Raw genomic sequence first — 57,671 nt, forward strand, 5'->3', positions numbered from 1 at the left:
CGTCGCACCGGCATCATGACACTGCGGTTAGCAGGTGGTGGGTCTGCCTGTGCCGCCCAAGGTAATTCACCAGTCGGCAGACACAGGCTGGGAAACAGCAGCCGACTGCCGGGATGGGTGGTGTAGGTCGCCCCGGTGGGTGATGTCCAGACCACTGTCCCGTCGGGCCATTGCTCGTCCCGCCAAGCAGTCCAAAACGTTTTGAGCAAGTGATGTTTTCGGCAAACGCACTTGAGATTCGACGGGTGAGTCGGCCCGAGCGGGTAGGGCACGGTGTGGTCGACATCGCAAAATTCGGCAGGGCGATCGCAGTTGGGAAATCGGCAGGTCAAATCCCGGCAGCGCACAAAGCGCTCCAGCGCAGCCGACGGGTGATACCCGGGTTCCGGTGCGGCGTCGCCGGGATGCCGCACCGGTTGCAGCTTCGCGCCACCCCGGACTAACTCGGCCAATAACGACGTCGGCACCACACCACCGCTAGTGATCAACGCGGCTGGCGCCTTGGCAGCCCAGCCGCCCGGCGGCTCTGGCTCGGGGTCGGGTGCCAGCGCCTCATGCAGCGGGGTCTCAGGCGTGACCGGTCGCTGCTTGGGCTCGCCTGACAGGTGCGGGTCAGGCAGGCTGCTCACCGCCGATGCGTCGGCAACGACGTTGATAACCACACCGGTCGTACGCTCAGTGCCGTCGACGCCCGCGGGGCAATCGGCATTCCCGCACGCACAGGCCAGCCGATCTGCATTGGCTGCTAGTGCGCCCAATGCGTCAGCGCGACGCTGAGCAACGGTGCGCGGATCGTCATCGCACACCTGGTGAGCCATCTGCATCAGCCGCCGATCCAGCACGGCGGCATCGGTGGCATACAGTCGGCCCCAGAACGGTGCGGTGCCCGACTTCTCGTCAGCAGAGTCGATCACTACGTCACGGCTGCGCGCGTGGGCCCGGGTACGCCGCAACGCGCCCGGATCGTATTGATCCACAATCGCCTCGATGGCCTGCGCCGTCTTGTTGACCGACATCGGCCCAAACCGCACCGCATCTTCGGCCAGCGTCTTGTCCACCAGTTGCAGCGCCTGGGAGTCCTTGATCAGGTCGGTGTGCCAGACGATCGTCGCCGCCAGTCGGGCACTGATCTTCCCGTCGAGAAACACCGCTCCTACCCGTGGCAACCGGTCGCGCAATGCCACAGCCAAATACATCCGGCTTGAGGCCATCCCGTGGCTAATGCCTTGCGCGGCAGCAACTTCAGCTGCCATGGAGTCCCAGTTGTCACACGACCAGTGTCCGCATTCGGGAGATCCGCCCTCGACTCGCCGGGCCACCAGCTCGGCAATGGCGGCGAGCCCGCGCGCCGATGCCGCGGCCTCCGCGCGTGCCCACTCGGCGATCGCGGCCACCACCAGCCCGTCGTCGGCGCCCTCGAGCGCCTCCGGGCCCCGCAGGGAAGTATCGAACATACGTGCGATTCTACTCCGTTCCACTGACCGACCGACACCCGAAGGGGCCACAGCACCGGGTCTGTGGACAAACACCGAACTGTGGGCAAAACCAAGGACGGGGCTGGTAACCCCAGCAGTATCAAAGGCGTGCGTGGCAGCCCGGCGTTCAGCCAGTCGCCGTGACGGACTCCGCGGCCACCAACTCCGATTCCGACTCGGGCATCTGGCCTGCGAGGTACTCCCCCAGGCCCTCGATCGTCGGATAGTCGAATACCGCGGTCGCGTTGATCGTGAATGCGCCACCGAACTGGCTGTGTAACCGGTTTCGGAGTTCGACGGCCATCAGCGAATCCGTGCCCAGGTCCAGGAACCGACTGGTGGCGGCGGGTGGTTGCGCGAGCCGCAGGAAACCTTGCACTTCCCGCTGCAGGAATTCGGTGAGGAAGCTGGCGCGCTGCGCCACCGGTATGTCCTGCAGTTGCCGGAGCAACTCACTGTCGCCGGTTGCCTCTGCGACAGCGCTCGGCAACACGAGGTCCAGCATCGGCGGACGAGAACTGCCCAGCATCTTCGCCGCGCGCTGCCAATTGGCCTTGATGACGGTTGCCTGCGCAGTTCCGTTGGCGACGGCCTCGGCGAGCGCGGCCAGCGCAGCCGAGGGCTCCAGCAGAGTCAGTCCTTGCGCACCGATATTGGCGCGTGCCGCCTCCGAAGACGCCATGCCCCCCTGTGCCCAGGGACCGAAGTTGACCCCGGTTGCCGGCAAGCCTCGCGCCTGTCGTTCCGCGACCAACCCGTCGAGCAGCGCGTTGGCAGCCGAGTAGTTGGCCTGGCCGGGTGAACCGAGCAAGCTGGATACCGAGGAGGACACGACGAAGAAGTCGAGATCGTCGCCTGTCGTCAAGCGGTCCAAGTAGTACGCACCGAACGCCTTGGGCGCCAACACTGTTCGGAAACGCTCCAGGCTCTGCTGTGACAGCAACGCGTCGTCGAGCACGCCTGCCAAATGCGCTACTCCGGCCAGCGGCGGCAACTCCGCGCGGACCCGCCCTAGCAACTCTGCGACGTCGGACTCGTCGCCGACATCGGCGGTGAACGTGTGGATGCGGCACTTGTAGCGCTCGGTGATCTCCTCGATTGCCCGTTGTGCGTCCGCATCGGGCGCGCGCCGGCTGGTCAACACGATGTCGCCGGCCCCCAGTTGAGCCAGATACGACGCCGTATGCAGACCGATGGCACCGAGTCCGCCGGTGATCAGGTAACTCCGATCGCGGCGTGGTTGTAGCGGGCTCGGCATCTGCAGCACGATCTTCCCGATGTGCCGCGCTTGCTGCATCCGGCGAAACGCCGTTCTGGCCTCCGTCAATGGGTAGATCTCGGCAGGTAGTGGCGTCCAGTCGCCACGACCCAGCCCATCCGACACCTCGCCCAGCAAGCCGCGAATACGCTCCGGGTCTTGGAAGGTAACCGTGTCCAACGCAACGATTTCGTAGGCGATATCAGGACGGGCAGCCGCCATCTGCTCCGGAGTCCAGATGTCTCGCTTGGCGATCTCGGCGAAACGCCCGTTCTTGGCGGTAGCCCGTACGGTCGCTTCGACGAACCCTTCGTTGGTCAGGCTGTTGAGCACCACGTCGACGCCGGCCCCGTCGGTGTCGGCGAGGATTTGGTCGGCGAAATCCGTAGTGCGCGAGTCATAGACATATTCCACGCCCAGCTTGTGCAGTGTCGCGCGTTTGTAGGTGCTGGCGGTGGCGAAGACGACCGCGCCGTGCTGCTGGGCCATCTGGATGGCGGCCAATCCGACACCACCGCTCGCGGCGTGAATGAGCACACGGTCACCGGGCTTCAACTGCGCCCAGTCGAACGCGAGTCGGACCGTGAGCGCCGCGGCGGGGATGGTGGCCGCCGCTACTGCGCTCAACCCGTCGGGAAGCGGCGCCAACAGCTGAGCCGGCACATTGAACCGGCTGGCAAACGCACCCTGCATGAAGCCATAGACGCGTTGACCGACCTCCAATCCGGTGACACCGCCACCCAGCTGGGTGACGATGCCGGCAAAGTCGCCGCCGATCGGGCCCGGGTCACCCGGGTAGAGGCCCAGCACATTGAGCACATCCCGGAAGTTCAAACCCGCAGCCTCCACCCGGACCTGCACATACCCATCGTCCGGCGAGGGCACTTCTGTCTCGGACAACCGGAGGTTGTCGATCGCGCCGCGTTCACTAGGCATTAGCGCGTAATCAGTGCCGCGCGGCACCGCGAGATGACCGCTGCGCGACCATGGCACTAACCGTGACGCCAGGAACTTTCCTTGCCGCAGCGCGAGTTCGGGTTCCTCGATCGGGGTGGCGAGAAGACCGGCTAGCGACTGTGCGGCCTCTTTGGATCCGTCGTAATCGACTAGCCGGCAACGCAGAGCCGGCTCCTCGTTGGCGATGGTACGTCCGAGTCCCCACAGCGCGGCCTGAACCGGGTCGACCGGTTCGCCCGATTCGGTCGCCACAGCTCGTTCGGTGACGATCCACAGCCCCTTGGGAAGGGGGGCAACCCCGTCGGCCTGCAGGGTGTGCACGGCGCTGAGCAGATGGGCAATTTCAGTCTCCAGCCGCGCGGCAACGTCAGCGCTCGACTCCTCTGCACTCGGCCCGGTGCTGCGCCAGACGATGCCGCCGATTGCCAGGCCGCGCTCTCGAGCCTGCGTCAGCAGCTGCCCCAAGGGCTGGGAATCCGCTGAAGTCGAGGCCCTGTCAAAGGAGACGCAGTCTGGCAGCTCGGCCGCCAGTTCGTCGAATCCGGAAACCAGCCAGGTGCCGGCCCCGTTTCGGGTGACCTCGATACCACTGCTCGATGCCGGCGGCGGCACCTCGTGCCAGCCAAGGGCATACAGCAACCTGGTGGGGTCGCCGCCGAGGCCTCGCAGCAACGCCTCCCGAGGAGCACGTTTGACCGTGAACTCGCGAATCCCGCCGAGGTGGCGCCCGTCTCGACCGACGAAGTCGAGATCGAAGACCTGGGTTTCGCTGTCGAGACCGCCGGTATGCCACCTCGCCCGGCAGTAAAACCTGCGAGGCATCTTCTCCCGCAGCATCACTTGCCCGTACCGCAACGGGAGGAAAAGTTCGCTCACTCCCTGTTCGGCCGCAAGAAGTGCCGGGAACGCCGGGAAGGCAACTCCGGTGCACAAATCGAGCAGCACCGGATGCATCGGCTCGGTTCCGAGCTGTTCGGTCAATTCTTCGCCGACCGTGATATCACCGATCGCCTCGCCCTCACCGAGCCACAGCGACTTCAGGGAACCGGACCAGGTGGGCCCCCACGCCAGCTCCATGTCGGCGAAAGTCTCGAACAGCTCCTGTGGGCGCATGCGATTCGACCGCTCGATTACCGCGTCGATGGGTTCTGCCGGGTCGCATGTCGGATCGTCGTCGGCACCGGAGGCAACCGTGCCATCGGCGTTCAACGACCAGTCGGCATCACGAACACCGTATGGGCGGCTGTGCACCTGGAAGGTCCAGCCAGCTCCGCCCTCGAGCGGATGCAATGTCAGCTGAACCTCACGAGAATGCTTCTCGGGCAGGATGATCGGCTCATAGAAGAAGACATCTTTCACCCGCGCCGGCGGACCAACGGCAGCCAGGGCCATCGCCGCATACGTCGCCCCGGGAACGACGACGGTTCCGTAGATGACGTGGTCCGCCAGCCACGGCTGCGATTTGACGGACAGCCGACTGGTGTATACGGAGTCGCCCGAAGCGAGATCCTTTGCACTGCCTAAGATTCCGGAGGCGGCCGCGCCGTCCACAGCGATACCGGACGTTTTGGGCCAGAACCGGCGGCGCTGGAACGGATAGGTGGGCAGTTCGACTCTGCGACGAGGTTGGTGATGCAGCGCAGCGAACTCAGGCCGATGGCCGCTGACGTAAGCCGTGGCCAGCGCTTCGGCGATCTGGCGCCGGTCAGCTACGCCCTTGCGCAGGGAAACAATCGCGCGCGGTGCGGCCAAATGCTCCGGCCAGACCTGTACCGCTGCCCCGGTCAGAACCGGTTGCGGGCCGATCTCCATCAACACCGAGCATCCCAGCGCGGCCACCGTGCGCACGCTTTCGGCGAACTGCACCGGCTGGCGGGAATGCCGCCGCCAATATTGAGCGTCTAGGGGGGTTTCGGCCGTGAGTATGGCGCCGGTGCGGTTGCAGACCAGCGGCAACGTCGGCACAGCGAACTGCAATCGCGCTGCATAAGATTCGAATTCACCGAGCACCGGCTCCAGCAGCTCCGAATGGAAGGCGTGGCTGGTTTCCAGCCAACTGCACCGGGTGCCGTCGTTCTCAAACCTGGCGACGATCTGTTCGAGATCGGCTCCCGGACCCGAGAGCACCGTATTGGGGCCGTTGTAGGCCGCGACCGACACCCGAGGGAATTCGGTGGCAACTTCCTCGACATGCTTGGGGTCGGCGAACACCGCGACCATTCGCCCGCCTTCGGGCAGACTGCCGAACAGCCGACCACGCTCGGCCATCAGCCGTACCCCATCCTCGAGGCTGAAGACTCCCGCCACGCATGCCGCCGCGTATTGGCCAACACTGTGGCCCAGCACCACATCGGGATTCACCCCCCACGACTGCCACAGCCGCGCCAGGCCCATCTCGACGGCGAAAAGCGCTGGCTGCGCAAATGATGTGTGCTTCAGCGTTTCTCCGGCCCTGCCGCCGGTTTCGCGGTCGGTGGCGAACAGCACCTCCAGCAACGGGCGCGGCAGTATCTCCTTCACCGCGTCCGCGCAACGTGTCACGGTTTCTGCGAAAACCGGTTCAGCGTCGAACAATTCGCGCGCCATTGCCGGATACTGACTGCCCTGACCGGTGAACAGCCACGCCGTGGTCGGCCGGTCGGTGCACGCACCACGTACCGAGCCGGGCCGTAGCCGGTTCTCGGCCAACTCGGCCAGGCCTTCGCCGGCGCTCCGGACCGAATCCACCACCAGCGCGGCCCGATGTTCGAAATGCGAACGCCCCACCCCGGCCGTTAGACACACGTCGGCGATATCGACCTCTGGATGGGTGGTCAACCAGGTTCCATAACGCCGGGCCAACGCCACCAGCGCCTCCGGTGACCGCCCCGACAGCGCCAGTACATTGACCGACTCGTTTCGAGCGTTCGCGACGTCATGGTCTGTTGACTGTTCATCGGGGGTCGCCGGTTGTGCCGGCGCCTCCTCGATCAGCACGTGTGCGTTCGTGCCGGTGAATCCGAAGGAACTCACCCCCGCGCGCCGCGGCCTGCCGTTGGCCTCCCAGGGAGTCGGCTTGTCCACGACCCGAACAGGCGACGAGTCCCATGGGATATGCGGCGACGGTTCGTCAAAGTGCAGGCTTTGCGGCAGTACTCCGTGCTGCAGCGACAACACTACTTTGATCAGACCGGCGGCCCCGGACGCCGACTCGAGGTGGCCGATGTTGGTCTTCACCGATCCGATCAGCAACGGCCGGTCCGCGTCACGAGCGGCTCCATAAGCGGCTCCGGCCGCCTGCACCTCGATCGGATCGCCCAACGGGGTCCCCGTCCCGTGTGCCTCAAGGTAGTCGACATCTCCGCCGGCCAGGCCGGCGCGAGCCAACGCCGCACCGATAAGTCGTTGCTGCGCACCACCGTTGGGCACCGTTAAACCACTGGAAGCACCGTCCTGGTTGACCGCGCTGCCCGGAATGACCGCGCAAACCCGATCGCCGTCCCGCACTGCGTCGCTCAGCCTCTTGAGCACCAGAATCCCGCAGCCTTCGCTGCGCACATAGCCATCGGCCGAGGCGTCGAAGGTCTTGCATCGCCCGGCAGGAGAAAGCATCCTGGCGCGGGAGGCGGCGATGATGGATACCGGACTCAGCAGGACGTTCACGCCACCGGCCAACGCCAAATCGCAGTCACCGGAGTGCAAGGCCTGGCAGGCCTGATGGACGGCCACCAGCGACGAGCTGCAGGCGGTATCGACGGCCACCGCCGGTCCCTCCAGTCCGAGTGCAAAGGCAACCCGACCGGAAATGGCGTTGAGCGCATTGCCAGTGATGAAGTGGGGCTCGATCTTGTCGACCGGCCCGGCGGACAGCAGATGTGCATACTCGTTGGCAGCCACCCCCACGTAGATGCCGGTTCGGCTGCCGCGCAGGGATGCCGGCGCGTACCCCGCCCGTTCTAAGCCTTCCCATGCGGTTTCGAGCATCAGCCGCTGCTGCGGCTCGATCCACACCGCCTCGCGCGGGGAGATACCGAAGAATTCCGGATCGAATCCGTCGATTCCGTCCAGGAATCCCCCGAAGCGGCTGTAGATCTTTCCGGGGGTCTCAGGATCCGGATCGTAAAACTCGTCGATGTCGAATCGGTCATCCGGGACTTCCCGGATCGCATCGACACCACCGGACAACACCTCCCAGAAGGCTTCTGGGTCAGGTGCGCCGGGGAAACGACACGACACCGCAATGATCGCGATCGGCTCATCCGTGCGCGTCGTTACTACTGAGGCCGGCTGGGACCGGGACTTGGCCGATGTCTGCTCGCTGAGTTCGAGCACGTCGCCGAGCAGATAATCCGCCACGTCTGACAGACGCGGATAATCCATCGCCAGGGTCGCCGATATCTCCTTGCCCACTCCTTGCTCGATGCGGCGCCGCAATTCGATGGCCATCAGCGAATCCATGCCGAGATCGAAGAACCCCGCGTCCTCGCGTATCTCCGTGGCATCGGTGCGGGTCACCTCTGCCACCGCGTCGCGCAGGTAATCGGTCACGAGTTTCTTGCGCTGCTGCACCGGAGCGCCTGTGAGCTGCGCGACCAGCTTGGTCTTCCCCGACTGCGTTGGTGCCGCGGCCAGACCGGGCACCTCGTCCTCCAACTCGGCCAGGAATGAGCGCCTGCCCGCTTGCTGGTAGAGCGGCAGGAATCGGGCCCAGTCGACCCGTGCCACGATTCCTTGTCCGCAGCCGGGTGCTTCGCCCTGCCCGCGGGAAGCAGCAATCACATCAGCCATACCCGCCAGCGCATCGGCTGGTGACAATGTCAAGATCCCGCGCTTGTCTAGTCGCGCACGAGCGTCCGCGTCGGCCATCCCCGCCGACCAGGGACCGAAATTGACGCTGACTGCGGGGACGCCCTGCTCGCGCAGTCGCCAGGCCAGCCCGTCGAGGAAGGCGTTAGCCGCGCCGTAGGCGGTCTGACCGAATCCGCCCCACACGGAGGCGATCGAGGATGTGCTAAGGAAGAAGTCGAGCTGCAGCTCTGCAGTCGCTTCGCTCAAATGCCATGCACCCCAAACTTTCCCGGCAAAAACACGATCCACTTCGGCATCGTCCAGGGCGTTCAGCGGGGTGGTACTGATTTCGCCCGCGGCATGGACGATACCGGCCACCGGCGGCAGTTCGGCCTGCACGGTGGCTAGCAGGCGCGCAACCTCGTGCGCATCGGCGACATCGGCAGCAACGACCCGGAATTCGCAACCGTGTTGTTCGCGCAGCGCGTCGAGGCGCCGTTGCGCGGCCTCGCTGGGCGAGCGTCGGCCGACTAGCGCCAGATGCCGGGCGCCGTGCGCAGCCAGGTATTCGGCTATTTCCAGCCCGACCGAGCCCAGACCTCCGGTCACCAAATACGTTGCGTCACTGCGCAGTGCCAGCGGTGTTGCGCTCGGCTGCTCAGCGCATCGAACCAGCCGGGGAACATAGACCGCTTGATCACGCAGCGCGACTTGGTCTTCGCGGCGCGGCTCGGCCACCACCTGGTCGATCAACCGCGACCATTCATCGGCACTGCCGTGCGCCAGATCCGCCATTCCGCCCCACACCTGGGGATACTCCAGCGAAGCGGCACGGCCGAAGCCCCACAGGCAACTCTGATCTGGTGCCATGGTGTCCGTCGCAACGATGTGTTGCGCGCCGCGGGTCACCAACCAGATGGGCCGGCGCACGCCAGCGGCAACTGCGGAACGGAAGAGTCGCCGTGTTCCGCCCAGAACTCGGTGTTGCATCCGCAACAGCGACCGCATCGACGGTGCGGTATTGGCGTCGAGTGCAGCGACATGCAGGATGCGTAACGTCGGTTCGTCTGCCACCGCCGCCCGCAGCGCGGCCTCGAGCTGTTCCTCGTCCGCGTCGGACGCCGGCAACTCGAGAGTCCGATGCTGGTGTCCCTGCGCGCTCAGCGCGTCTAGTAGAGGCTGAACTGCATCGGAAGCATGGCCGATGAGCAGGAAGGAACATCTCCCGTCGGCATTCGCACCCGAGCCGGTGGCGGCGATCTTCTCCCACCGAAACTCGTAGCGCGCATCCGTGATCGACCGGGTGTTGCGCTGCTGGTTGGTGGGCCGGACCCGCTTCTCACTGAACCAGTACTGGCGATGCTGGAACGGATAGGTGGGCAGGTCGAGCTTTCGCGCTGGTCCTACGACAGCGTCGAAGTTGGGTAGGTGGCCCAGGACGTACGCGTCGGCAAGGGCTTCGGTGATCTGGTGGTGGTCGGCGGTGTTTCGACGCAATGATGCGACCGCCCGCGGTGCAGTCGCAGGGTCAGGCCATGCCCGCAGGGCTGCGGCGGTGAGCACCGGCTGCGGACCGATCTCCAGCAACACTTTGCAGCCCAGATCGGCAAGGGTCTGCACGCTCTTGGCAAACTCCACCGGTTGACGCGCGTGGCGACGCCAGTAATTACCGTCGAGTTTCACGCTTCTGCCGAGCGCGGCGCCGGTGCGGTTGCACACCAGAATCCGTTGCGGCGGGCGGCTGAAATCGAACCGGTCCGCATACGACTCGAACTCGTCGAGGATCGGATCTAGCAGCGCCGAGTGGAACGCATGGCTGGTGTCCAGCCAATCACACCGAACACCCTCGGCTGTCAAACCGGCCACCGCCTGGTCCAGATCCTGCGCGGGTCCCGACAGCACGGTGTTAGCACCGTTGTAGGCGGCAACCGACAGAGTTGGAAACTCGTCGGTGAGGCGCTCGACGCGCTCGGCGGCGGTGAAGGCCGCCACCATCCGGCCACCGGCGGGCAGACTGCCGAACAGACGGCCACGCTCGGCCATCAGCAGCGCGCCATCCTCCAGCCTGAACACGCCCGCAACGCAGGCCGCCGAATACTGGCCGACGCTGTGGCCCAGCACCACGTCGGGTTCGAAGCCCCATGACTGCCAGAGCCGGGCCAGGCCCATCTCCACCGCGAACAAGGCGGGCTGGGCGTAGCTGGTTTGCCGCAGTGTCTCCTCGCCGTCTGGGCCATCCACCTCGAAAATGACGTCCAGCAGCGGTTTTTCGAGAACGTCAGCGACCGCTGCGGCACAGCGGGTCAGCGTCTCGGCGAACACCGGTTCGGTGTCGAACAGCTCGCGGGCCATGCCCACGTACTGGCTGCCCTGGCCGGTGAATAGCCACGCCGTCTTCGGCGTGTCATTGGATACTCCGCGCACCAGACCCGGTGCCGGGCGATCGTCCGCCAGCGCACCGAGCAACTCACTGGCGGATTCCTTCGAATTGACCACTAAAGCGGCCCGGTGCTCCAGGTGTGCTCGCCCCGCCCCGGCGGTCAAGCACACGTCGGCCAGGGTGGCCTCGGGATGTGTGCTCAACCAGGTGCGGTATTGATCAGCGAGCTGCACCAGTGCTGCGGGCGTGCGCGCCGAGAGCGGAAGCACCCTGAACCGTCGGTCACCGGGCGCCTCGGCCGAACTCGGTGCCACAGCGCCCTGACCCACTACCTCGGGCGCCTCCTCGAGGATGACGTGTGCATTGGTCCCGGAGAAGCCGAACGAGCTGACCCCTGCGATACGGGGCCGGCCGTTGCGTTCCCATGCGGTGGCCTCCTGCACGACCTGCACCGCAAGCCGGTCCCATGGAATATGCGGCGATGGGTTGCGAAAGTTGAGGTGCTGCGGCAGTAGCCCGTGCTCGAGCGACAGGATGACCTTGATCACTCCCGCGATTCCCGCGGCTGCCTCCAGGTGCCCGATGTTGGTCTTCACCGAGCCGATCAACAACGGCCGGTTCGGCTCGCGTCCAGCGCCGAGCACCGCACCTGCGGCCTGGGCCTCGATCGGGTCGCCCAGCGACGTCCCGGTCCCGTGCGCCTCCAGGTATCCGACGTCGCTGGCGGCAAGACCGGCGCGCTTCAGTGCATCCGAGATAACCCGTTGCTGGGCAACGCCGTTCGGCACGGTTAAGCCACCCGATGCACCGTCCTGGTTGATCGCGCTGCCCCGGATCACCGCCCGAATCCGGTCACCGTCGCGGATCGCGTCCTCAATCCGCTTCACGACAATGACGCCGCATCCCTCACCACGCACGTAGCCGTCTGCGGCCACATCGAAGGTCTTGCATCGGCCGTCGGGCGCGAGCATGTTCGCGCGGGAAAACGTAATCATCGTTGCGGGCGCAAGTAAGACGTTGGCGCCGCCGGCCAGCGCGAGGTCACATTCCCCTAAGCGCAGCGCCTGGCATGCCTGGTGGATTGCCACCAACGACGAACTGCACGCCGTATCGACGGTGACCGCCGGGCCCTGCAGCCCTAACCGATAACTGATCCGGCCCGCCGCTGCGGCACTAGACGTGCCGATTGCCATGTAGGCTTCGATGTCGCCGTGAGCCAGCTGCTCAGATACCATCGCCAGGTAGTCGTGGGTGGCCAACCCGACGAACACACCCGTGTTGGTGTTCGCCAACGCTGTTGGCGCGGTGCCCGAATGCTCCACCGCCTGCCACGCCGTCTCCAGCAAGAGCCGATGCTGCGGATCCACCAACCTGACCTCGCGCGTCGACATACCGAAGAACGGCGCGTCGAACCCCGTCACGTCATCGACAAAACCTGCACGACGGGTCACGATCTTCCCGGGTGCACCCGGTTCCGGGTCGAAGTACTCGCCGGTATCCCACCGGTCCTCGGGCACCTCCGATATGGCATCGCGGCCTTCGCGCAGTACCTCCCAGAACCCGTCCGCATCCGCGGCACCCGGGAAACGCGCCGCGTAGCCGACAATCGCAAAACTTGGTGCTGACTGCTGGTGGCCTCCGACGGATGCCATGCCGTTGTCCTCCCTGCTGAAGACGGTGAAGACTCGATCGCAACGGGCGGCCCAATTGGCTGCAGAGTCACTGGCCGGGCGCCAGTATTACACGTGCGCCAGTATGGGGCGCCACCATGGCCAGTGCGGTGCCGGCACCGGGCACCCCCTCGTCAGGCATGCCTACCGGTCTGCGTCCGACGCCGAAGTTGTTCCATCTTCCCGGCCGGCCCACTGGGTCCGCGGAGGAGTGTAGGCGTGTCCACGCGTGCTGACGACAGTGGGCGACAGTGATGCCAGAGCGGGCTATGTTGATCTCGCTGCCAGCGCGGCCCGGACCGGGGCCGTTCCAACCGAGGAGGATGAAGCTTGCGCGTCGGGAAAATTACGGTCGGCTCACTCGATGTGTGGACGTTGACCCCGGGCTCGGTCACCTCGTGGCACCCGACCGCCGCAGCTGCCGAAAGGGCCCGGCAAGCGCCGGTCAGCTCGGTACCGGTCAGCTACATGCAGGGCCAACATCTGCGTAATTATTGCGAACGTACGGCCGCCGGACAGAATTTTTCCCGGCAGATCATCGCTAGCTGTGAAGTACCCGGCCAGTGTGACATTTCGGCCATGAATCAGGCCATCAACGCGTACCTGCGTCGCCATGACACGTTCTGCAGTTGGTTCGAACGCGCCGATGATGGAGGGTTCATTAGGCACGCGATTAGCGATCCGGCTGATATTGAATTCGTACCGATCGATCAGGGCAGTATGACGCTTGAGGAAATCCACGCGCATGTCGTGGCCATACCGAACCCGTTGGAGTGGGGCTGCTTCACCTTCGGGATAATCCAAAGCGACAGCTACTTCACGTTCTTTGCCGCTATGGATCATGTTCACGGGGACGCGACGTTGATCGGCACGACGATGCTGGAAGCCAACGGAATGTATTCGGCGTTGAGCGCAGGTGGTGAGCCTCTCGAGCTTCCCAATGCCGGCAACTATGGCGATTTCTGTGTGCGCGAACGCGAGTACACCTCAACCTTGACCCTAGATTCGCCCCAGGTGCGCACGTGGATTGATTTCGCCGAAAATAATAGTGGTGGCCTTCCCGAATTCCCTCTTCCGCTTGGCAATCCGTCGCAGTCCACTCGCAGTGACATGGCCTCCGAACTCCTCATGGACGCAGCACAGACAGAGCGATTCGAATCAGCCTGCACGGCAGCCGGTGCCCGTTTCGTCGGGGGCCTGTTCGCCTGCCTCGCCCTGGTGGAGCATGAGTTCACGGGTGCTCTCACGTATTACGGCCTTACTCCGAGGGATTCCCGCACCGGCTCCGACAATTTCATGACACAGGGCTGGTTTACCGGCTTAATCCCGATCACGGTGCCAATAGCTGCCACCTCTTTCGGCGCAGCCGCCTGGTCGGCGCAGACTTGTTTCGATGCAGGCCTGGATATGGCCAGGGTGCCGTATTATCGAGTATTGGAGCTAGCCCCGTGGTTGAAGTGGCCCGGGCCAAACTTTCCGGTATCGAACTTTTTTCATGGCGGCGCTGCACCGCTCAACGCTGTTCTTGCGGTCGCCGACATGGGCATCGTTAATAATATAGGAATCTATCCGGACGGCCGATATTCATATCAGTTGACCATTTATATATTCCGGCACGGCGAGGGCACGGCAATGGCGATCATGCATCCCGATAACGCCGTCGCTCAGAAATCAGTGGCACGCTATATGGCCGCGATGAGGTCGGTGTGCGTGCGGGTCGCTGACAGCGGAGACTGGGGACGCGTCGCATAGCGTGGAGCAATTCGATGGGCTGCGTCGAGCAGGGATGAGGGCGATATGCAACGGCTAGCCGATGTTGTGGTGCGGTGGCCCTGGGTAGTGATCGGTATCTGGGTCGCGATTGCTGTGGCACTGCCGCTGACGTTCCCCTCCCTGAACGAGATGGCCCAGAAGCATCCGCTCGCCATCTTGCCCAGCGATGCACCGTCGAGCGTCACCGCTCGAAAGATGACCGAGGCGTTTCACGAATCGGGCTCAGAAGACCTCCTACTGGTGGTCCTGACCAACGACCAGGGCCTCGGTCCCGCGGACGAAGCCACCTACCGAAAACTGATCGAGGCGCTGCGCGCGGATACCCGAGATGTCCTGATGTTGCAGGATTTCGTCAGCGCACCGTCCCTGCGCACCGCCCTGACTAGCGAGGACAACAAAGCCTGGGTGCTGCCAGTGGGGGTTGCGGGCGAGTTGGGCACGCCGCAGTCCTACGCCGCTTTCAACCGCATCGAGGGCATCGTCAAACAGACGGTTGCTGGGACGCGCCTGACCGCACACCTCACCGGCCCGGCGGCGACTGTCGCCGACCTCACGGTCGCCGGCGAACACGATCGGCTTCCGATTGAGCTGGCGATTGCTGTTCTGGTGCTCATCGTCCTGCTAGTGGTTTACCGCAACCCGATCACGATGCTGCTGCCGTTGCTATCCATCGGGATATCTTTGGCGATTGCGCACGCGGTCGTGGCCGGCTACTCCCAGCTGACCGGTGCAGGCGTCTCGAACCAGTCCATCGTGTTCCTGAGCGCGATAATGGCCGGCGCCGGAACGGATTACGCAGTCTTTCTTATCAGCCGCTATCACGACCATTTAAGGATGGGAGTGGATTCCGATCAGGCGGTCAAGCGGGCAATGATCTCGATCGGAAAGGTGATCGGCGCATCCGCCGCCACCGTCGGAATCACTTTTCTTGTCATCAGCTTCGCCCGAATGGGAGTCTTCAAGACGGTCGGAACGTCATCGGCGATCGGGATCGGCCTGGCATTCCTTGCCGCAGTGACGTTGCTGCCGGCGATTCTGGTGCTCGCCGGGCCGCGCGGCTGGGTCAAGCCACGGCGCGAGCTGACCGCTGGGTTCTGGCGGCGTTCGGGCATCCGCATCGTGCGCAGGCCACGGAGTCATCTGGTTGCCAGCCTGCTTGTCCTGATCATCCTGGCCAGCTGCGCGGCCTTCGTGCGCTATAACTACGACGACCGCAAGGCCCTGCCGTCTTCTGCTCCGAGTTCCATCGGGTACACCGCGTTGGATCGACATTTCCCAGTGAACCAGTCGATTCCGGAATACATCCTCGTCCAATCACCGCACGACCTTCGCACGCCGGAGGCCCTTGCAGACTTGGAGCAAATGGCGCAGCGAGTCAGCCAACTGCCGAACGTCGCTGCGGTCAGCGGCATCACTCGTCCCGCCGGAGCTGTCCCAGAAGAATTCAGAGCCACGTACCAGGCGGGCGCGATCGGCACCTTTCTGTCCAAGGGATCCGCCCAGATCAGCGGCCGCACCGATGACCTCAACCGGCTGGCCGACGGGGCCGGCACGCTGGCCGACAACCTCGGTCACGTCCGCGGCCAAGTCAGCCAGCTCGCTGCCAGCATCCAGAACGTGTCGGACTCCTTCGCATCGATGAAAAGCCAATCCAACGGCGATGCCTTGGTCAAGCAGGTCGACACCACAGCCAAGCTCGTCGACCACGTCAACTCGCTCACTAACTCCATGGGGTGGAACTTCTCAGCCGGCAAAAACCTGTTCGGCTGGATAGGCCCGGTGTTGACGGCGCTGCAGGGCAACCCGGTCTGCGATCTTGACGATTCCTGCGCCGCCACCCGTATGACATTCGAACGGCTGGTCGGTGGGCGGAATCAGGAAGACCTCGACGCGATCGACGATCTGGCGAGGCAACTGCAGTCGTTCCCGGACAAAAAGTCCCTGAACGCATCGATAACCCGAGTGCGTGGCGCGTTGTCGAACCTCACGAAGGTGATGCATTCACTGGGAATGGACAAACCCGGCGGACTGCAGGCCAACTTGGCCAACCTGCAAGATGGCGCATCGCGATTCGCCGGGGGAAGCCGAGAAGTGGCTGACGCGGTGGGGAAACTCGTCGACCAGGTCAAAGAGATGGGCGCCGGGCTCGACAAGGCAGCGGCGTTTCTGTTGACGCTCAAAGATGGTGCGGCACAGCCAGCAATGGCCGGGTTCAATATCCCATCCGAACTGCTGCGGCTAGAGGAGTTCACCAAGGCTGCCAAGGTATTCATTTCACCAGACGGCCACTCGGTCCGGTACGTAGTTCAAACCAAACTCAATCCGTTCAGCACCGAAGCGATGGATCAGGTCGATGCCATCACCGCGGCCGCCCGGGGAGCCCAACCCAATACCGCATTGGCGGACGCCACGGTATCGATGGCGGGACACACCGTGAGTCTGCGCGACACCCGCGACTACTACGAACACGACATCCGGTTCATCATTGCGGCGACTCTGCTTGTCGTGCTACTGACCTTGATCGCGCTGCTGCGTGCGGTCGTCGCGCCGCTGTATCTGGTCGCTTCCGTGGTCATTTCGTATTTGTCGGCGGTCGGTATCGGTGCGCTGGTGTTCCAATTCGTCCTCGGTCAGCAATTACATTGGAGCGTTCCGCCACTGGCGTTCGTAGTATTGGTCGCGGTGGGGGCCGACTACAACATGCTGCTTGTCTCGCGAATGCGTGACGAGTCACCGGGCAGCATGCGGTACAGCATCATCCGCACCCTGAGCTCGACCGGCGGCGTGATCACTGCGGCCGGCCTGATCTTCGCTGCCTCGATGTGCGGTCTGTTGTTTTCCAGCATCGGCACCGCCGTCCAAGGCGGTTTCGTGATCGGTGTCGGAATTCTGCTGGACACCTTCGTGGTTCGCACCGTCACGGTTCCCGCCATCGCCGCGCTGGTCGGGCGGGCGAACTGGTGGCCGTCGCGGTCAGCGATCGGACGCACCGAGTAGGGGACGGTCAGCGCGCATGGGTGGAGTATGTGAGACTAGGGAAGCCGAGCGGTCAGGAGTAGGGATGAAGAAACTACTCGCAGGAGTGACGGCGCTGGTAACTGTCAGCGCCACGGGGTATTTCGGCATCGAGAGCGCATCGGCCGACGATACGCCGGCTGGTGGGACGTCGACCCCCGGCACGTCAACCGACCGGACCGCGTTCGCACTCGGGGGCGCGCACGTACTGGGCATTCCCTATGACGAGTACATCCGCCGCGAAGGCGAGGAATGGTTCCCCGGTTTGCAGCGACAAATCGTTCGCTACCCCGCGGGGCAGGTTCAGGGCCATGTGCTGGAACGCCTCTTCCCGGGCATCGGCAAGACCGGGGATGACATCTTCCCTGGCATGGGTTTGGACGGGCCCAGCGTCGGCGAGTCGGTCGACGAGGGGGAAGACAACCTCGATTCAGCCATCCGCAACGGCGGCCCCGGTACCGCGATCGGCCTGTCCGAGGGAGCGCTTGTACTCAACGCCGTCCAGGCGCGGCTTGCCAACGACCCGACCGCTCCCCCGCCGGACCAGCTGAACTTCGCCACGTTTGGCGACCCGATTGCGCGGCACGCTTTCGGTGAGAGTTTCCTGACCGCCATGTTCCCGGTCGGGTCCGTTGTTCCCGCAATGGACTACCGCATACCACCTCCGGTGGAAAGCCAGTACGACACCCACATGTTCATCTCCGCCTACGACTCGATCGCCGACTTCCCCGACCGTCCCGACAACCTGTTCGCCCTCGCCAACACGCTGATGGGCCTCGCTACGGGACACACTGCGGTTGCCTTCACCAATCCGAGCATGGTGCCGCCGCAGAACATCCGGTCAACGGTGAACTCCAGGGGTGCGACGACCACGACCTATTTGATCCCCGAAAAGCACCTTCCGCTGGTCATGCCGTTGGCCTACATCGGGATTGACGAGGACACGCTGAACAAGCTGGACGCGATATTGCTGCCCCGGGTGAACGCCGCATATTCACGCAACGACGATCCGGCGACCGCTCCGGTCCAGGTGGACCCAGTGAACGGCTTCGACCCCGCTGCCGTCACCGCACCGGCCACCCAGGCCACCTTCGGTGGCGGCGCCGACCCGTTCTCGCAGATCCTCAACGGTGCCATGTCCGTGTTGTCCACCGGTCCACGTTGACACGAGAATGCGAGCCGACGCGTTCGACGAACTACTACCGACGTAATGTGACGCCTATGCCTCAGTCATCGATTCTCTCGATGCTGCACGGACGTGCCAGCCTGCGGCCCCATGACATAGCGTTCACTTTTACCGATTACGCAAACGACTGGGCAGGTGTACCCGAAAGCCTTACCTGGTCGCAGTTGTCCCGTCGAACTATGAATGTGGCTCGCGAACTCAGCGCCCATGGATCGGTCGGAGACAGGGCGGTAATCCTCGCTCCCCAAAGCCTCGAATACATCGTGGCATTCCTGGGATCCATGCAAGCCGGGTTGATCGCAGTTCCGCTCCCACTGCCGCATCGCGGTTCAAGTCATGAGCGCGTCGGTGCAGTCCTTACCGATACGTCGCCGTCAGTTGTTCTCACCACGTCGGCGGTCGCGGAAGATATCGCCGAATATGTTGATCAAGCACGTCTGGACACCGTTCCCAAGATCGTCGAAATCGATTCGATGAATCTGGATGTCGAAGGCGGAGCAAGTCTTTCGAGCGCCGATTTACCGAGCATCGCGTATTTGCAGTACAGCTCTGGTTCAACGCGGGTGCCGACCGGGGCGGTGATCTCGCACAGCAATCTCCAGGTGAATTTCGAGCAGCTGATGCGCGGCATGTTCGCCGACGCCCACGTTAAACCCCCGCCGGATACCACCGTCGTGTCGTGGTTGCCGTTCTACCATGACATGGGTTTGGTGATCGGAGTCTGCACACCAATTCTGAACGGCTGGCGCGGCGAGTTGACCAGTCCGATTTCATTCGCCGAGAGGCCGGCCAGATGGATGCAGGCTTTGGCCAAAAGTCCGCATGCGTGGTCAGCGGCGCCCAACTTCGCCTTCGACTTGGCCACCCGCAAGACAACCGACGATGACCTGGCCGGGCTCGACCTCGGCGGGGTGGTGGGCATTATCAATGGCGCCGAACGTGTCGAGCCGACCACCTTACAACGGTTCGTCGATCGGTTCGCGCACTTCAATTTTCGGGATCACATGATTTTCCCGTCATACGGCTTAGCGGAGGCAACCGTCTTCGTTGCGACGAGCACCTGGAGTGAATCGTCACCCTCGGTTCATTTCGATGTCGGGCAGCTGGGTGCGGGCCGCGCCCAGCGGTGTGCGGCCGGGAACGGCACTGCGCTGGCCAAATACCGAGTGCCGCAGTCGCCCACGCTGCGCATCGTTGACTACGACACCCACCGCGAGTGCCCGCCGGGATCGGTCGGCGAGATCTGGGTGCACGGTGCCAACGTCGCCGACGGCTACTGGCGCAAACCGCCGGAGAAGCAGCGCTGCTTCGGCGCCACGCTCGCCGACCCCTCGCCAGGCACACCTGACGGCCCCTGGCTGAGGACCGGCGACCAGGGGTTTATCTACGAGGACGAGCTGTTCATCGTCGGCCGCATCAAGGACCTGCTGATCATTCGTGGGCGCAATCACTGTCCCGAGGACATTGAGGCAGCGGTCCGGGAGATCACAGGTGGTCGGGTCGCGGCGATATCGGTGCCGATGAACGATACCGAGAAGCTGGTCACCATCATCGAGGTCAAGAAGCGCGGCGATTCCGACCAGGAGGCCACCCACTGGCTCGCCGGAGTCAAAAGCGATGTCACCTCCGCGATATCCAAGGCACACGGCTTGAACGTCGGGGATCTTGTACTGGTGGCACCCGGGTCGATTCCCACCACGACGAGCGGCAAGATCCGGCGAGCCACCTGCGTCGAGCAGTACCGTCGGGACCAGTTCGCCCGGCTGGACGCCTGAGCCGGCCGCTGGGCGCACCCAGAACTGCCAATGCTGGTCACTGTCCTGGTCATGGCCCTTGCCGTCAGCGTCGAACCGTTCCGACTCGGGATGACCGTGCTCATGCTCAACAGGCCTCGACCGGCGCTGCAACTACTCGCGTTTTTGGCTGGCGGTTTCGCCATGGGTACGACGGTGGGTCTGGTTGTCTTGTTCGCGTTTCGACGCACACCGCTGTGGCCTAGCTACTTCACTTTGCCCAGAGTTCAGCTTCTGATCGGGCTTTTGGCGTTATTGGCCGCCGTCGTTGTGGGCATGGGTGTCCACCGGCGGTTGGGCTCGCGCCCGGCAAGGTTGGCTAGTCCGGCCCAACGATTGCTGAGCGGGCCTTCGCTGTCGGTCGCTGGCGTGGCCGGCCTCGCCATCGCGTTGCCTTCGGTCGACTATCTTGGCGCGCTAGCCGTCATTCTCGCCTCCGGCGCCGCAGCCCTGACGCAAGTCGCAGTGCTGTTGATGTTCAACGCCGTGGCCTTCGCGCTCATCGAGATTCCGCTGCTGGCCTATCTGCTGGCGCCCAAGACGACCACCACCTCGATGACAGCGCTGCACAACTGGGTTCGATCGCGTCGTCGCCGTGACGTCGCAATCCTGCTGGCCGCGTTCGGCGCTGCGTTCGTCGCAGTCGGCGCAGCGGGGCTTTGATCGGCAGCTAGTCGGCCACGTCCGCGATCGGCTCGTGCCGATGGTGGCGGGCCGGCGCGCGGATGGGCAGCATCGCCAGCAGCCCCGCCGCGAGTACGACTAGCAGGCCGCCCAGACCGGCCCGGTCAGCACCGAACAGATCGATGAACGCGAAGAACATCGACGGTGCCAGAAATGCTGCGGCTCGCCCAGTGGTGGTGTAGAGCCCGAAGGCCAGTCCTTCCTTGCCCTCAGCGGTCATTCGCAACAACAGAGCGCGCGCCGACGACTGGGTTGGGCCGATGAACAGACACAGCATGAGGCCGCATACCCAAAACGCCAGCGGCCCCGACAGCGCCAGCAGCAACAGCCCGACCGCAATCATCGAGGCCAGCGAGCCGAGGATGACAGTCTTGGACCCGACACGCTGGTCGAGGAGACCGCCGAAAACAGCACCCGTCGCCGCCACAGTGCTTGCTACCACGCCGAATAACAACACGCTGGCCTCTGAGATGCGATACACGTTGACGCCCAACACTGCCCCGAACGCGAACACGCCCGTCAGCCCGTCCCGGAACACGGCGCTGGCCAGCAGGTAGTAGACGACGTTACGGTCGCGGCGCCACTCGCCAACAAGATCCGACCAGAACTGGCGAGCCGCGCTCAACGCGGCGACCGGTGCAGCGTCATCACCGGGTATGGCCGGCGGTTTCGGCGCCCAGATCAACAAGGGCAGCGCGAAAAGCAAAAACCAGGCTCCGGTCAGCAGCATCGCCATGCGCACGTTCAGACCATCGGCCGTCGCAATGCCCAGCGCACCAGCCACCGGCCCGTCTCCTGCGATGAAGCCGACATACACCGCCAACAGCAAGGTCACGCTGCCGGCATAGCCTGCGGCCAAGCCAAAGCCGGATATTTTGCCCGAGGTCTCCGGCGTGGAGATCAGCCGCAGCGTTGCGTTGTACGGGACAGTGGCCAAGTCGCTGCAGGCTGCGGTGGCGGCCAGCAGTATCAGGCCCGGCAACAGGTAGCGGGCGTCGTCGCGGACCAAACTCATCATCGCGGTCAGCGCCGCCACCGCCCCGGTCAGGACGGTCAGCACGTTACGGCGTCGTCGCGGGTCAGCGACCCAACTTCCGGTCATCGGGGCGAGCAGGGCGACGGTGATGCCGGCAACCGTCATGGCCCGGCCCAGCGAACTCGTCGGCGATGTGCCCCCGCCGGCTCCCACCGACGCGGTCAAATACACCGGGAAAACGAACGTGATGACGACCGCATTGAGGCCCGTCGCTCCGCAATCCCATAGCGCCCATGCCAGCAACGGCGATTTTCGCACGATCACAAACCCTATCGCTGCCGACGGTTGCGGGCCGGTCAGCCCTCGGGGCCCAGCAGCACGTCGGCGTCGAAGCAGCTGTGGTCTCCGGTGTGGCAGGCGCCGCCGACCTGGTCGACCACTAGGAGCACCGCGTCGCCGTCGCAGTCCAACCGCACCGAATGCACATGCTGGGTGTGGCCCGACGTGGCGCCCTTGACCCACTGCTCGCCGCGGGACCGCGAAAAATACGTCGCCTCGCGGGTTTCCAACGTGCGGGCCAGCGCTTCGTCATCCATCCACGCGACCATGAGCACATCGCCGCTGCTGCGCTCCTGGACGATCGCGGTGAACAGACCGTCGGCGTTGCGCTTCAGACGCGCCGCGATTGTCGGGTCGAGCGTCATCGCACCGTAATCCCTTCAGCAGCCATCGCCGCTTTCACCTGCCCGATCGTCAGCTGGCGGAAATGAAAGACGCTGGCGGCCAGCACCGCATCGGCCCCCGCGGCTACCGCCGGTGCGAAGTCTTCGGCTGCTCCGGCCCCGCCACTGGCAATCACCGGCACGGTCACTGCCGCCCGGACCGCGCGAAGCATCGCCAGGTCGAAGCCAGCCTGGGTGCCGTCGGCGTCCATCGAATTCAACAGGATCTCCCCCACGCCCAATTCTGCGCCGCGAGAAGCCCATTCGACGGCGTCGATACCAGTGCCGCGCCGGCCGCCGTGTGTGGTGACCTCCCAGCCCGACGGTGTCGGCGGCGACCCGGCCGGCACGGTGCGCGCGTCGACGGACAACACAATGCACTGGGAGCCGAATGCTCGCGCCATCTCCGCCAACAGGTCAGGGCGTGCGATCGCGGCGGTATTGATCGACACTTTGTCCGCGCCCGCCCGAAGTAGCATGTCGACGTCGGCGACCGTGCGCACGCCGCCGCCGACGGTGAGCGGAATGAACACCTGCTCGGCGGTACGGCGCACCACCTCCAGCATGGTGGCTCGCCCCGACGACGATGCGGTCACGTCGAGAAAGGTCAGCTCGTCAGCACCCTCGGCGTCATAGGCGGCCGCGAGTTCAACCGGATCGCCTGCGTCGCGCAGGTTTTCGAAGTTGACCCCTTTGACCACCCGACCGGCGTCGACATCCAGGCACGGGATCACCCGCACGGCGACATCCATGCTCAGTAGCTCCCAGGGTCGCCAACGGCCCGCAGCAGCTCGAGCATCTGAGCATGCACGCCTGGTGCGGCCGCCAGCGCTGACCGCGATTGCGGGGTCCACTCTTCCCCGGCCAGATTGGTGACGATGCCACCGGCCGCCCGCACCAATGCCACGCCGGCCGCGTGGTCCCACACATGGTCACCGAAACTGATTGCACCGCCAAGGATGCCGTCGGCGACGTAGGCCAGATCGATGCCGGTAGCACCGTGCATGCGCAGCCGCGACGACACTCGGCTCAGACTCTCCAGCACTGCCAGGCGGTAGCGTCCTGGAAACCGTCCCCGCGACTCGACGTTGAACGTGCCGATGCCGATGACCGAATCGGTCAGGTCGGTGTGCTGCAGCGGAGGCTGCGGGGCACCGTTTTTGAGCAGCGGGCTGCCGACCACGGCCGTGTAGCGCTGCCCGATGAACGGTAGCCAGGTCAGACCTGCGACCGGATCACCGTCGTGCAACAAGCCCAGGAGAATGGCCGCCATGGGAGATCCGGCTGCGTAGTTGAATGTGCCGTCGACCGGGTCGAGTACCCATACCCACGGGGAGTCGAGGTCCGCACCGCCGAACTCTTCGCCATGCACCTCGATTCCGGTGTTCTTGACCAAGGCGTCGACGACCTGGCGTTCGATGGCCAGGTCGACCTTGGTGGCGAAGTCGTCTCCCTTTTTGGCCACCGCGGAGTCGGCGCGGTGGCCTTGCAGAAAGGGTTCGGCGGCGGCATCGAGGACCGCCGACGCTTCGGCCACCAACGCATCGAGGTCCTTGGTATCCACGGTCATTCGCGGACCGCCGCCAGAGCCTGCGGCAACGTGAAACGCCCTGCGTACAGAGCCTTTCCGACGATGGCACCCTCGACTCCGCTGTCGGCGAGCGTGGCGATGGCACGCAGATCGTCGAGGCTTGACACCCCGCCGGAGGCGATCACCGGGGCATCGGTGCGGTGAGCCACCGAACGCAGCAAGTCCAGGTTCGGCCCGGTCAACGTGCCGTCCTTAGTGACGTCGGTGACGACAAAGCGTGAACACCCTTCGCGGTCAAGGCGTTTCAACACATCCCATAAGTCGCCGCCGTCGGTTTCCCAACCGCGTCCGCGCAGCCGGTGCGCGCCATCGATGATTTGCACATCCAGGCCGACGGCAATTTTGTCGCCATGTTCGGCGATTACCGCAGCGCACCACTTCGGGTTTTCCAGGGCCGCGGTGCCGAGGTTGACCCGGGCGCAACCGGTGGCCAGCGCGGCGGACAGCGAGTCGTCGTCGCGGATACCGCCGGACAGTTCGACATGCACGTCGAGCTTGCCGACAACCTCGGCAAGTAGTTCGCGGTTGGATCCGCGACCGAAGGCGGCGTCGAGGTCGACCAGGTGTACCCACTCGGCCCCGTCGCGCTGCCAACCCAGCGCGGCGTCGATGGCCGAGCCGTATTCGGTTTCGCTGCCTGCGCGGCCCTGCACCAGGCGCACCGCGCGGCCGTCGACAACGTCGACGGCCGGTAACAACGTCAGCACAGTGCCTCCCGCGGCGCGAAAGTGTTGGTCATAATCCTTCGATCCAGTTGTTGAGCAGGGCCGCCCCGGCATCCCCGCTCTTTTCCGGGTGGAATTGGGTGGCGGCCAGCGGTCCGTCCTCGACGGCGGCCAGAAACGGTACCTGATGGGTGGCCCACGTCAGCAGCGCATCGGCTTCACCCGTCCAGCATTGGGCGGCGTAGGAGTGTACGAAATAGAACCGGTCGTCGGCGCTGAACCCTTTGAACAGTGCGCTACCCGGCGCGGCGGCCACCGTGTTCCAGCCCATGTGCGGGATCACCGGGGCGTCGAGCCGGGTGACAACACCGGGCCATTGCCCGCAGCCGTTGGTTTCGACCCCGAATTCGATACCCCGGGCGAACAGGATCTGCATACCGACGCAGACACCCAAGACGGGGCGGCCGGCCGCGACGCGTTCCGCGATCACCCGTTCGCCTCCGATCCCCCGCAGCCCGGTCATGCATGCCTCGAACGCGCCGACGCCGGGCACCACCAGACCGTCGGCGGCTGCGGCCGCGTTCAGATCGGAAGTCACCTCCACCGAGGCGCCGACCCGTTGCAGCGCACGCTGCGCCGACCGCAGATTGCCCGACCCGTAGTCGAGGACGACCACAGATTTTGTTGTCACAAGGCGCCTTTAGTGGACGGCACCCCCGAGACCCGCGGGTCGGGTTCGACGGCGTGACGCAACGCTCGGGCAACAGCCTTGTACTCGGCCTCGGTGATGTGGTGCGGGTCGCGGCCATACAGGACACGAATGTGCAACGCGATACGGGCGTTGTTGGCCAGCGTCTCGAACACATGCCGGTTGACCACGGTGTGATAGGGCACGGTGTTGCCGGCGATGGTGAAGTGCCGCAGGTGATCCGGCTCACCGGTGTGCACGCAGTAGGGCCGCCCGGATACGTCGACAGCGGCATGGGCCAGCGCCTCGTCCATCGGGATAAAGGCGTCCCCAAACCGGCGGATGCCGTTCTTGTCGCCGAGAGCTTGGCATAACGCTTGCCCGAGCACAATGGCGGTGTCCTCGATGGTGTGGTGTGCCTCGATCTCGACATCACCCTTGGCTCGCACAGTCAGATCGAAGCTGGCATGGCTGCCCAGCGCGGTCAGCATGTGGTCGTAAAACGGGATACCGGTGTCGATCTGAACCTGGCCGGTGCCGTCGAGGTCGAGTTCGACGACGATGTCGCATTCTTTGGTGCTGCGTTCCACACGCGCGTAGCGGTTCTGGGTCATGAGGCTCCTAGGGGCTGGGTAGGGGCTGGGCCAATTCGGTGGCAGCGATCAACGCGCTGGCCTCCAAGAAGATGTCGTTCTCCTCGGCCAGCCCGGTGGTGACCCGCAGATAGCCGGGGATGCCGACGTCGCGAATCAGCACGCCGGCATCGAGGTAACGCTGCCAGGCGGTGGGCGCGTCGGCGAACTGCCCAAACAACACGAAATTTGCGTCGCTGGGCACCACCTGAAACCCTAAGCCGCTCAACGCGGCTGATACCCGTTCGCGTTCGGCGATTAGGGTGGCGACACTGCCCAGTGTGTCGTCGGCGTGTCGCAACGCGGCTCGCGCGGCGGCCTGGGTCAGCGACGACAGGTGGTAGGGCAACCGCACCAACAACATCGCCTCGATCACCGCCGGGGTGGCGATCAGATATCCCAGCCGCCCACCGGCAAAGGCGAAGGCCTTGCTCATGGTGCGGGTGACGATCAACTTGGTCGGATACTCATCCACCAGCTGGATCGCGCTGGCCCGCGACGAGAATTCGCCGTAGGCCTCGTCCAGAATCACTATCCCCGGCACGACGTCCAGCAGCTGTCGCAGCTCTGACAGTGAAACACTCTGCCCGGAGGGGTTATTGGGGCTGGCGATGAAAACCACGTCGGGTCGGCGTTCGATTACCGCGGCGACGGCGGCCTCGATGTCGAGGCTGAAGTCGTGTGCCCGCACCGTCTCGACCCATTCCGTGCGGGTGCCATCGGCGATGATCGGGTGCATCGAATACGACGGGACAAACCCGATTGCGCTTCTGCCCGGCCCGCCGAAGGTCTGGAGCAGCTGCTGCAGGATTTCGTTGGAACCGTTTGCGGCCCAAAGGTGTTCAACACTCAGCTGGACGCCAGTCTGTGCAGTCAGGTAGCCGGCCAGGTCTCTGCGCAGCGCTACCGCGTCGCGGTCGGGATAACGGTGCAGGTCGGCGGCGGCGTCGCGTACCGACTGCACGACGTCGTCGACCAGCGCCCGGGTGGGCGGGTGGGGGTTTTCGTTGGTGTTCAGCCGCACCGGTACCGCCAACTGTGGCGCACCGTAAGGTGATTTGCCGCGCAGATCCTCACGCAGCGGCAAGTCCTCGAGTGTCACCGGCTTTCGGCTCATCGCTCGAACCTCCGGCGGACCGCCTCGCCGTGGGCGGGCAGATCCTCGGCTTTGGCCAACGTGATGACGTGGCCCGACACGTCTTTGAGCGCCGCCTCGGTGTAGTCGACGACGTGGATACCGCGCAGAAAAGTCTGCACCGACAGGCCGCTGGAGTGCCGGGCACAGCCCGCGGTCGGCAACACGTGGTTGGAGCCTGCGCAGTAATCGCCGAGGCTGACCGGCGACCAGGGTCCGACGAAAATTGCCCCGGCAGAACGGATCCGGGCCGCAACGGCGCCCGGGTCCTCGGTCTGGATCTCCAGGTGCTCGGCGGCGTAGGCATTCACGGCGCGGATACCGGCGTCGAGGTCGTCGACCAGGATGATCGCCGATTGTGGCCCGCGCAGCGCGGCGGTCACCCGTTCCCGGTGCACGGTGGTCTGCAGCTGGCTTGCCAGCTCGGCGTCGGTGGCGTCGGCCAGCGCGGCGCTCGGCGTGACCAGCACACTGGCGGCCATCTCGTCGTGCTCGGCTTGGCTGATCAGGTCCGCGGCGACGTGTGCCGAGTCGGCGGTGTGGTCGGCGAGGATGGCAATCTCGGTCGGCCCGGCCTCGGCATCGATGCCCACCCGGGAGCGGCAGAGCCGCTTGGCCGCGGTGACGTAGATGTTGCCGGGGCCGGTGACCATGTCGACGGGTGCCAGCTCGGCACCGTCGGTGTCGACGCCGCCATACGCCAACAGGGCCACCGCCTGCGCTCCGCCGACGGCCCACACCTCGTCGACGCCGAGCAGCCGCGCGGCGGCCAAGATCGTCGGGTGCGGAAGGCCGTCATATGCGGCTTGCGGCGGGCTGGCCACCACCAGCGACCCGACGCCGGCGGCCTGCGCCGGCACCACGTTCATCACCACGCTCGACGGGTACACCGCGTTGCCGCCGGGTACGTACAGGCCGACCCGCTCGACGGGAACCCAGCGCTCGGTGACCGTGGCGCCCGGGCCCAAGGCGGTGGTGTGGTCGGCGCGCCGCTGATCAGCGTGTACGGCGCGGGCGCGGTCGATCGCCACCTGCAGCGCGTCGCGGACCTCGGCCGCCAGGCCGGCCAGCGCCGCGTCCAGCGCGGCGGCCGGCACGCGTATCGCCGCCGGCCGAACCCCGTCGAAGGACTCACCGAAGTCCAGCGCGGCCTCGGCGCCCCGCTCGGCGACCGCTTCGACGATCGGGCGCACGGTCGGCAGCACAGCGTCGATGTCGGCGCCACCGCGCGGCAACGCGGCGCGCAGCCGGGCGGCGGATAAGTCGGCGCCGCGCAGGTCGATGCGGGCCATCAGGTTCACGTTGACCATTGTCCCAGAGCAGGCCAAATGGTTATCGGACCGGTACAGTGACCGCCATGCCCGCCACCGACCGCCCGAACGACGACGCGAAGCTGCCGGTTATCTTCCCGCCCTGGCTGGACCGGCTGCAGATCAAATACATGAACCCGGTGGTGAAGAAGGTCGCGCGTTTCCTGCCCGGTACCTCGATCATCAAACACCGAGGTCGCAAGTCCGGTAAGTCGTACGAAACCGTCGTCACCACCTATCGCAAAGGCAACCTGCTGGCCATCGCGCTGGGCCATGGCAAGGCCGATTGGGTAAAAAACGTGCTGGCCGCCGGTGAGGCCGACCTGCGGATCTCCCGGCGTGAGGTGCACCTCACCAACCCGCGGATCCTGCCGCCCGGCAGCGGCGGCGACAGCCTGCCCTGGCTGGCCCGCGTACAGGGGCGCCGGGTGGCGGTCCTGGTCGCCGATATCGCCTGAGGGCGCGTTCTAACGTACCTTGCAGTCAACCCGCGCCCAATGATCCTTACTTTGAAAAGTAAGAGTAAGATGGCCGCATGCGAATCACCAGCAAGGGACAGGTGACAATTCCGCAGCACATCCGCGAACGCCACGGGCTGCTACCGGAGACCGAGGTCGACTTTGTCGAGCGTGAAGGCGTCGTGACGATTGTGCCGCGAACGAGTGAACGTCCCGATCGTGGTGATAGGGCGGTTGCCGCTCTACGAGGCAGCGGACGTCGGACGATGTCGACCGACGAGCTGCTCCAGCTGACCCGTGACTGAACCTAACCGACCGACCGGGTACCTCGTCGACTCGAACGTGCTGTTGGACGTCGCAACCGAGGATCCGCATTGGTTCCAGTGGTCGTCGGCTGCGTTGACCACCGCTGCCCGCACCGCACCCCTACTGATCAACCCGTTGATCTACGCCGAGGTTTCGATGAATTACGACACGATCGAGGAGCTCGACGACGCCTTGCCCGAGGGCCTGTTCCGGCGAGTGCCATTGCCGTATCCCGCCGGGTTTGTGGCGGGGCGCGCTTTCCTCGCCTACCGGTCTCGCGGCGGGGAGCGGCGGTCGCCGTTGCCGGACTTCTACATTGGCGCCCATGCCGCGGTGGATCAGCTCACGTTGATTAGCCGGGATGCGCGCCGATACCGCACATATTTTCCGACCGTCGAAATCATCGCTCCCTCATAACAGGCGACGACTAAACGTCCAGGCCGACATCGAGCACACGCACCGAATGGGTGAGCGCGCCGACCGCGAGATAGTCCACGCCGGTGCCCGCGTAGGCCGCCGCATTATCCAGCGATAGCCCACCGGATGACTCCAGCTTGACCGCCGGCGCATGGGCGTTGCGGCGCTGCACCGCCGTTTGGGTCTGCCAGACCGGGAAGTTGTCCAGCAGCACCAATTCCGGTTCCTCGGCCAATATTTGGTCGAGCTGTTCGAGCGAGTCGACTTCGACTTCGCACGGCAGATCGGGCGCAGCTGCCCGCACGGCGCGCAGCGCCGCGACCACCGAGCCGGCCGCCGCGACGTGGTTGTCCTTGATCAACGCCGCATCGCCAAGCCCCATCCGGTGGTTGACGCCGCCGCCTACCCGGACCGCGTACTTCTGTAGCGCGCGCAGGCCGGGCAGTGTCTTACGGGTGTCGCGGATCTTCGCCCTCGTGCCGTGTACGGCATCGACCCAGGCGGCAGTCGTGGTGGCGATGCCGGACAGATGGCACACCAGATTGAGCATGGTCCGCTCCGCGGTGAGCAAGCCGAGCGCCAACGCCTCGATCGTCAACAGCGACGCGCCCGGCTGCAGCCGCGTGCCGTCCTCGACGCGGTCGAGCACCCGATAACCGTCGGGGCCCAGCACCTCGTCGAGCACCAGCAGCGCGACGTCCACGCCGGCGATCACGCCGGGCTCGCGGGTGATCAGCGATGCGGTGGCCATCGCCCCTTCCGGCACCGTCGCCAAGGTCGTGATGTCCGGCCCGTAGCGGAGGTCTTCGTCGAGCGCTCGGCCGATCGTGGCGCGCGCCTCGGCCACCTCGCATCCCGAGAGGGCCATCAGCACACCGCAGCCAGCGCCGCGGCGTGCACTGCGTTGTCCTCAGCCAGCCGCACGACGACGCTGCGCGCCTCACTGGGGGCAACCTGCGGGTAGTCGGCGCGGTGATGGCAGCCGCGGCTTTCCTCGCGGGCCAACGCAGCCGCGGCCACCGCGCGGGCAGTCACGGTCAATGCGACGTCTTCGAGATCGACGCGGTCCATCAGACTGCGCACCGGTGCCGCCGACAGTGTGTCGGCCAGCCGGTGCAGGCCGTCGGCGTCGCGGACTACCGAGGCGTCACGGGTCATCGCGCTCTGTAAGACGTTGCGCGCCAATGCCGTAGCGACTGGTAACGCGGGCAGCTCAGCGCGCGGCGGCCCGACTGCCACCGCATGCGCGGCCGCTGCTCTGCCGGCCCGGCCCCCGACGACCAAGCCTTCCAGCAAGCTGTTGGACGCCAGCCGGTTAGCGCCGTGCATCCCGGTTCGCGCCACCTCACCGGCTGCGAACAGTCCGGGAAGTTCGGTAAGCCCGTGGACATCGGTGACGACGCCGCCACAGCTGTAGTGCGCTCCGGGAACGACCGGAATCGGTTGCCGCACTGGGTCGATGCCGGCGGCCCGGCATGCGGCGGTCACGGTCGGGAAGCGGGTCTCGAAGCCGACGATGGCGCGGGCGTCGAGGTAGACACACGGGTCGCCGGTGGCGCGCAGCCGCGCGTCGATAGCGGCGGCGACGACGTCGCGCGGCGCCAGATCCCCCATTGGATGCACACCTGTGGTTATCGAATCACCCTGGGCGTCAAGCAATACCGCGCCCTCACCGCGAATGGCCTCGGTGACCAGGGGTCGGCGCCCGCCGCTGTGACCGTCGAACAGCATCGTCGGGTGGAACTGGATGAACTCGATGTCGCTGACCGCCACGCCGGCCCACAGTGCCAGCGCAATACCGTCCCCGGTGGAGCCGTCGGGGTTGGTGGTCGCGGCGTAGAGGTGCCCCAATCCGCCGGTGGCCAGGATCACCGACGGCGCGTGAATGATGCCGGGACCGTCGGCGTTGGCGACCAGCACCCCGGTCACATATGAGTCGTCGTGCAGCACTCGCAGGACCGCGTGGTTGGTGCGGATGTCCAGCACGCGCGCCGCATGGTCGAGCACCCGTTGCACCTCGGCGCCGGTAGCGTCACCGCCGGCGTGCACGATGCGCCGGCGCGAATGTCCGCCTTCTCGGGTCAGCGCCCACTGTCCCGGTCGTGATTCGTCGAATTGCGCACCGTTGCCGACTAATTCGGACACCGCCCGGTAGCCGTCGGCGACGATCGAGGCCACGGCATCGGGATCGCACATGCCCGCTCCGGCGGCCAGGGTGTCGGCGACGTGGGCTGCCACCGAATCCCCGGTCTGCGGCAGCACCACCGCGATCCCGCCCTGTGCGTAGTGCGTGGCGGTGACACCGGGCGTGCGGTCGGCCTTGGACAGCACGACGACACGCCTGCCGGCCCGTTGGGCGGCCAGCGCCGCGGCCAGGCCCGCGACCCCGGTGCCGATGACGACAACATCGGCCCGCTGCTGCCAGGCCGGTTGGGTGATCATTCGCCGCCGCCGGGCTGGCCGATGGCGATCATCCGTTGCACGCTTTGCCGTGCCAGCCGCGCTGTTTCGGGGTCGACGTGAACTTCGTCGGCGCCCTCGACCAAACAGCGCAGCAGCGCCGCCGGGGTGATCATCTTCATGAACTTGCACGACGCGCGGTCGTTGACCGCCTGGAAGTCGACCTGTGGGGCCGCATTGCGCAGTTGGTACAACATCCCCACCTCGGTAGCGACCAGCACCTGACGAGCCCCGGTCGTTCGTGCGGCGTCGAGCATGCCGCCGGTGGACAAGATCTTCACCCGCTCTTCCGGAAATGCGCCCTCACCGGCCAGATACAGAGCCGAAGTGGCGCAACCACATTCGGGGTGGACGAACAGTTCCGCGTCAGGATGCTCGCGGGCCTGGTCGGCCAGCTCGTCGCCGTTGATCCCCGCGTGCACGTGGCATTCGCCGGCCCACACGTGCATGTTCTGGCGGCCGGTCACCCGACGCACGTGGGCGCCCAGGAACTGGTCGGGGCAGAACAGCACCTCGCGATCCGGATCTATCGACGCCACCACGTCCACGGCATTCGACGAAGTGCAACACATGTCGGTGAGCGCTTTCACCGCGGCACTGGTATTGACATACGAGACGACGGCGGCGTCCGGATGGTCGTCCTTCCAGGCCCGCAAGTCCTCGGGAGTGATCGAATCCGCCAGTGAGCAGCCGGCCCGCTGGTCGGGGATCAGAACCGTCTTGTCGGGGCTGAGGATCTTGGCCGTCTCGGCCATGAAATGCACACCGCAGAACACGATGGTGTCTTCGGGCGCCTCGGCGGCGACTCGCGACAGCGCCAACGAGTCACCGACGTGGTCGGCGATGTCCTGGATCGCCGGCAATTGGTAGTTGTGCGCCAGGATTGTCGCGCCACGCAACTCGGCCAGCCGGCGGATCTCTGCGGCCCACTGTTCGTCGGCATCCACGCCGGAGTAACCGGTGGGAGAGTCGGTGATACGCGCGAGCAGTTCGTCGCCCAGCGCTTCCGTGCGATTCAGGGTCTCCGTCATGAGCGCCGCTCCTCTCGCCCCGATCAGGTTTTCGTCTTATAATCGAAAACGTGGTTCATACTAGCACCGAGCATGAGGTGCTCGCTGTCGTGTTCCAGGTTCGCGGGCTTGAATCGGGGAAACCCCAGCTCAACGTGCTGCTGTGGGAACGGGCCCGTGACCCGGAGCGGGGTGCGTGGTCGCTACCCGGCGGGCGGCTGCGCCACGACGAGGACATGACGACCTCGGTTCGACGACAGCTGGCCGAGAAGGTTGACCTGCGTGAAGTCGCTCACTTGGAGCAGCTCGCTGTGTTCTCCGACCCAGCACGGGTGCCGCGCACCCGCACCATTGCGTCGACTTTTTTGGGCTTGGTGCCCTCCCCCGCCACCCCGGAGCTGCCGCCGGACACTCGCTGGCATCCGGCGGCCAAGCTTCCGGCCATGGCGTTCGACCACGGGCCGATGGTCGACCATGCCCGGGCCCGGCTGGTGGCCAAGATGTCCTACACGAACATCGGATTCGCGCTGGCACCAAGGGAATTCGCTGTCTCGACACTGCGCGATATCTACAGCGCCGCACTGGGCTATCAGGTCGATGCCACCAACCTGCAGCGGGTGCTGGCCCGCCGCGGCGTCATCACCCAGACCGGCACCATCGCGCAATCCGGGCGCAGCGGCGGGCGTCCGGCGGCGCTGTACCGCTTCACTGACTCGCAGCTGCGGGTCACCGACCAGTTTGCCGCGCTGCGGCCGCCGGGCATGACTTAAGCGAGTCGACTGGATTCTTAAGGCCTTCTTAAGTAACAATGCCCCGATGGACATTGGCAGCCTCGCGACCACATCGACCGGCGCCGATTGGATCGGCCGGCCCCAGCATGAGGAGTTGCAGCCCAAGGCACGCCCCGTCCTGCCGTCGAAGGACCCGTTTTACCAGCCGCCACCAGGCTTCGAGCACGCCGTGCCGGGGACCGTGCTGCGGTCCCGGGATGTCGAACTGGCGTTTCTGGGTCTGATCCGCCAGCCCATCACCGCCACCCAGCTGCTGTACCGGACCACGGACCGCAACGGCGATCCGCAGACCACGGTGACCACCGTGATCGTGCCCGCCGGCCTCAAGCCAGGCCAGGTCTGCCCGCTGTTGTCCTATCAGTGCGCGATCGACTCGGTGTCCTCCCGTTGTTTCCCGTCCTATGCGCTGCGCCGCCACGCCAACGCCGTCGGCTCGTTTGCGCAGCTGGAGTTCCTGCTGGTCAACGCGGCCCTCGCCGAGGGCTGGGCGGTCTCGGTGCCCGACCACGAGGGGCCGCACGGCTGGTGGGGCGCGCCGTATGAGCCGGGCTATTGCGTGCTCGACGGGGTCCGGGCCGCGCTGAGCTCGGAGCGCCTGGGGCTGTCCCCGTCGGCGCCGGTCGGACTCTGGGGATACTCCGGCGGCGGCCTGGCGACCGCCTGGGCGACCGAAGTCTGCGCCGATTACGCACCCGAACTCGACATTGCCGGTGCCGTGCTCGGGTCGCCCGTCGGCGATCTGGGCAACACCTTCCGCAAGCTCAACGGCGGTCTCTTTTCCGGTTTGCCTGCCCTGGTGGTGGCCGCGCTGGCGCACATCTACCCCGATCTGGACCGGGTGATCAAAGAGCACGCCAGCGATGAGGGCCGCGCGCTGCTATGCCGGCTGGAGACGATGACGACGGTGGGCGCCGTGCTCCGGATGGCACGCAAGGACATGGGCGAGTTCCTCGACCGGCCGCTCGGCGAGGTTCTGGACATGCCGGAGGTCCAGAAGGTCTTCGACAACATCAAGCTGGGCACCACGGTGCCGACGCCGCCCGTGCTGATCGTGCAGGCCGTGCACGACTACATCATCAACGTCGACGACATTGACGCGCTGGCCGATGCATATTCGGCCGGCGGCGCCGACGTCACCTACCACCGCGACGCGTTCTGCGAACATCTGCTGCTGCATCCGCTGTCGGCGCCGATGACGCTGCGCTGGTTGCAGGACCGCTTCGCGCGCCGCCCGTTGAATACTCGTCGGGCCAGGACCAAGTGGCCGACCATGTTCAATCCGGCCACCTACACCGGCATGGCGCGGCTCGCCGTGATCGCGGCGAAGGTGATCACGGGACGGACGGTGGACCAGCGTCCACTGTGACCGGCTGGGGCAGCCGGGATTCGACAGCGGGATAGCCGCCGAGGTCGTCGCGTGCAGTTGCGGCGGCCAGCACGGCGTAGACCAGCGCGACGGTGGCAACAGGCAGCAGCAGTGTGCACGCGACGTGCAGCGGCGACTGGCCGAAGAACACCGGCGGCGCCTCGGTGAAGTAATACACCCGGTGCTGTTCGGTCACCGGAGCGGCAGCGAAATCCGTTGCGCCATAGTGAGTGTGCACCAGCAGCGCGCCTGCCGTCGTCGCCGCCGCGGCGGCGCCCAGCACACCGATACACAGCGCGCCGACCATGCCCGGGCCGCGGTGTGCCCGCCACTGCCATAACAGCACCGCCGCCAGCACGGCGACCACATTCAACAGTCCGAGCATCAAAAACGCGGCGACGAAGAAGTGGTCGGATTCGTTGCCGAGGTAGTCGTGCACCCGATCCCCGTCGTGGGTCAGCGCCACCACGCCGTGGATGGCCGGGGCCAACCACGCCCACAGCGCACCGATCAACACCCCCGTCACCAGCAAGCCGACCACTACGGCGATGACTGCCCGTCGTCGCGAGGTGCGGGGCGCCGCGGCCGGCCGACCGGCGGGTTCGCTCACCGCTGCCCGTCCAACTCGGCCGAATCCACCACGCCGTGTCGTGAACACTTCGCCCACCAACCGTCGGGACGGACTTGCACCACCATTCGGCGGCCGCATTCGGCACAGAACCGCGGCGGCTCCAACCCCAGCTGGGCCGCCGTGGGTACCGACGTGCCTGCCTTGGCTCCGGTGTAGACGTTATAGACGCCGGCCCCGACCGGACCGGGCAGATCGACAACCATCACAGGCTGGCGTTGAGCGCCTTGATCGGCATCTGCAGATCGTCGAGCAGTTCCAGGTCGGCCTCAGCCGGACGGCCCAGCGTGGTCAGGTAGTTCCCGACGATCACCGCATTGATGCCGCCCAAGATGCCCTGCTTGGCGCCCAGATCGCCGAGAGTGATCTCCCGGCCCCCGGCGAAGCGCAGCATGGTGCGCGGCAGCGCCAGCCGGAAGGCGGCGACGGCTCTCAACGCGTCGGCGGCCGGCAGCACCTCCAGGTCGCCGAACGGGGTGCCGGGCCGCGGGTTCAGGAAGTTCAACGGCACCTCGTCGGGGTCGAGGTCGGCCAGATTGGCGGCAAACTCCGCGCGCTGCTCGAGCGTCTCCCCCATCCCGAGGATGCCGCCGCAGCACACCTCCATGCCGGCCTCGCGCACCATCGACAATGTGTCCCAACGCTCTTCCCAGGTGTGCGTGGTGACGACGTTGGGAAAATGCGAGCGGGCGGTCTCCAGGTTGTGGTTGTAGCGGTGGACGCCCATCGCCGACAGCCGGTCCACCTGCTCCTGCGTCAACATCCCCAGCGAGCAGGCGATCTGAATGTCGACCTCGTTGCGGATCGCCTCGATGCCGGCGGCCACCTGCGCGAGCAGGCGCTCGTCGGGTCCACGTACCGCGGCGACGATGCAGAACTCGGTGGCGCCGGTCTTGGCTGTTTGCTTGGCCGCCTCGACCAGGCTCGGGATGTCGAGCCAGGCGCTGCGTACCGGCGAGGCGAACAGCCCCGACTGCGAGCAGAAATGGCAGTCTTCCGGGCAGCCACCGGTTTTCAGGCTGATGATGCCCTCGACCTCGACCTCGGGCCCGCACCAGGCCATCCGCACCTCGTGGGCCAGCGCCAGCAGCTCCTCGAGCCGGTCGTCGGGCAGCTGCAGCACGTGCAGCACCTGGTCCTGGCTCAGGCCCTCGCCGCACGTCAGCACCTGCTGTCGCGCGACAGTGAGGATGTCCGTGCTGCCGGCATCGGTGGTCGGTCGCGTCGCCGCCTGGGTCACCAAGTACTCCCGTCGCTGCCTTACTTGAACGGTGTTCAGGTTAGGCTAGCGGCGTGCAGCTGCACAAACGTGACGTCGTCGAAGCCGCCGCCGCGATCCTCGACCAGTATGGGATCGCCGATCTGACGATGCGTCGGCTGGCACGTGAACTGGGCATCACGCCGGGCGCGCTGTACTGGCATTTTTCCGACAAGCAGCGGCTGCTCGGCGCCGTCGCCGACCACGTATTGCGGCCGACCGACATCGCTGCCGGTCTCGGCGCCGATGTCGATTGGCGCCGCCGGGTGCGCACCGTGTGCTCACGGATGCGCGATGCACTGCTCTCCCACACCGATGGCGCTGAGCTGGTCTCGGCGAGCTTTGCCGCCGGACAATCCCGCGGGGTCAGCCACCTTCTGGTGGTGCTGGCCGATGCGGCCGCCGAAGCCGGGCTCGGCCCCGAACAGTCCGAGTTGGCCGCCCGCACCATCCTCTACTACGTACTGGGGGCCACCGCCGACGAGCAGTCCCGCATGCAGTGGGACGCCGCCGGCGCGGTACCCGAGGCGCAGTCGATGATCGAGCCATCAGCGGACCCCGGCAGCGGATTCGACTTCGGGCTGCGGTTGCTCATCGACGGCATAGCGGGCCAGTCGGCGACCGGGCGGGTGTTGGCCGACATGGTCGGTGCCATCGCGCCGCGGTAAGCCGGCCGTACCGTCGGGGTAGCTTGGCCAGTACCGGTGAGATTCCGACCGGTCCACAACGCCAGGATCGCCGAGAGCATGACGACACTCAGCAGTTCGCACGTCGACTACATGGCGCATCATTACCTGCTGCTGGCCCTTCCTGCGTTCCTGCCGGCGGTGATCGTCGTCGGTGTCGTGCTGTACGTCGCGCTGCGGGACAGGCGCCGCGCGCACCCGGAGGCCCGGCCACCGGCCGACGACCAGCCCAAGTGACCGGGTCTACTGCCGAATCGCCCGAAGTTTCAATGTGGGATGGATCGGCAACCTACTGTGAGGTCAGTTACCTATAGGCGATCAGTTCTCCCGGGGCGGCCCGGCGCAATTGGGAGGAGATGGCGGTGCAAGTAACGGTTCTCGCGGAGGCGCCCGCAGGCGGTGCCGGCCTCGACCAGGTGATCGGCCTCGGGATCGCCGCGGCGGTGGTGGCTCTGGTGATGTTGTGGGCTGGATACGCCCACCGCACGCACAAGATCAGTTGGCTGACCCGCGTCGGCGAGCGGTTGGGCCAGAAGTTCGATCGTCCCTCCTGGGTCGCCCTGCCGGTTCTGGTGTTCACCACCTCGATCATCTGCGCCCTGTTCGGCTTTATCTGGGATGTCAGCTGGCATATCGGCAACGGCCGTGATCCCGGGCCGTTGGCCAACCCCGCGCACTACTTCATCGTCATCGGCTTATTCGGGATCTTCCTGGCCGGCATGTTGGCGGTGGTGATGCCGTTCGAGAAGCCGGGACCGGCGGCGATGCGCATCACCCACGACTGGTACGCCCCCATCGGCGGCTTGCTGATGGCCGGCTGCGGTCTGTATGCGCTGATCGGCTTCCCCCTCGACGATATTTGGCATCGCATCTTCGGCCAGGACGTCACGCTCTGGGGCCCAACGCATTTGATGATGATCGGCGGCGCGGGGTTCTCTCTGTTCGCGGTGCTGATGCTGGAATACGAAGGCGGACGGGCGTTACCGGACACGCCCGAGCAAGGTGCTTTCGCGACAGAGGAGCGCCGGTTCATCAAATTCCTGCGCTACTTGTCGTTCGGCGGATTGCTGATCGGCATGTCGGTCTATCAGATCGAGTTCGATTTCGGCGTCCCTCAGTTCCGGCTGGTGTTTCAGCCGATGCTGATCGCCGCCGCCGCAGCGATCGGCACCATCGCGGCGCGCCTGACGATGGGACGGGGCGCGGCAATTATCGCGGCCCTGTTCGCGATTGCGTTGCGTGCCGGCGTGGCGGTGCTAGTCGGTCCGATCCTGGGTGCCCCGATCAACTGGTTCCCGCTGTATCTGGGTCCGGCGGTGGTTGTCGAGTTGGTGGGCCTCACTCCGCTGATCCGACGGCCGATTCTGTTCGGCGCCGTCGCCGGTCTGGGTGTCGGAACCGTCGGGCTGTGGCTGGAGTCGCTGTGGATCGGCGCGGTGTACCACTACCCGTGGCCGGTCACCATGTGGGGCGCAGCGCTGGCCATGGCCGTGCCGGCGGCGGTGCTGACCGGAATCTGCGCGGCGATGTTCGGGATGGTGCTGACCGGCCAACGCCTGCCGGGCCGGGCGATCGGCATCGCGACCGTAGTAGTCACCGTGCTGGTGCTCGGCGGCGCGGTAGCCAACGGCTTGCATATCCGGGTGCCCCAACAGGACACCGCCACGATCGCGCTCACCGATTTGCCCAGCCCACCTGGACAACGAATGGTGTCGGCGGAAGTGCAGATCAATCCGCCCAACCTGGTGAGTGACCACCCGGACTGGCTCACGATCCTGTCCTGGCAGGGCCGAATGGAACATGATCGCGGCTTGTTCATCGATTCGCTCGACCGGGTCGGACCCGGGCACTACAAGTCCACCAAGCCCGTTCCGGTGTGGGGGTCCTGGAAGACATTGCTGCGCGTCCAAGACGGCTACACGATGACGGCGGTGCCGATCTGGGCCCCGGCTGACGACGCGATTCCCGCACCGGAGATTCCCGCCTTGGCCACCAGCACCCGTCCGTTCGTGCTCGAAGTCACGATCCTGCAGCGCGAACGCGACCCAGCCGTACCGGCGTGGTTGTTCACCGCCGGCGGGATCGTCGTACTGATCTTCACGCTGATGGTGATCGCCGGCCTGACCTGGGGCGCGGGGCGCATCAACGCGGCCGACAACGAGCCCGGACAGCCGGAGGAGGCGGCGGCGAAGCATTCACCCCCGCGGGCGGCATAGCCGGAATAGATTGGTGCACATGATATCTCGCGCTATGCTTGCGATAGCTGTTGTGATGGTGCTGGTTTCGGGGCTGACCGGGTGCGGGGGTAACCAAAACAAGGACAGCGCAAGCTCGCCGGCCGGACTCGAAGTCAAAGTCACCATCGCCGACGGCAAGGTCACTCCGACCAACGCCACGCTGCAGGCCAAAGTCAAAGAACAGATCACCTTCCACGTCACCAGCGATGCCTCCGACGAGCTACACGTGCACTCGGTACCCGATCACGAATTCCCGGTCGCGGCCGCCCCGGACCAGACGTTCCAATTCAGCGTCGACGTCCCGGGCAATGTCGACGTCGAACTGCATCACCTGGACCGGATAGTCGCGACAATCCAAGTCCGTCCGTGAACCTGGCGCACGGGCTGGGCGGCTCGAGCGATCTTCCCGTTCCCTACGCCTATGCGATGGTCGGAGCGGCGTGGGCATTGACCTTCACCTTCGCGCTGGTCGCATTCGCTTGGCGGCAGCCACGATTCGACCCGCTCAAGCCCGGCCGACCGTTGCCGACCGCACTGACCACGCTGGTGGATGCGCGTCTCACCCGCTGGACAGCAGCCGCGGTGGCGCTGGTGTTTGCGGCATGGGTCGTGATGGCCGGGCTGTGGGGTCCACAGACGCAAGCCAACGCCTTGCTCGGGGTGTTCTACGTGTTGCTGTGGGTCGGTTTGGTGGCGCTTTCGGTGCTGTTCGGGCCGGTATGGCGGGTGATCTCGCCGGTGCGCACGCTGTATCTGTTGCTGATCCGCATCATCCCGGCGCGGCTTCGTGGTCCGCGGCTTTCCTATCCGGAAAGCTGGGGCTACCACCCCGCTGCGGTGGGGCTGTTCGCTTTTGTGTGGATGGAACTCGCCAGCCCGAATCCCGCGTCACTGCCAATGGTCAAAACCTGGTTGTTGATCTACGCCGTGGTGCTGTTGGTCGGGGCGTGGCTGTGCGGGCAACGCTGGTTGGCCCGAGCCGACCCCTTCGGGGTCTACAGCATGGCGGTGTCCCGGCTTTCACCGTTTCGCCGCAACCTCGACACCGGCCAAATCGTGGTCGGCAATCCCTTCGATCATCTGCCGTCGTTGCCGGTTCGGCCGGGCGTGGTCGCGGTGCTGGCGGTGTTGCTTGGGTCGACGGCGTTCGATAGTTACTCTGCGTCGCCGACGTGGCGCAGCTTCGCCGACCGGCTCACCCATGATGCCCACGGCTTGCCGGTGACGCTGTCGTCGTCAGCGCTGCGTACCATCGGGTTGCTGGTGTTCATCGCCGTTGTGGTGCTGACCTTTTCATTGGCGGCGCGGGCAACCGGTGGGGTTGACCGTGAGCAGCGCCGGGCGTTGCCCGGGCAGATGGCGCACTCGCTGATCCCGATTGTGGTGGGCTACATCTTCGCCCACTACCTGTCCTACCTGGTGGAGCGCGGCCAACAGGCCATCTTCGCGTTGGCTGATCCGCTTGGCCACGGCTGGAATCTGCTCGGCCTGGCGCACCTGCACGTCGCCTATGTGTTGTCTCTGCATCCCACAGTGCTGGCGGTGATCAAGGTGACCTGCGTGGTCACCGGGCACATCGTGGCGGTAATTGCGGCGCACGACAAGGCATTACGGCTGCTGCCGACCGGCTATCAACTCACCGGCCAGCTCACCATGATGCTGGTCATGGTCGGCTACACCTTCACCGGTCTATATCTGTTGTTCGGCGGATAGTAGATACTCCGCACGCTTGTTGCCGTCCCAGCGGCGCAGTGCAGCGAAGCTGCCCTCGATCTGCGCCGGTCGCCCCGCGATGCGCAACGCGCGGCCCAGTTGGCCACCCCCGATGCGACGGGCCAGTGTGACGTGCGGAGTCCACTGACCGGGCAAGCTGTTGGGCATCGGCGCGGGCTGCAGATGCGGCCGGCACAGTCGGTGGACCTCGGCGTGCAGCGCCAGTAGGTCAGCCGTGGGCACCATCAGCCGCGCCAGCACCGCGTTGGATCTGCCGAACAGCAACGACGCCCCCACCGCGCAGCTCAGCGGCAGCCAGTCGAGGACCGCGCTCAGCAGCGCATCCGTTTCCGGCGCGATGTGCTGGGCGACGACCATCGTCACGTGCGGTCGCGCCGCCGGCGCTTGGCTGGGTATGCCGGCGTCGGCCAGTTCGGTCCAGATGCGACGGATCGCCGCTTCGGTGTCGGCGTCGAAGACCAGCTCGATCGAATGAACCATCAGCCGACCACTGTGGTCACCCAATGCCGGTCGAAGGCGTGTGCGCTCGTGGCGGCGAACTCGGCGGGGTCCATCGATCCAGCCCCGGCGGGCAGCACTGCCCGCACCGGCGCCAGCTGCTCCAGCGCCCACCGGTTGGACGTCTCCACCGCCCCGGCATGTGCCGGCCAGCTGCCGATCACCAGCCCGGTGCATGAAATACCCTGTACTGCAAGTGCTTCCAGCGTCAGCGCGGTGTGGTTGAGGGTGCCGAGCTCGGCGGTGGCCACCACCAGCACCGCGGCGCCGAGGTCGGCCGCGATGTCGCGCAGCGTGATGCCTCCCTGGCCGAGTTCGACCAGCAACCCGCCGGCGCCTTCGACCAGAGTCAACCGGCGCGGCCGATCCACGGCGCGGATGAAGTGCAGCATGTCCTCGCGGGTGGGCAGGCTCATTGCGGCCTGTTCGGCCGCGGCCACCGGCGCCATCGGCTGCGGATAGCGCGCCAAGCCGGCCACCTCGTCGACTCCGGATAGCCGGGTGACTTCGACGAGGTCGTCGTCGCCGGCCTCGGTGCCGGTCTGCACGGGTTTGCATACCGCGACGTCCACGCCGATCTGACGTGCCTGAGCGGCCAGCGCCGCGGTGGCGACCGTTTTACCGACCCCGGTCCCGGTCCCGGTGACGACCAGGACCGTCAACGGCGTGACAGCACGTCGGTCAACACGGTGCGAGCCAGTCCGAGCTCGTCGGCGTCGAGTGACGCCCGGGCGGTCAGCCGCAGCCGAGATGTCCCGGCGGGCACGGTCGGAGGCCGGAAACATCCCACCCGCACACCGGCGTCCAGGCAGGCGGCCGCCGCGGCCAACGCCACCTCCGGGTCGCCCAGAATCACCGACACCACCGCCGAGGCGGGCTCTGTTGGTACGGCGCAGATCTCGGCCAGAGTGCGGGCGTGGGTGAGCACCGCTCGCGGCCGCCACGACTCGGCTCCCAGCACCCGCAACGCCGCCAGCGCAGCGCCGACTGCCGCCGGCGCGAGCCCGGTGTCGAAAATAAACGGCCGGGCGGCGTCGATCAGATGATCACGCACGGCCGCCGAACCAAGTACCGCGCCGCCCTGACTGCCGAGCGCTTTGGACAGCGTGGTCGTCATCACCACGTCAGGCGCACCGGCCAGGCCGAGCTCGTGCAACAGTCCACGCCCGCCGCTGCCGCGCACCCCGAGACCGTGAGCTTCGTCGACAATCAACAGCGCGCCGTGCCGACGGCACACCTCGTGCAGTTCTCGCACCGGCGCGAGCGCCCCGTCGGCGGAAAACACCGAGTCGGTGACGACTACGGCACGCTCTTCGTCGCGCGACGCCAGCGCTGCCGCTACGGCACCGACGTCGCGGTGCGGCGTCACCTGCACCCGCGCCCGCGACAACCGGCACGCGTCGACCAGCGAGGCGTGGGAGTGGGCGTCGGACACCAGCAGCGAACCCGGACCGGACAACCCGACGACCGCACCCAGGTTGGCGGTATATCCCGAAGAGAACACCAAAGCCGCTGCGGCGCCAGTGAATTCGGCGAGTGCCGCCTCCAATTCTTGGTGCAGCTCGGTGTCGCCGGTGACCAGCCGCGATCCCGTCGCGCCGGTGCCCCAGATGCGCAGCGCAGCCACGCCGCCCTCGATGACGGCCGGATGCTGCGAGAGACCCAAATAGTCGTTGGATGCCAGGTCCAGTTCGGTGGCGACCGGTGGGCGCGGCCGCAGCGAGCGCCGCAGCCCGGCATCCCGGCGCCGGTCGGCGTGTGCGTCCAGCCAGGCCAGTGGCGAAAGGTCAATCGGTGACTTCATCGCCGTTCAGCTTACGAGCGCCGCCACGTCGACCATTGCCGAGGTGATCTGCGCAATTTCGGACGGTGTGCAGATAAACGGCGGCATCGCATAGACGAGGTTGCGAAATGGCCGCAACCACACCCCGCGGTCCAGCGCGGCCGGGGTGGCCACCGCCAGGTCGACGGGCCGGTCGCATTCGATGACACCGATCGCGCCACACACCCGCACGTCGGTCACCGTCGGCAGCCCGCGCGCAGGTTCCAGCCCGGCGGTCAGCGCCGCACTGATCTCGCCGACTTTCGAACGCCAATCCTGACCGAGCAGCAACTGCACGCTGGCCACCGATACCGCGCAGGCCAGCGGGTTGGCCATGAACGTCGGACCGTGCATCAGCGCGCCGGCCTCGCCGGCGCTGATGGTGTGCGCGATGTCGCTGGTGCACAGCGTGGCGGCCAGGCTGAGGTAGCCGCCGGTGAGCGCCTTGCCGACGCACATGATGTCCGGGCTGACGCCAGCGTGGTCGGCGGCGAACAATTCGCCGGTGCGCCCGAATCCGGTGGCGATTTCGTCGAAGATCAGCAGAACCTCATACCGGCTGCAGATATCCCGCAGGTCTTGCAGATAGCGAGGATCGTGGAAGCGCATGCCGCCGGCCCCCTGCACCACGGGTTCGACGACGACGGCGGCGAGTTCGGCAGCGTGCTCGGCCAGCTGGGCTTCGAATGCCGCGGTGTATTCCGGGTCGTGGTCACGGGGCACCTGTGGAGCGAACACCTGGGTGGCCAGGACGTCGGTCCATAGCTGGTGCATGCCACCGTCGGGGTCGCAGATGCTCATCGGTGTGAAGGTGTCGCCGTGATATCCGCCGCGCCAGGTCATCAGCCGGTGTTTGCCCGGCCGCCCGCGGCTGCGCCAGTACTGCAGCGCCATCTTCACCGCGACCTCCACTGACACCGATCCGGAGTCGCTGAAGAACACTGTCTGCAGCCCGGTGGGCGTGATGTCGACAAGCAGCTGCGCCAACCGTGCGGCCGGCTCGTGGGTCAGCCCGCCGAACATGACGTGGTTCAACGTGTCCAGCTGGGTGACCAGCGCCGTGTCCAGAACCGGATGGCCGTGCCCGTGGATCGCGGTCCACCACGAGCTCATCGCGTCGAGGGCCCGGCTCGGTTTGCCGTCGCGGATCAGCGTCAGCCACGCGCCGCGGGCGCCCACAGCCACCACCGGCGCCACGGCCTCCGCGCCGATGGTGCTGTAGGGGTGCCACAGGTGGGCGGCATCGATTGCGCTGATCTGCTCGGGCGTCAACGCGGGCATGGAGACTGAGCGTAAGTCGCTACGGCGACCAAACCCAAAAGCCGCCTGTTTAGCCTGGAAAACGCGGCTTTTGCGACCGCTCGGCGGCGAAACGGCGGTCAGCGGTCACCGCGCGGTCACGGTACGACAAATTCTCCTTCGCCGATTTAGTCACCGCGTCAATCGCCGGTACGCTCTGTTGCAGAAGTGGTTTAAGTGGCTGTTGTGAAAACAGCGGTCCGAGAGGTGGAATCCAATGAAACGCGTCTACTCCGTGGCGACCAGCCTGACGATGTTGCTTGCCCCGGCGGTGGTCAGTCCCGGCCTGGCGGCCGCTGACCAGCGCTCATGGCCAACCGGCTATGGACAGCAGCACATCGAGATGGTGGTCCAACGCGCCCTGTCCCAGCGCGGGGTGCCGTTCGTGTACGGCGGCGGCAACGCGTCAGGGCCCACCACCGGCGTCAGGCAAAGTGCCAGCACCGCTCCGGGCACCTCCAGCCTGCCTGGCACTACCGGTCTGCCTGGCACCACCGGCCTGCCTGGCACCACCGGCCTGCCTGGTACTGCCGCGCTCCCGGGCACCACGAGCCCCGGTACGGCCACTCTGCCGGGCGCTGGGGTCGGTACCGTTCCGGGCAATACCGCCACCCTGCCGGGCGCCGGGGTCGGGACCGTTCCGGGCACCGGGGCCCTGCCCGGCGGAACCACCCCCGGCACAGTCGGCTTCGACGCCTCGGGCCTGATCCAATATGCCTTCGCCGGCGTGGGGCTCAAACTGCCGCGCAGATCCAACGAGCAGTGCAGTGTCGGCCGCAAGGTCCCACCGGCGCAGGCCCGCCGCGGCGACCTGATCTGCTATGGCCCCGGCGGCAGCCAAAGCGTGGCCCTGTTTTTAGGGAACGGCCAGATGATCGAGGGCACCGAACCCGCCGTCACGGTCTCGGCGGCACGTACTACCAACATGGCGCCCTATGTGACGCGGATCATCGATTCCTGACCTGGAAAGCCACTCCGCGGTGCCGGCCACCGAACCTCGCTGACCCCCAGACCGTGACATAAGCAGAAGTTCCGTCCGGCAAATGTTTCGGCCTCCACCGCCGAGGCCGGGATGGGGGGTGTGGGCATCCTTCCCGGATCATGCGGGAAGGATGCCCACGACTATCGATTCGGCCCGCTGGCTGCTCAGACCGCTCGCTGCGCGACGACTGGTCGAAAGGCAGCTCGGCGGTTAGGTAAATTGACTGTCGACCATGACTCTCCTGACCCCGTCCCGCCCGTCGCCCTCGGCCGTTTCGGAGTCCGCACCGGCTGCGATGGGGAACCGAAAAGCCGGCTTCTACCGCCACGATCTCGATGGGCTGCGCGGTATCGCCATCGCATTGGTCGCCATGTTCCACGTCTGGTTCGGCCGGGTGTCCGGCGGCGTAGACGTGTTTTTGGCGCTGTCGGGCTTCTTCTTCGGCGGCAAGGTGCTGCGTGCCGCGCTCAACCCAACGTCATCCCTGGCACTGCTGCCGGAAGTGACCCGACTGGTCCGCCGGCTGCTGCCGGCGCTGGTGGTGGTGCTGGCCGCATGCGCCGTGCTGACCATCCTGGTGCAGCCTCAAACCCGCTGGGAAACATTCGCAAACCAGAGCCTGGCCAGCCTCGGCTACTACCAGAACTGGGAGCTGGCCGGCACGGTGGCCGACTATCTGCGTGCGGGCGAAGCGGTCAGCCCGCTGCAGCACATCTGGTCGATGTCGGTACAGGGCCAGTTCTACATCGCTTTTCTGGTGGTGGTCTTCGGGACGGCCTACCTGTGTCGACGACGGTTCGGCGATCGGCTGCGGACGATGTTCGTCGTACTACTCAGCGCGCTGACTGCGGCGTCGTTCGGCTACGCGATTTTCGCTCACCAGGCCAGCCAAGCGACCGCGTACTACAACAGCTTCGCGCGTGGCTGGGAGTTGCTGTTGGGGGCACTGGCCGGCGCGCTGGTCCCCTACATCCGCTGGCCGATGTGGCTGCGCACTGTCATTGCCACCATCGCGCTGGCCGCGATCCTGTCCTGCGGCGCGCTCATCGACGGCGTCCGGGAATTTCCCGGGCCGTGGACGCTGGTCCCCGTCGGGGCGACGGTGCTGTTCGTCCTCGCCGGGGCTAACCGGCAGGCGCATCCCAGCACCCGCGACCGGATGCCGCTCCTCAACCGGATGCTCGCAGCGGGGCCGCTGGTGACCCTGGGAGCGATGGCGTATTCGCTATACCTGTGGCACTGGCCGCTGCTGATCTTCTGGCTGTCCTATACCGGCCATCGACACGCCAACTTTGTCGAGGGCACCGTGATCTTGCTGATCTCCGGTGTGCTGGCCTATCTGACCATGCGACTGGTCGAGGATCCGCTGCGCTATCGCGCACCGGTCCAGGCCGCGCTGGAGCCGGTCAGAACCATCCCCTGGCGGGCACGGCTGCGCCGTCCGACCATCGTGCTGGGATCAGTGGTGGCCCTGCTCGGCGTGACGCTCACCGCGACCTCATTCACCTGGCGTGAGCACGTCACCGTGCAGCGCGCCGGCGGCAAAGAGCTGAGCGGACTCAGTTCTCGTGACTATCCCGGTGCGCGGGCACTGGTCAAGCACGTGCGGGTGCCTAAGCTGCGGATGCGGCCCACTGTCTTGGAGGCCAGCAAGGATCTGCCTCCGTCGACCAGAGACGGCTGCATCAGCGACTTCAAAAACGCTGCGCTGATCAACTGCAGCTATGGCGATCATCAGGCCACCCGGACCATCGCGCTGGCCGGCGGGTCGCACGCCGAACACTGGCTCACCGCACTGGACCTGCTGGGCCGCATGCACCATTTCAAAGTGGTGACCTACCTCAAAATGGGCTGCCCGCTGTCCACCGAGGAGACGCCGTTGATCATGGGCAACAACGCTCCGTATCCGGAATGCCGTGACTGGGTGCAGAAGACCATGGCCAAATTGGTCACCGACCGGCCCGACTACGTCTTCACCACCTCGACTCGGCCGTGGAACATCAAGGCCGGTGACGTGATGCCGGCCAGTTATATCGGCATCTGGCAGACGTTCTCGGACAACAACATTCCGGTACTGGCGATGCGCGACACGCCGTGGATGGTCAGGGACGGCAAGCCATTCGAGCCGGCCGACTGTCTGGCCAAGGGCGGCAACGCGCAATCGTGCGGGATGAAGCGTGTCGACGTGCTGTCCGACCACAATCCGACCCTCGACTTCATCGAGCAGTTTCCAGTACTCAAGCCACTCGACATGAGCGATGCGGTGTGCCGAGCCGAGATGTGTCGCGCTGCGGAGGGAAATGTGCTGATCTATCACGACGCTCACCATTTGTCCGCGACCTATACGCGCACGCTGGCAGGTGAGCTGGGGCGGCAGATCGCCGTGGCCACCGGCTGGTGGTGAGACTCCGATTCGCAACCGCGGATAAGTTGGACCAATGGCATCCCGCAGGACAGCTGCGCAACCGGACCGCGCGCCCACTCTGACGACCGTGTGGCCGGGCAACAGTTACCCGCTTGGCGCCACCTACGACGGCGGCGGCACGAATTTCGCGTTGTTCTCCGAGATCGCCGACAAGGTCGAGTTGTGCCTGATCGACGAGCAGGGCGTGGAGACCTGCGTCGCGCTCGACGAGGTCGACGGGTACGTCTGGCACGCCTACCTGCCGACTGTGAGTCCCGGGCAACGGTATGGATTTCGGGTGCATGGGCCGTTCGACCCGGCAGCCGGGCATCGATGCGACCCCAGCAAGCTGTTGCTCGATCCCTATGGGAAGTCGTTCGACGGTGACTTCACCTTCGGCCAGGCGCTGTTCTCCTACGACCTGGCCGCCGCGGCTGAAAACCCCGCAGAGACCGGAACTCCCCCGATGGTCGACTCGCTGGACCACACCATGACCAGCGTCGTGATCAACCCGTTCTTCGACTGGGCCTCCGACCGCGCGCCGCGCACCCCCTACCACGAGACGGTGATCTACGAAGCTCACGTCAAGGGCATGACCCAGACGCATCCCGGCATTCCGCGCGAATTACGCGGCACCTACGCCGGGTTGACGCATCCGGTGATCATCGACCACCTCAAGTCGTTGGACGTCACCGCAATCGAGCTGATGCCGGTTCACCAGTTCCTGCACGACCACCGGCTGCTCGAGTTGGGGCTGCGAAACTACTGGGGTTACAACACTTTCGGGTTCTTCGCTCCGCACAACCAGTACGCGGCAAACCGCCAGGCCGGTGGCGCGGTGGCCGAGTTCAAGACCATGGTCCGCACCTTCCACGAGGTCGGCATCGAGGTGATCCTCGACGTGGTCTACAACCACACCGCCGAAGGCAACCACCTCGGCCCGACGATCAACTTCCGCGGCATCGACAACGCCGCCTACTACCGGCTGGACGACGACGATCCGAGGTTCTACAAGGATTTCACCGGCACCGGCAACAGCCTCAACGCCCGCCACCCACACACCCTGCAGCTCATCATGGATTCGCTGCGCTACTGGGTGACCGAAATGCACGTCGACGGGTTCCGATTCGACCTGGCATCCACACTGGCCCGCGAGTTCTACGACGTCGACCGGCTGAGCGCGTTCTTCGATCTGGTTCAGCAGGACCCGGTGGTCAGTCAGGTCAAATTGATCGCCGAGCCGTGGGATATCGGCGAAGGCGGCTACCAGGTAGGCAACTTCCCAGGTTTGTGGACCGAATGGAACGGGAAATATCGCGACACAGTGCGTGACTATTGGCGGGGCGAGCCCGCAACCCTCGGCGAGTTCGCGTCCCGGCTGACCGGGTCGTCGGACCTCTACGAAGCCACCGGGCGGCGCCCCAGCGCCAGCATCAACTTCGTCGTCGCCCACGACGGGTTCACGCTCAATGACCTGGTGTCCTACAACGAGAAACACAACGAGGCCAACGGTGAGGACAACCGCGACGGGGAAAGCTACAACCGGTCGTGGAACTGCGGCGTCGAAGGCCCCACCGACGATCCCGACATCCTCGAACTACGCGCGCGGCAGATGCGCAACATCATGGGCACGCTGATGTTGTCGCAAGGCACCCCGATGATCGCCCACGGCGACGAGATGGGCCGCACCCAACAGGGCAACAACAACGTGTATTGCCAGGACTCCGAGCTGTCCTGGATGGACTGGTCGCTGGCGGACAAGAACGCCGACCTGCTGGCGTTCACCCGGACAGTGACCGGCTTGCGCACCGAGCACCCGGTGTTTCGTCGCCGCCGGTTTTTCGCGGGCCAACCGATCCGCAAGGGCGACGAAGTGCGCGACATCGCCTGGCTGACGCCGGCCGGCCAGGAGATGACCCCGGAGGACTGGGATAGTGATTTCGGCAAGAGCATCGCCGTGTTCCTCAACGGCGACGCGCTTCCCGAGCCCGGCCGCCGCGGCGAGCGCGTAGTCGACGACTCATTTCTGCTGTGCTTCAACGCTCACGACCATGTGGTGGACTTCATCATGCCCCACCAGGACTACGCACAAGAGTGGGCGGCAGTGCTGGATACCACCGATCCCACCGGTGCGGTGGAGCTGGTCGTGACCGACGGCGATGAGATCTCGTTGCCGAGTCGTGCTCTGCTCGTATTGCGTAAGACGATGTGACGCATGGCTTCTCCGGTGCTGTCCACCTACCGACTGCAGCTGCGGGGTGCCTCGAGCGGGTTTGCATTCACCTTCGGTGACGCGGAGAACCTGCTGGACTACCTAGTCGAGCTCGGGGTGTCGCACGTGTACCTGTCGCCGATCATGACCGCGGTGCGTGGGTCGCCGCACGGCTACGACGTCACCGATCCGACCGCTGTCTCCGCCGAACTCGGCGGCGCTGAGGGTTTGATCCGGCTGTCGGCGGCTGCACGGCAGCGGAAGATCGGCTTGATTGTTGATATCGTGCCCAACCACGTCGGGATCGACCAACCGCAGCAGAACCCGTGGTGGTGGGATGTGCTGCGATACGGGCGGTCGTCGGCCTACGCGGAATTCTTCGATATCGACTGGCAGCTCGGCGAGGGTCGGATTGTGCTGCCGGTCTTGGGTTCTGACGACGACATCGCCGACCTGACGGTGGACGGCGAGCTGCTGCGGCTGGGCGACCTGGCTTTCCCGATCGCACCCGGAACCGGCGACGGCAGCGGTCCCGACGTGCACGACCGCCAGCACTACCGACTGGTCGGCTGGCGGAACGGAGTATGCGGCTATCGTCGCTTCTTCTCGATCACCTCGCTGGCCGGTCTTCGTCAGGAAGACCCTGCGGTGTTCGACGCCTGGCATGCCGAGGTCGCCCGCTGGGTCAGCGAGGGGTTGGTCGACGGCGTACGCGTCGACCACCCGGACGGGTTATCCGACCCGGCTGGGTATTTGAGCTCGCTGCGCACGCTGCTCGGGCCCGACGCCTGGATTGTGATCGAGAAGATCTTGGCCGCCGACGAAGCTTTGGAGCCGACCTTGCCGGTGGCCGGCACCACCGGTTATGACATGCTGCGGGAAATCGGCGGCCTTTTCATCGACCCGAAGGGGGCGCCCGCGTTGACGGCGCTCGTCGAATCGGCCGGGGTGGACTATCAGGCCATGCCGACACTGCTGCGTGAGCTCAAGGCCGTCGCAACCACCGACACACTCGCCAGCGAGCTGGCCCGACTGCGGCGCTGCATCGTCGCCGCCACCGGTGCCGACCATCCGCAGGTGCCCGACGCGATGGCCGCGCTGCTGGGCCACATTGGGGTGTACCGAACCGATTACCGCGGCTTGTCGGCGGTGCTGCCCGCTGCACTTGCCGAAACTGAAGCCGACGCACCCGAATTGGGGCCGCCGTTGCAGCTGATCGCCGCCGCGATTGCCGACGGCGGTGAGTCTGCGGTGCGGCTTCAGCAGCTGTGCGGCGCGGTCACTGCCAAGTCGGTCGAAGACTGCCTGTTCTACCGGGACCCTCGGCTGGTGTCGCTGAACGAGGTGGGCGGTGACCCGCAGCGGTTCGGCGTGGGCGCCGCGGAGTTCCACCACAGCGCTGCCACCCGCGCCCGGCTGTGGCCGCAGACCATGACGACGCTGTCCACGCACGACACCAAACGCGGCGAGGACGTTCGCGCGCGCATCGGCGTGCTGTCGCAGGTTCCGTCGCTGTGGGGCGAGTTCGTCGCCCGCTGGGAGACCGGCACGCCCTCCCCCGATCCGGCCACCGGATTGTTTCTGTGGCAGAACATCTTCGGCGTATGGCCGGTCGACGGCGTGGTCACCGACAGCCTGCGGGAACGGCTGCATGGCTATGCCGAGAAGGCCATCCGGGAAGCGGCATGGCATACCTCCTGGCACGATCCGAATGCCGACTTCGAGAGCGCGGTGCACCGCTGGCTGGACGCGGTGCTCGACGGGCCCGCAGCGCGCGAATTGACCAGCCTTGTCACCCAACTCGGATCGCACGCCGACAACGACGCAGTCGGACAGAAGTTGCTGGCGCTGACCGTTCCTGGCATCCCGGACATCTATCAGGGCACCGAGTTGTGGGACGACAGCCTGGTCGACCCGGATAACCGGCGACCGGTCGACTACACCGCGCGACGGGAAGCTCTGAAAAGCCTTGCCCACCCGAAGATCAAGGTTGTCGCCGCGGCGTTGCAACTGCGGCGGAGCCGACCGCAGACCTTCTTGCACGGCGGCTACCACCCGGTGCTGGCCACCGGGGCGGCCGCCGAACACGTCGTTGCGTTCCTGCGCGGCAACGATGTGCTGGTCGCGGTCACCCGCTGGACGGTACATCTGCAGGACAGCGGCTGGGGCGACACGGTGATCCCGCTGCCCGAGGGCGACTGGACCGACACCCTGAGCGACACCGCGCGCCGCGGAGCAACGCCAGCGGCCGAGTTGTTTGCCGAGTTACCGGTGGCCCTGCTGGAACGCACATGATGCACGAATTCTCGGTGTGGGCACCGATACCCGAGCAGGTGCGCCTCGACGTCGACGGCGCAGTGCACCCGATGACCCGGACGGCCGACGGCTGGTGGCACGCAGCCGTCGACGCCGCGCCCGGCGCCCGCTACGGCTATCTGCTCGACGACGACCCCACGGTTCTGCCGGACCCGCGGTCACCGCGTCAGCCCGACGGTGTGCACGAACGTTCCGCCCTGTGGGATGCGTCGGCGGCAACCTGGACCGATGAGGGCTGGGCTGGCCGGTCGGTCGAGGGGGCGGTGATCTACGAGCTGCATCTCGGGACCTTCACGCCGGCCGGCACCTTCGACTCGGCAGTCGAAAAGCTGGACTATCTGGTCGATCTCGGTGTCGACTTCGTCGAGCTGATGCCCGTCAACGCGTTCTCCGGCAGCTACGGCTGGGGATACGACGGCGTGCTGTGGTATGCGGTGCATGAACCCTACGGCGGCCCCGACGGGCTGGCGCGGTTCGTCGACGCCTGCCATCGCCGGGGCCTCGGTGTGCTGATCGACGCGGTGTTCAACCACCTCGGCCCGTCGGGCAACTACCTACCGCGCTTCGGCCCGTATCTGTCGTCGGCCAGTAACCCGTGGGGCGAAGGCATCAACATCGCCGACGGCGACTCCGACGCGGTCCGCCGCTACATCATCGACTGCGCGCTGCGTTGGATGCGTGACTTCCACGCCGACGGTCTGCGCCTGGACGCCGTGCACGCGCTCGTGGACACCACCGCGATCCACATCCTCGAGGAGTTGTCGACCGAAACCGATGCGCTCGCCGAGCAACTCGGCCGCCCGCTGTCGCTGGTCGCAGAAAGCGACCTCAACGATCCGCGGCTGGTCACGCCGCGCTCAGCCGGCGGCTACGGGATCACCGCACAATGGGACGACGATATCCATCACGCGATCCACGCCGCGGTGTCCGGTGAGCGCCAGGGCTACTACGCCGACTTCGGGTCGCTGGCCACGCTGGCGCAGACGTTGCGCCATGGCTTTTTCCACGCCGGCACCTATTCGTCGTTTCGCCGCCGTCGGCACGGCCGGCCACTGGACACCTCGAAAATTCCGGCCACCCGGCTGCTGGCCTACACCTGTACCCACGATCAGGTCGGCAACCGCGCCGTCGGGGACCGCCCGTCGCAGAACCTGAGCTTCGGCCAACTAGCGGTCAAGGCTGCCCTGGTATTCGGATCTCCGTACAGCACCATGCTTTTCATGGGTGAAGAGTGGGGTGCCTCAACCCCCTTCCAGTTTTTCAGCTCCCATCCTGAACCCGAACTGGCCCGCGCCACCGCCCAGGGACGCAAGGCCGAGTTCGCCGAGCATGGCTGGGATGCCGATGACATTCCCGATCCGCAGGACCCGCAGACGTTTCAACGCTCCAAGTTGGATTGGGACGAGGTCGACGAGGGCGAGCATGCCCGGTTGCTTGGCGTCTACCGGGAATTGATTGCGTTACGGCGCACCGAATCTGATCTGGCCGATCCGTGGCTGGCCGTTCTGAGTGTCGACTTTGACGAAGCGGCCCGCTGGATCGTGATGCGCCGCGGCCGGCTCGCCATCGCGTGCAACCTCGGCACCGAAGCGACGCGAGTTCCCATCACCGGCGAAGTGGTGCTGGCGTGGGATCCGCCCAAGGTGGGCAACGACGCCACCGAGTTGCCTGGGCATTCGTTCGCGGTACTGCGTCCTGTGGATAACTGACTACCGCCGACAGCCGGCGCCGCTGATGATTCGCAGATGAGTCAGCACGCACCAGCGCCCATTCCAGCTATCGAGACCGCTACGGATCCCATACATTCCACTGCGGACCTGCTCGAACGATGGCGGGCGCTGATGGGGCCATTGGGATTCGGCGAACGGTTGCTGTGGTTCGGTTTCGTGGGGTCGGATCGTCGGCTGACTAAGATGCTCAGCCAAATCCCGATCGGCCCGCGACCACAGGCGCGGTTTTTGAAGAACCTCATGTCGGCACTGCGCACACTGCTCGACGACCCGGCGCGCGGTTCCACGGTCGCGCTGCTGATAACGGGACCCGGGCGAGGCCCGATTTCGTCCGCCGACCGAGTCTGGTCGAAGTCATTGACCGCAATGGCCGAACGATGCGATGTACCGCTTGAGCCAATCTTCCGGGCCAACGATGAGGTGCTGCTGCAGATCGAGCCGGCCTGAGAACGACTACCGGTTCTGGCGGCTGGATCGTTGACCGAGTCACGCCGATATCGGAAGCTCCGCAAAAGGCCTCGGCGGATCATGCCGGTGCCATCCGTCGCGGACCTCGAGTCCGAAGATCTCATCGCGCCGGACGACGACCCGCATCGCTACTTCGATGATCGGGAGCGCAGCACCGCCGAGTGGTTGGCTGCCAATGGCGTTCAAGGACTCCGCTCCGTGCGTCGCAGACATGCTCATCGTAGAAGGACGCCTGACGCTGTATTCGCGCACGGCCAAGAGCGTGTCACGATCGAGATGAAGCAGCCGTCATCGACGACTGCTGATGGTGTTCGCCGGAATCGACACTGCCATCGACGGGTTGCGCCGGGCTGTTAGGCAAAACGGTAACGACCTCGATCAGTTGATCGTCCTGGTAAAAGATGGTTCGCGTCTAGGATGGAAGTCGTGAGCGAAGCCCGCACTGTGTATGTCAGTGACCGCGCCACACTGAAGCAAGTGGCCACCGCCGTAAAGATGTGGCAGAAGCAGACCGGCGACGATGTTGAGTACGCGCTTGGTGCGGATGGGGACGGCTATACCGGCATGGGATTCGCCATAGACGTCTACGCGGGAAATGACGTCGAACAACTCGCCGCTAGGGACCGCATTGCGGCGGGCATCCGACCACTGCTTGCCGGAATCCCGGTAGCCACCGATAGCGAACTCGATCAGGGGATCTGCACTGCAGCTGACCGGCGTTAGAGGCGCCATGCAACGCAACCGGGACCCCCTCGCCGCAATCGCAACGTGACTGGACACGAGCTACCGCCGCTGGCGGCCGAAGACCACGTGTGCAATGCCTGCGCCGTGGTCTACTCCGACATCAGCATCGCGACGTCTATGTGGCTTTCACCATCCGGCTGCATCGCATCCGCACCGAAGACCGCCCAATGCTGGAACCCAACTTCAACGACTTGCGGGCTCAGCGGTTCCGCTATAACGAGCGTGATCCCGCCGCAGTGATCGACGAGCTTACGTCGGCGATCACCGGATTCCGTGAGGAAGTCGCGCTCACCGCGGACCAGGAATGGGAACGTATCGCGACCCGCTTGCCAGGTGAGGCGCGCACCGCGCGATGGCTCGTTCGCCAAGCGATGCATGAAGGCGTTCACCACCTCGCCGACATCCGCCGGATCGCCAGCACCGCCACGACCGTTCGATGAAACACGGCCCGGCGGCGTTCAAATGAGTTGTCGGCGAAGCTCGTCGAGGTCGCCGATGACCCAGATATCGGTGATGAAACCGTCGGCAGTGATGAAGAAGGCCGCACCTGTGTAGGTGAAGAAACGACCGGTTGGGGGCAGGCCGAGCAACCATCCGCGATGCGTGCCGGTATACTTCAAACGAGCGGCAGCTCGCCGGTCGTCGGTGATGAGCTCCACGATCTCGTTGTGGAAATCCGGTGCGCCGCAACGCAGCTGGTCTCGGTAGTCGCGCCACCCGTCGCAACCGTGTGTTCGCTGTCCGAGTGATCCCCGGAACATCACCCCGGGCGCCAGAGTGTCGTCGACGGCCGCGTCGTCCCATTTGTTCCACAACACGTGGTAGAAGCGTTCCACGAGATGACGCACGGAGGTGAGCGGTTGGCCACTACCACCGCCGCCTGCGCTGGTGATCATGCTGAGATCCCCTCCCTGGGCCGCTGCAGCACTTCCGGATGCACACTCCCGACCATATGCATACCGCTGACGCTAAAGCGCGCCGAGGAGCCGGCCGAGATCCGCCTCGGTGTTGTACAAATGAAACCCAACACGCACCGCGCCGTCGCGCACCGATGCCCTGATCCCTGCTTTTTGCAGCGAATCAGGATGCGCTGCAGGAATCGACACGATCGCCGAGTCGGCGGGCGCCAATCCGAGTTCGGCGCGAAGCTGATTCGCCAGTTTGACCG

47 protein-coding genes (1 of these 47 running past the window's edge) are annotated in these 57,671 nt (G+C 65.8%); 23 read left to right on the forward strand and 24 right to left on the reverse strand.

Annotation, left to right across the window (positions count from 1 at the left end; all coding sequences use genetic code 11):
- Both AC5Y5W_RS23335 and AC5Y5W_RS23340 read right to left on the reverse strand, forming a co-directional pair.
- Positions 1-1,454: HNH endonuclease signature motif containing protein (locus tag AC5Y5W_RS23335; RefSeq protein WP_500022646.1), on the reverse strand; the 1,454-nt coding region annotated here is incomplete at its 3' end.
- Between the two features lie 148 nt (positions 1,455-1,602).
- Positions 1,603-12,489, reverse strand: a complete 10,887-nt coding sequence (locus AC5Y5W_RS23340) for an SDR family NAD(P)-dependent oxidoreductase (RefSeq protein ID WP_500013390.1) — start codon at positions 12,487-12,489, stop codon at positions 1,603-1,605.
- Between the two features lie 348 nt (positions 12,490-12,837).
- Here AC5Y5W_RS23340 and AC5Y5W_RS23345 point away from each other — a divergent pair, with 348 nt between their 5' ends.
- The 5 genes from AC5Y5W_RS23345 to AC5Y5W_RS23365 all read left to right on the forward strand — a co-directional run bounded on the left by AC5Y5W_RS23345 (position 12,838) and on the right by AC5Y5W_RS23365 (position 20,937).
- On the forward strand, positions 12,838-14,259 hold the full coding sequence (locus AC5Y5W_RS23345) for a condensation domain-containing protein (protein WP_500013392.1): 1,422 nt from the start codon (positions 12,838-12,840) through the stop codon (positions 14,257-14,259).
- Positions 14,260-14,304: 45 nt separating this feature from the next.
- Positions 14,305-17,277, forward strand: a complete 2,973-nt coding sequence (locus AC5Y5W_RS23350) for an MMPL/RND family transporter (protein WP_500013394.1) — start codon at positions 14,305-14,307, stop codon at positions 17,275-17,277.
- 64 nt (positions 17,278-17,341) lie between these two features.
- A complete protein-coding gene (gene pe, locus AC5Y5W_RS23355; protein WP_500013396.1) occupies positions 17,342-18,460 on the forward strand; it encodes an acyltransferase PE in 1,119 nt (372 codons plus the stop codon).
- Positions 18,461-18,516: 56 nt separating this feature from the next.
- Positions 18,517-20,256, forward strand: a complete 1,740-nt coding sequence (locus AC5Y5W_RS23360) for an AMP-binding protein (protein ID WP_500013397.1) — start codon at positions 18,517-18,519, stop codon at positions 20,254-20,256.
- Positions 20,257-20,286: 30 nt separating this feature from the next.
- Positions 20,287-20,937, forward strand: a complete 651-nt coding sequence (locus AC5Y5W_RS23365; RefSeq protein ID WP_499890159.1) for a GAP family protein — start codon at positions 20,287-20,289, stop codon at positions 20,935-20,937.
- Positions 20,938-20,944: 7 nt separating this feature from the next.
- Here the strand turns inward: AC5Y5W_RS23365 and AC5Y5W_RS23370 are convergent, their stop codons facing one another.
- From AC5Y5W_RS23370 to hisD, 9 genes are read right to left on the reverse strand one after another with little or no spacing between them, the layout of a single operon-like run.
- Positions 20,945-22,252, reverse strand: coding sequence for an MFS transporter (locus tag AC5Y5W_RS23370; RefSeq protein WP_500013399.1), 1,308 nt, complete (start codon positions 22,250-22,252; stop codon positions 20,945-20,947).
- Positions 22,253-22,290: 38 nt separating this feature from the next.
- The gene (gene hisI, locus AC5Y5W_RS23375; protein WP_500013401.1) at positions 22,291-22,638 is read right to left on the reverse strand and encodes a phosphoribosyl-AMP cyclohydrolase; all 348 of its coding nucleotides are present in this window, start codon (positions 22,636-22,638) and stop codon (positions 22,291-22,293) included.
- On the reverse strand, positions 22,635-23,408 hold the full coding sequence (hisF, locus tag AC5Y5W_RS23380) for an imidazole glycerol phosphate synthase subunit HisF (protein ID WP_500013403.1): 774 nt from the start codon (positions 23,406-23,408) through the stop codon (positions 22,635-22,637). The genes hisI and hisF overlap by 4 nt, the downstream gene beginning before the upstream one ends.
- Positions 23,409-23,410: 2 nt before the next feature.
- Positions 23,411-24,226 carry an inositol monophosphatase family protein gene (locus tag AC5Y5W_RS23385; protein WP_500013405.1) on the reverse strand — a complete coding sequence of 272 codons (816 nt, stop codon included), beginning with the start codon at positions 24,224-24,226 and terminating at the stop codon, positions 23,411-23,413.
- Positions 24,223-24,954 (reverse strand): bifunctional 1-(5-phosphoribosyl)-5-((5-phosphoribosylamino)methylideneamino)imidazole-4-carboxamide isomerase/phosphoribosylanthranilate isomerase PriA, encoded by a 732-nt coding sequence (gene priA / locus AC5Y5W_RS23390; RefSeq protein ID WP_500013406.1) that lies wholly within the window; start codon positions 24,952-24,954, stop codon positions 24,223-24,225. The genes AC5Y5W_RS23385 and priA overlap by 4 nt, the downstream gene beginning before the upstream one ends.
- A 28-nt stretch (positions 24,955-24,982) precedes the next feature.
- Positions 24,983-25,603 carry an imidazole glycerol phosphate synthase subunit HisH gene (gene hisH, locus AC5Y5W_RS23395; protein WP_500013408.1) on the reverse strand — a complete coding sequence of 207 codons (621 nt, stop codon included), beginning with the start codon at positions 25,601-25,603 and terminating at the stop codon, positions 24,983-24,985.
- Positions 25,600-26,214 carry an imidazoleglycerol-phosphate dehydratase HisB gene (gene hisB, locus AC5Y5W_RS23400; protein ID WP_500013410.1) on the reverse strand — a complete coding sequence of 205 codons (615 nt, stop codon included), beginning with the start codon at positions 26,212-26,214 and terminating at the stop codon, positions 25,600-25,602. The genes hisH and hisB overlap by 4 nt, the downstream gene beginning before the upstream one ends.
- A 7-nt stretch (positions 26,215-26,221) precedes the next feature.
- Entirely contained in the window at positions 26,222-27,349 is a 1,128-nt protein-coding gene (locus tag AC5Y5W_RS23405) for a histidinol-phosphate transaminase (protein WP_500013412.1), read from the reverse strand.
- Entirely contained in the window at positions 27,346-28,662 is a 1,317-nt protein-coding gene (gene hisD / locus AC5Y5W_RS23410; protein ID WP_500013478.1) for a histidinol dehydrogenase, read from the reverse strand. Before hisD ends, AC5Y5W_RS23405 begins: the two co-directional genes overlap by 4 nt.
- A gap of 62 nt (positions 28,663-28,724) precedes the next feature.
- On the opposite strand from hisD, the gene AC5Y5W_RS23415 reads away from it, so the two are divergent.
- From AC5Y5W_RS23415 to AC5Y5W_RS23425, 3 genes are all read left to right on the forward strand, one after another.
- Entirely contained in the window at positions 28,725-29,135 is a 411-nt protein-coding gene (locus AC5Y5W_RS23415) for a nitroreductase family deazaflavin-dependent oxidoreductase (protein WP_500013414.1), read from the forward strand.
- A gap of 77 nt (positions 29,136-29,212) precedes the next feature.
- Entirely contained in the window at positions 29,213-29,440 is a 228-nt protein-coding gene (locus AC5Y5W_RS23420) for an AbrB/MazE/SpoVT family DNA-binding domain-containing protein (protein ID WP_500013416.1), read from the forward strand.
- On the forward strand, positions 29,433-29,858 hold the full coding sequence (locus tag AC5Y5W_RS23425) for a type II toxin-antitoxin system VapC family toxin (protein WP_500013418.1): 426 nt from the start codon (positions 29,433-29,435) through the stop codon (positions 29,856-29,858). Before AC5Y5W_RS23420 ends, AC5Y5W_RS23425 begins: the two co-directional genes overlap by 8 nt.
- Positions 29,859-29,868: 10 nt before the next feature.
- Here the strand turns inward: AC5Y5W_RS23425 and nadC are convergent, their stop codons facing one another.
- From nadC to nadA, 3 genes are read right to left on the reverse strand one after another with little or no spacing between them, the layout of a single operon-like run.
- Entirely contained in the window at positions 29,869-30,726 is an 858-nt protein-coding gene (nadC, locus tag AC5Y5W_RS23430; protein WP_500013420.1) for a carboxylating nicotinate-nucleotide diphosphorylase, read from the reverse strand.
- A complete protein-coding gene (locus AC5Y5W_RS23435) occupies positions 30,726-32,297 on the reverse strand; it encodes an L-aspartate oxidase (RefSeq protein ID WP_500013479.1) in 1,572 nt (523 codons plus the stop codon). Before AC5Y5W_RS23435 ends, nadC begins: the two co-directional genes overlap by 1 nt.
- Positions 32,297-33,349 carry a quinolinate synthase NadA gene (nadA, locus tag AC5Y5W_RS23440; RefSeq protein WP_500013422.1) on the reverse strand — a complete coding sequence of 351 codons (1,053 nt, stop codon included), beginning with the start codon at positions 33,347-33,349 and terminating at the stop codon, positions 32,297-32,299. Before nadA ends, AC5Y5W_RS23435 begins: the two co-directional genes overlap by 1 nt.
- Positions 33,350-33,399: 50 nt before the next feature.
- Between nadA and AC5Y5W_RS23445 the strand changes: the two genes are divergently transcribed.
- Both AC5Y5W_RS23445 and AC5Y5W_RS23450 read left to right on the forward strand, forming a co-directional pair.
- Complete coding sequence (locus AC5Y5W_RS23445; protein WP_500013424.1) at positions 33,400-34,098, forward strand: NUDIX hydrolase; 699 nt, start codon at positions 33,400-33,402, stop codon at positions 34,096-34,098.
- A 46-nt stretch (positions 34,099-34,144) separates the two neighbouring features.
- The gene (locus AC5Y5W_RS23450; RefSeq protein WP_500013425.1) at positions 34,145-35,485 is read left to right on the forward strand and encodes a lipase family protein; all 1,341 of its coding nucleotides are present in this window, start codon (positions 34,145-34,147) and stop codon (positions 35,483-35,485) included.
- Here the strand turns inward: AC5Y5W_RS23450 and AC5Y5W_RS23455 are convergent.
- Genes AC5Y5W_RS23455 through bioB form a run of 3 tightly spaced genes read right to left on the reverse strand, consistent with a single transcriptional unit; the run spans position 35,451 to position 37,353 of the window.
- Positions 35,451-36,095, reverse strand: coding sequence for a DUF2567 domain-containing protein (locus AC5Y5W_RS23455; protein WP_500013427.1), 645 nt, complete (start codon positions 36,093-36,095; stop codon positions 35,451-35,453). The two genes, AC5Y5W_RS23450 and AC5Y5W_RS23455, sit on opposite strands and share 35 nt — an antisense overlap.
- Positions 36,092-36,319, reverse strand: a complete 228-nt coding sequence (bsaP, locus tag AC5Y5W_RS23460; RefSeq protein ID WP_500013481.1) for a biotin synthase auxiliary protein BsaP — start codon at positions 36,317-36,319, stop codon at positions 36,092-36,094. The genes AC5Y5W_RS23455 and bsaP overlap by 4 nt, the downstream gene beginning before the upstream one ends.
- Positions 36,319-37,353 carry a biotin synthase BioB gene (gene bioB, locus AC5Y5W_RS23465; protein ID WP_500013429.1) on the reverse strand — a complete coding sequence of 345 codons (1,035 nt, stop codon included), beginning with the start codon at positions 37,351-37,353 and terminating at the stop codon, positions 36,319-36,321. The genes bsaP and bioB overlap by 1 nt, the downstream gene beginning before the upstream one ends.
- A 53-nt stretch (positions 37,354-37,406) precedes the next feature.
- Between bioB and AC5Y5W_RS23470 the strand changes: the two genes are divergently transcribed.
- From AC5Y5W_RS23470 to AC5Y5W_RS23490, 5 genes are all read left to right on the forward strand, one after another.
- The gene (locus AC5Y5W_RS23470) at positions 37,407-38,039 is read left to right on the forward strand and encodes a TetR family transcriptional regulator (RefSeq protein ID WP_500013431.1); all 633 of its coding nucleotides are present in this window, start codon (positions 37,407-37,409) and stop codon (positions 38,037-38,039) included.
- A gap of 78 nt (positions 38,040-38,117) precedes the next feature.
- Positions 38,118-38,294, forward strand: coding sequence for a hypothetical protein (locus AC5Y5W_RS23475; protein WP_500013433.1), 177 nt, complete (start codon positions 38,118-38,120; stop codon positions 38,292-38,294).
- Positions 38,295-38,413: 119 nt separating this feature from the next.
- The gene (locus AC5Y5W_RS23480) at positions 38,414-40,273 is read left to right on the forward strand and encodes a hypothetical protein (protein ID WP_500013435.1); all 1,860 of its coding nucleotides are present in this window, start codon (positions 38,414-38,416) and stop codon (positions 40,271-40,273) included.
- 19 nt (positions 40,274-40,292) lie between these two features.
- Positions 40,293-40,664 (forward strand): hypothetical protein, encoded by a 372-nt coding sequence (locus AC5Y5W_RS23485; RefSeq protein ID WP_500013436.1) that lies wholly within the window; start codon positions 40,293-40,295, stop codon positions 40,662-40,664.
- On the forward strand, positions 40,661-42,007 hold the full coding sequence (locus tag AC5Y5W_RS23490; protein ID WP_500013438.1) for a hypothetical protein: 1,347 nt from the start codon (positions 40,661-40,663) through the stop codon (positions 42,005-42,007). Before AC5Y5W_RS23485 ends, AC5Y5W_RS23490 begins: the two co-directional genes overlap by 4 nt.
- Here AC5Y5W_RS23490 and AC5Y5W_RS23495 read toward each other — a convergent pair.
- Genes AC5Y5W_RS23495 through AC5Y5W_RS23510 form a run of 4 tightly spaced genes read right to left on the reverse strand, consistent with a single transcriptional unit; the run spans position 41,984 to position 45,629 of the window.
- Positions 41,984-42,508, reverse strand: a complete 525-nt coding sequence (locus AC5Y5W_RS23495; protein WP_500013440.1) for a 2'-5' RNA ligase family protein — start codon at positions 42,506-42,508, stop codon at positions 41,984-41,986. The genes AC5Y5W_RS23490 and AC5Y5W_RS23495 overlap by 24 nt on opposite strands.
- Positions 42,508-43,188 carry a dethiobiotin synthase gene (bioD, locus tag AC5Y5W_RS23500; RefSeq protein ID WP_500013442.1) on the reverse strand — a complete coding sequence of 227 codons (681 nt, stop codon included), beginning with the start codon at positions 43,186-43,188 and terminating at the stop codon, positions 42,508-42,510. The genes AC5Y5W_RS23495 and bioD overlap by 1 nt, the downstream gene beginning before the upstream one ends.
- Entirely contained in the window at positions 43,185-44,330 is a 1,146-nt protein-coding gene (locus AC5Y5W_RS23505) for an 8-amino-7-oxononanoate synthase (protein ID WP_500013444.1), read from the reverse strand. The genes bioD and AC5Y5W_RS23505 overlap by 4 nt, the downstream gene beginning before the upstream one ends.
- A 6-nt stretch (positions 44,331-44,336) precedes the next feature.
- Entirely contained in the window at positions 44,337-45,629 is a 1,293-nt protein-coding gene (locus tag AC5Y5W_RS23510) for an adenosylmethionine--8-amino-7-oxononanoate transaminase (RefSeq protein WP_500013446.1), read from the reverse strand.
- Between the two features lie 235 nt (positions 45,630-45,864).
- Here AC5Y5W_RS23510 and ripD point away from each other — a divergent pair, with 235 nt between their 5' ends.
- The 6 genes from ripD (at position 45,865) to AC5Y5W_RS23540 (ending at position 55,738) form a co-directional block, all read left to right on the forward strand.
- Positions 45,865-46,608 carry an NlpC/P60 family peptidoglycan-binding protein RipD gene (gene ripD, locus AC5Y5W_RS23515; protein WP_500013447.1) on the forward strand — a complete coding sequence of 248 codons (744 nt, stop codon included), beginning with the start codon at positions 45,865-45,867 and terminating at the stop codon, positions 46,606-46,608.
- Between the two features lie 253 nt (positions 46,609-46,861).
- Positions 46,862-49,033, forward strand: a complete 2,172-nt coding sequence (gene sucT, locus AC5Y5W_RS23520; protein WP_500013449.1) for an acetyltransferase SucT — start codon at positions 46,862-46,864, stop codon at positions 49,031-49,033.
- 34 nt (positions 49,034-49,067) lie between these two features.
- Positions 49,068-51,245, forward strand: a complete 2,178-nt coding sequence (glgX, locus tag AC5Y5W_RS23525; RefSeq protein ID WP_500013451.1) for a glycogen debranching protein GlgX — start codon at positions 49,068-49,070, stop codon at positions 51,243-51,245.
- A gap of 3 nt (positions 51,246-51,248) precedes the next feature.
- The gene (treY, locus tag AC5Y5W_RS23530) at positions 51,249-53,540 is read left to right on the forward strand and encodes a malto-oligosyltrehalose synthase (protein WP_500013453.1); all 2,292 of its coding nucleotides are present in this window, start codon (positions 51,249-51,251) and stop codon (positions 53,538-53,540) included.
- Positions 53,540-55,270 carry a malto-oligosyltrehalose trehalohydrolase gene (gene treZ / locus AC5Y5W_RS23535; protein ID WP_500013483.1) on the forward strand — a complete coding sequence of 577 codons (1,731 nt, stop codon included), beginning with the start codon at positions 53,540-53,542 and terminating at the stop codon, positions 55,268-55,270. Before treY ends, treZ begins: the two co-directional genes overlap by 1 nt.
- A 36-nt stretch (positions 55,271-55,306) precedes the next feature.
- Positions 55,307-55,738, forward strand: coding sequence for a hypothetical protein (locus tag AC5Y5W_RS23540; protein WP_500013455.1), 432 nt, complete (start codon positions 55,307-55,309; stop codon positions 55,736-55,738).
- 39 nt (positions 55,739-55,777) lie between these two features.
- Here the strand turns inward: AC5Y5W_RS23540 and AC5Y5W_RS23545 are convergent, their stop codons facing one another.
- On the reverse strand, positions 55,778-55,972 hold the full coding sequence (locus tag AC5Y5W_RS23545) for a hypothetical protein (protein ID WP_500013457.1): 195 nt from the start codon (positions 55,970-55,972) through the stop codon (positions 55,778-55,780).
- 213 nt (positions 55,973-56,185) lie between these two features.
- Here AC5Y5W_RS23545 and AC5Y5W_RS23550 point away from each other — a divergent pair, with 213 nt between their 5' ends.
- Complete coding sequence (locus tag AC5Y5W_RS23550) at positions 56,186-56,482, forward strand: hypothetical protein (protein ID WP_500013459.1); 297 nt, start codon at positions 56,186-56,188, stop codon at positions 56,480-56,482.
- A 140-nt stretch (positions 56,483-56,622) separates the two neighbouring features.
- Positions 56,623-56,943 (forward strand): DinB family protein, encoded by a 321-nt coding sequence (locus tag AC5Y5W_RS23555; protein WP_500013461.1) that lies wholly within the window; start codon positions 56,623-56,625, stop codon positions 56,941-56,943.
- An 18-nt stretch (positions 56,944-56,961) separates the two neighbouring features.
- On the opposite strand, the gene AC5Y5W_RS23560 is transcribed toward AC5Y5W_RS23555, so the two are convergent.
- Together AC5Y5W_RS23560 and AC5Y5W_RS23565 are read right to left on the reverse strand one after the other, a co-directional pair.
- Positions 56,962-57,399, reverse strand: a complete 438-nt coding sequence (locus tag AC5Y5W_RS23560; RefSeq protein ID WP_500013462.1) for an ester cyclase — start codon at positions 57,397-57,399, stop codon at positions 56,962-56,964.
- A 72-nt stretch (positions 57,400-57,471) separates the two neighbouring features.
- Positions 57,472-57,671: the end of an aminotransferase class V-fold PLP-dependent enzyme gene (locus AC5Y5W_RS23565; protein ID WP_500013464.1), read on the reverse strand. Its footprint extends 826 nt past the window's final position; only the last 200 of its 1,026 coding nucleotides appear in the window; its start codon lies beyond the right edge, outside the window — the gene reads right to left on this strand; it ends in the stop codon at positions 57,472-57,474.

This window comes from Mycobacterium sp. NGS51, from assembly GCF_059812525.1.

Bases quoted from the DNA above. Each gene is read 5' to 3' on its own strand.
- AC5Y5W_RS23340 (WP_500013390.1), bottom strand. From the start codon at position 12,489: ATGGCATCCGTCGGAGGCCACCAGCAGTCAGCACCAAGTTTTGCGATT.
- AC5Y5W_RS23350 (WP_500013394.1), top strand. From the start codon at position 14,305: ATGCAACGGCTAGCCGATGTTGTGGTGCGGTGGCCCTGGGTAGTGATC.
- pe (WP_500013396.1), top strand. From the start codon at position 17,342: ATGAAGAAACTACTCGCAGGAGTGACGGCGCTGGTAACTGTCAGCGCC.
- AC5Y5W_RS23360 (WP_500013397.1), top strand. From the start codon at position 18,517: ATGCCTCAGTCATCGATTCTCTCGATGCTGCACGGACGTGCCAGCCTG.
- AC5Y5W_RS23365 (WP_499890159.1), top strand. From the start codon at position 20,287: ATGCTGGTCACTGTCCTGGTCATGGCCCTTGCCGTCAGCGTCGAACCG.
- hisI (WP_500013401.1), bottom strand. From the start codon at position 22,638: ATGACGCTCGACCCGACAATCGCGGCGCGTCTGAAGCGCAACGCCGAC.
- hisF (WP_500013403.1), bottom strand. From the start codon at position 23,408: ATGGATGTCGCCGTGCGGGTGATCCCGTGCCTGGATGTCGACGCCGGT.
- AC5Y5W_RS23385 (WP_500013405.1), bottom strand. From the start codon at position 24,226: ATGACCGTGGATACCAAGGACCTCGATGCGTTGGTGGCCGAAGCGTCG.
- hisB (WP_500013410.1), bottom strand. From the start codon at position 26,214: ATGACCCAGAACCGCTACGCGCGTGTGGAACGCAGCACCAAAGAATGC.
- AC5Y5W_RS23405 (WP_500013412.1), bottom strand. From the start codon at position 27,349: ATGAGCCGAAAGCCGGTGACACTCGAGGACTTGCCGCTGCGTGAGGAT.
- AC5Y5W_RS23415 (WP_500013414.1), top strand. From the start codon at position 28,725: ATGCCCGCCACCGACCGCCCGAACGACGACGCGAAGCTGCCGGTTATC.
- AC5Y5W_RS23420 (WP_500013416.1), top strand. From the start codon at position 29,213: ATGCGAATCACCAGCAAGGGACAGGTGACAATTCCGCAGCACATCCGC.
- nadC (WP_500013420.1), bottom strand. From the start codon at position 30,726: ATGGCCCTCTCGGGATGCGAGGTGGCCGAGGCGCGCGCCACGATCGGC.
- nadA (WP_500013422.1), bottom strand. From the start codon at position 33,349: ATGACGGAGACCCTGAATCGCACGGAAGCGCTGGGCGACGAACTGCTC.
- AC5Y5W_RS23450 (WP_500013425.1), top strand. From the start codon at position 34,145: ATGGACATTGGCAGCCTCGCGACCACATCGACCGGCGCCGATTGGATC.
- bsaP (WP_500013481.1), bottom strand. From the start codon at position 36,319: ATGGTTGTCGATCTGCCCGGTCCGGTCGGGGCCGGCGTCTATAACGTC.
- AC5Y5W_RS23475 (WP_500013433.1), top strand. From the start codon at position 38,118: ATGACGACACTCAGCAGTTCGCACGTCGACTACATGGCGCATCATTAC.
- AC5Y5W_RS23480 (WP_500013435.1), top strand. From the start codon at position 38,414: ATGGCGGTGCAAGTAACGGTTCTCGCGGAGGCGCCCGCAGGCGGTGCC.
- AC5Y5W_RS23485 (WP_500013436.1), top strand. From the start codon at position 40,293: ATGATATCTCGCGCTATGCTTGCGATAGCTGTTGTGATGGTGCTGGTT.
- AC5Y5W_RS23495 (WP_500013440.1), bottom strand. From the start codon at position 42,508: ATGGTTCATTCGATCGAGCTGGTCTTCGACGCCGACACCGAAGCGGCG.
- AC5Y5W_RS23505 (WP_500013444.1), bottom strand. From the start codon at position 44,330: ATGAAGTCACCGATTGACCTTTCGCCACTGGCCTGGCTGGACGCACAC.
- AC5Y5W_RS23510 (WP_500013446.1), bottom strand. From the start codon at position 45,629: ATGCCCGCGTTGACGCCCGAGCAGATCAGCGCAATCGATGCCGCCCAC.
- ripD (WP_500013447.1), top strand. From the start codon at position 45,865: ATGAAACGCGTCTACTCCGTGGCGACCAGCCTGACGATGTTGCTTGCC.
- sucT (WP_500013449.1), top strand. From the start codon at position 46,862: ATGACTCTCCTGACCCCGTCCCGCCCGTCGCCCTCGGCCGTTTCGGAG.
- glgX (WP_500013451.1), top strand. From the start codon at position 49,068: ATGGCATCCCGCAGGACAGCTGCGCAACCGGACCGCGCGCCCACTCTG.
- treY (WP_500013453.1), top strand. From the start codon at position 51,249: ATGGCTTCTCCGGTGCTGTCCACCTACCGACTGCAGCTGCGGGGTGCC.
- treZ (WP_500013483.1), top strand. From the start codon at position 53,540: ATGCACGAATTCTCGGTGTGGGCACCGATACCCGAGCAGGTGCGCCTC.
- AC5Y5W_RS23540 (WP_500013455.1), top strand. From the start codon at position 55,307: ATGAGTCAGCACGCACCAGCGCCCATTCCAGCTATCGAGACCGCTACG.
- AC5Y5W_RS23545 (WP_500013457.1), bottom strand. From the start codon at position 55,972: ATGTCTGCGACGCACGGAGCGGAGTCCTTGAACGCCATTGGCAGCCAA.
- AC5Y5W_RS23560 (WP_500013462.1), bottom strand. From the start codon at position 57,399: ATGATCACCAGCGCAGGCGGCGGTGGTAGTGGCCAACCGCTCACCTCC.